Here is a 57,671-nt window from a genome sequence, read left to right on the forward strand (position 1 = left end):
ACTGCCGGGTCAGCGGCGTCCGGACAGGGTGCGCGTCACGCCTCGGGCCGCGGCCAGCAGGACCGCGATGCCCGCGTCCGCGTGGTCGTCGTTCGGGACGATGATCGAGAGTGCCGCGACGACGTCGTTGAGCGCGTCGCGGATCGGGACCGCGATCCCGGTCGCGTCCTCGTGGACGTGACCGGCGAGAAAGGCGTAACCCTGCTTGCGCACGGCCGCCCACGCGCGGTCCAGCTGGTCCGCGGTCGTGATCGTCGCCGCGGTGTAGGCGGGCATCGGGCGTCGCAGTACGCGCTGCCTGACTTCGGCCGGGGCGTACGCCAGCAGTACGTGGCCGCACGAGGAGATGTGCGGTGGCAGCCGGCCGGCTATCTGGGAATAGTTGATCACCGCGTCGCGGGCGGACAGGCGCTCGATGAACAGCACCTCGTCGCCGTCGAGGACGCCGAGCTGGGCGTGGTGGCCCACCACCGCGTGCAGGTCCTCCAGGTAGGGCATCGCCGTGTCGCGCAGCGAGGACGTGGGGGAGGCGCGGGCCGCGAGCTCCCACAGCCGGACGCCGATCCGGACCTCGCGGCCGGGGCCGCGGGCCAGCAGGCCGTGCGTGGTCAGCTCGGCGATCAGCCTCGACGCCGTGGCGATGTGCAAGCCGGTGCGCCGGGCGATCTCCGTGACGGTCAGCGATGTCTCGTCGGCGGTGAAGGCGGCGATGATCCGCGCCGCGCGGGCGATGGACGACTCGCCGGTGGGGGCCCGTGGCATGACCACGAGTATCGCCCGGGCCGGCTCTCTCGTCCATTGAGAGTTCGTTTCGCGCTCGAGCCGGGGTCGGCGATGGTCGTCGGGGAGGATCGACGATGACCCTGATGAACACCCTGCGCGTCCACCGCAAGAGCGTGGCCGCCGACGGCGTGGTGGCCCTCGAGCTGGCCGCCCCCGACGGCGGCCGGCTGACGGACTGGACGCCCGGCTCGCACCTCGACCTCGTCCTGCCCGGCGGGCTGACCCGGCAGTACTCGCTGTGCGGCGACCGCTGGGACCCGCGGCGCTACCGGCTCGGGATCCTGCGGGAACCCGGCGGCCGCGGCGGTTCGGCCCGCGTGCACGACGAGCTGGCCGTCGGCGACGAGGTCGGCGTGGGCGGGCCGCGCAACAACTTCCCGCTGGTGCCCTCGCCGGAGTACCTGTTCGTCGCCGGCGGCATCGGGATCACGCCGCTGCTGCCGATGGTGCAGCAGGCCGAGCTGCTCGGCGCGCGGTGGCGGCTGCTCTACGGCGGGCGGAACCGCGCGGCGATGGCGTTCCTCGACGAGCTCGGCGCGTACGGCGAGCACGTCGAGGTCCGGCCCCAGGACGAACACGGCCTGCTCGACCTGGCGGGCTTCCTCGGCGAGCCCCGCCCGGGGGTGAAGATCTACGCCTGCGGCCCGGCGCCGCTGCTGGGCGCGATCGAGCGGGTCTGCGCGGCGTGGCCGCCCCGCACCTTGCGCACCGAACGGTTCGCCGTCGACGACTCCGCCGCACCCGCCCGGGCCACGCCGTTCGAGGTCGAACTGGCCCGCACCGGCGTGCGCGTCACCGTGCCGGTCGGGACGAGCGTGCTCGACGCCGTGGCCGGCGCGGGCGTCGAAGTCCTGTCGTCCTGCCGCCAGGGCACGTGCGGCACGTGCGAGACCACCGTGCTCGCGGGCCGTCCCGAACACCGCGACGCGATCCTCGAGGACCACGAGCGCGCCGCGGCCGACTGCATGTTCGTCTGCGTGTCCCGCTCGCTGTCCGACCGGCTCGTCCTCGACCTGTGATCCCCGCGGAGGCCACCGTGACCACCCTCGAAACCGCCTGCCCGGTCCACGACGGAGACCCGTTCAGCCGTGCGGTCCTGGAGAACCCGCTCCCGCTGCACGCGGAACTCCGCGACGCCGGACCGGTCGTGCGCCTGCCTCGCTACGACGTCTACGCGGTCGCCCGCCACGAGCAGGTGCACGCCGCCCTCACCGACTGGCAGCGGTTCCAGTCCGCGGCGGGCGTCGGCCTGGCGAACTTCCGCACGGAGAAGCCGTGGCGGCCGCCGAGCCTGCTCTTGGAGGCCGACCCGCCCCGGCACGACGCACCCCGGCGGGTGCTGAGCAAGGTCCTGGGCCCCCGCGCGCTCCGGCACCTGCGCGAAAGGTGGCTGGCCGACGCGGAAGAACTCGTCGGCCAAGTCCTCGCCGACGGCCCGCGGTTCGACGCCGCCACGGCGTTGTCCCACGCGTTCCCGCTGCGCGTTTTCCCCGACGCGGTGGGCATTCCGGCCGACGGACGCGAGAACCTGCTGCCGTACGGCGACCACGCGTTCAACGCCTTCGGCCCGGACAACGACCTCGTCGCGCGAGGCGCGCCCCGGGTGCCGGAACTGTCGGGCTGGGTGAGCGAGCAGTGCCGCCGCGAGGTCCTCGCACCGGAGGGCTTCGGCGCGGAGATCTGGGCGGCCGGCGATCGCGGTGACATCACGCACGAGCAGGCTCCGCTGATCGTGCGGTCGTTGCTCACGGCCGGGGTGGACACGACCGTGCACGCGCTTTCCGCGGTGCTGCACGCATTCGCCACGCACCCGGACCAGTGGCGGCGGTTGCGTGAGAATCCGGGCCTGGCGCGGGTGGCGTTCGACGAGGCGGTGCGCTGGGAGTCGCCGGTGCAGACGTTCTTCCGCACGACCACGACCGAGGTGCGCGTCGGCGACGTCCGGATTCCCGGGGGCCACAAGGTTCTGATGTTCCTCGCCGCGGCCAACCGCGACCCACGCCGGTGGAGCGACCCCGACGCGTTCGACCTTTCGCGCGATCCGTCGGGTCACGTCGGTTTCGGCATGGGACTGCACCAGTGCGTCGGCCAGCACGTCGCCCGCCTCGAAGCCGAGGCGCTCCTGACGGCACTGGCCCGGCGCGTGACGACGATCGAGCTCGCCGGAACACCGGAGCGGCACCTGAACAACACGCTTCGCGCGTGGCGCTCGCTGCCGGTCCGGGTGCGCGCTGATCGAGCTCCCGCGTGAACTCCCGGCACGGCGGCTACTTCCGGGCGGCGGCGACCTTCTTGCGAGGTGCGCGCTTGCGGGGCGCCTTGGCGGGCTCGGCGTCCTGCGCCTGGGCGGCGTCGTAGGCGGCGATCACCTCGGAGGAGAGCCGGCCCCGCTCGGAGACTTCGTAGCCGTTGGTGTTGGCCCAGGCGCGGATCTGCTGGTTGCGCTCGCGGTCGGAAGCGGTCGACTGGCCGGTCGCGACGCGGACCTTGCGGCCGCCGGTGCGACGGGCGGCGTCGATGTAGCGGGCGAGTCCGCCGCGCAGGGCGGCCGCGTTGCCGTCGGAGAGGTCGATCTCGTAGGTGACGCCGTCGAGGGAAAACGGGATGGTGTGGGCGGCGGGGGTACCGTCGATGTCGTCGAGCATCTCGACGAGGACCTTCTGGGCCATTCCTGCTCCTTGCGGCGGTATATACCAGTAAGTGAACGCGCGAATTTCGCGGTCCCCGTCAAGTGTATACACAACTTTCCCGCCGAGGAAATTGGTTCGTTCCGCCGGTTGCACGAATCCGGGAAACGCGCCGCGGGCCTGATCGGCGAATTCCCGTCGGGCACGAACAACCGGCACGCGGCGAAAACGGTGCCTTTTCCGCATCGGGTTCCGGGTCGCGATGTTCACCGGGCCGCGTGCCGGGGGCGACCGGCTCCGCGACGAACAGGCCGATGACGGCGCCGAGGGGCAGGCTCGGGCCGAGCGCGGCGGACGCCACCGCGCTACCCGACCGCGGGCCGCCGGGTGACGGACAAGTACTTGACAAGCCCGCGGGCGCCGTTCAATCTCTCTAATTAACCGTACGGTACATACCTGACCGGGTGGTACCTGGACTGCGACGGCGCACCCGCGGAGGAGATTGACGTGACCGATCGTCCGGATGGCGCAGTGGGCGCCCCGCCCGCGGGCCGGCCCGCCAAGGCGGCCTTGGCCGCGTGGATCGGCAGCGCGCTCGAGTACTACGACTTCTTCATCTACGGCACGGCGGCCGCGCTGGTCTTCAACAAGATCTTCTTCCCGGCCTCCTCGCCCGCGACCGGCACGTTGCTGGCGCTCTCGACCTTCGGCGTCGGCTACGTGTCGCGGCCGCTCGGGGCGCTTTTGCTCGGGCACCTGGGGGACAAGTTCGGCCGCAAACGCGTGCTGCTGGCGACGTTGCTGCTGATGGGAGTGTCCACTGTGCTCGTCGGCTGCCTGCCGGGCTACGGGACGCTGGGCGTGGCCGCGCCGATCCTGCTGGTCGCGCTGCGGTTGCTGCAGGGCCTGTCCGCCGGCGGGGAGCAGGCCAGCGCGAACTCCATGAGCCTCGAACACGCCCCCGAGCACCGGCGCGCGTACTACACGAGCTTCACCCTCAGCGGCACGCAAGCCGGGCAGATCCTGGCGACCGCGGTGTTCCTGCCGGTGGCCGCGTTGCCGCAGGAAGCCCTGCTGTCCTGGGGCTGGCGGGTGCCGTTCTGGCTCAGCGCCGTCGTGGTGCTGGTCGGGTACTACATCCGGCGTTCGCTGGAGGAGACGCCGGTGTTCCAGGAGGAGGTCGCGAGCGGCGAGGTGGTGAAGCTGCCGCTGGCCGTGCTGCTGCGCGACCACTGGGCCGACGTCCTGCGCGTGGTCGTGGCCGCCCTGATCGCTTCCGTCAGCACGATCTTCACCGTCTACGCGCTCAGCTACGCCGTGAACACGGTGGGCCTGAGCAAGACGCCGATGCTGTGGGTCGGCGTGCTGGCCAACGTCGCCGCCGTCGTCTCGATCCCGTTGTGGGCCAAGTTCTCCGACCGCTTCGGGCGCAAGAAGATCTTCATGGCCGGGTCGCTGGGCTGCGCGATCCTGATCTTCCCGTACCTGGGCGCCATCGCGGCCGGCAGCTACCTCTGGATCTTCGTCGTCGGCATCGGGATGTTCGGCATCGTCTACACGGCCACGAGCGCGGTGTGGCCGTCGTTCTACGGCGAGATGTTCCCCGCGCGGGTCCGCCTGTCGGGTACCGCGATCGGGACCCAGATCGGGTTCGCCATCAGCGGGTTCCTGCCGACCATCGCGGTCGGGGTCACCGGGACGGGCCACGGCGCGTGGGTGGGCGTCGCCGTCTTCACCGCCGCGCTGTGCCTGGTCAACGTGATCGCCGTGGCCACCGGGAAGGAGACCTTCCGGGTGCCGACCGCGCGGCTGGGCCTCAAGGACCCGGCACCCGAGCGGAGCGGGACCGGCGTCCCGCGGTGAGCGGCTTCGAGGTCTACGCGCTCTGCTACGGACGGCGGACCGGGTACCGCGGCGAGCACTTCCTGGGCCACGGCCGGGATTCCGCGGAACCCCACCCGACCGCCTACTACGTCTGGCTGGCGGTGTCGCCGGAGCACACGGTGCTCGTCGACGCGGGCATCCGGGCCGAACGCGCGCGGGAGGTGGCCGGGCTCGAGTACGTCGAGCCCGGCCGGCTGCTCGCCGAACTCGGGGCGGCGCCGGACATCGTCGTCCTCACGCACCTGCACTACGACCACTGCGGCACGGTGGCCGACTTCCCCGGCGCGCGGTTCGTGGTCCAGCGGTCCGAAGTGGACTACTGGACCGGTCCGTGGGCCGAGCGGATCGAGCGGGAACGGTGGCTGCTCGACGAAGTCGCCCTCGACCACCTGCGGGCCGGGCCGCTCGACCTCGTCGACGGGGACGCCGAGGTCGTGCCCGGGCTCAGCGTCCACCTGGTCGGCGGGCACACCGCCGGGATGCAGGTCGTCCGCGTCGAGACGGCCGCCGGTCCGGTCGTGCTGGCCTCGGACGCCGCCCACTTCCACGAGAACCTCGACGACGACCGCCCGGCCCCGCTGCTGCACTCGATGCCCGGCGTGTACGGCGCTTTCGACCGGGTTCGCGCACTGGCCGGCGCCGGTCCGGTCGTCCCGGGGCACGACCCGGAAGTGCTCACCCGGTACCCGCCGGTGGGGGACCGGATCGTCCGGCTCAGCGGGTCGTCAGGTAGCTGACCAGCATGTCGGCGACCATGCGGCGGTGGTGGTCGCGGTGGACGGGGTCCAGCATGTCGCGGTCGAAGATGGCGTTGAACGTGTAGCGGTTCGCCGTCCGGAACACGCAGAACGCGCTGATGGCCATGTGCACGTCGAGCGCGTCGACGTCGTCGCGGAACTGCCCGGCCGCCCGGCCGCGCTCGAGGATCCGGGTGAGCACGTCGAGGGCCGGGTTGGCCAGGTTGGACAGCGCGTTCGACCGGGCGATGTGCTCGGCGCGGTGGATGTTCTCGATGCTGACCAGCCGCACGAAGTCCGGGTGGGACTCGTGGTGGTCGAAGGTGAGCCCGGCGAGCTGCCGGATCGCCTCGGCGGGGTCGAGGTGGTCGACGTCGAGGTCCTGCTCCAGCGAGCGGATGACCGTGTATGCCCGTTCGAGCACTTCGACGAACAGCTGGTCCTTGTTGGTGAAGTAGTAGTAGATCATCCGCTTGGTGGTGCGGGTCTTCGCGGCGATCTCGTCCACGCGGGCGCCGTCGAAGCCCTTCTCGGCGAACTCGCGGGCGGCCGTGTCGAGGATTTCGGCACGCGTCCGGTCGGCGTCGCGGATGCGCTCGGGCCCGCGCTTCGCGGCGACGTTCGAAACCTCATCGGGCGATGGTGCTGCCACGGCCTTCCTTCCTCGCGCCGGCTGTTGTGCCCACTCTAGGGTGCCGCGGGCTCTTCACGGGGCCGACGCCATGAGGTACAAATAACGTACTGGTTCGTACATTAGGAGTGCCCGGTGTCCCTGTCTTCGGCTGTCGAGGCGATCCGCGTCCACGCTGGGCGGGCGGCGCCGGGCACGCTGCTCACCGGGCTGATCGGCACGGGCATCGGGCCGTCGCTGAGCCCGCCGCTGCACGAGGCCGAGGCCCGCCGGCTCGGGCTGGAACTGGGGTACGCGCGGTTCGACCTCGACGACCACGGGGTGCCCGCCACCGCCGTCGGCCCGATGCTGGCGGCGGCCCGGGACGCGGGGTACCGCGGGCTCAACATCACGCACCCGTGCAAACAGGTGGTGCTCGGGCACCTCGACGAGCTGTCGCCCGACGCCGCCGCGCTCGCCGCGGTCAACACCGTCGTGTTCCGCGACGGCCGGTCGATCGGGCACAACACCGACTGGTCCGGCTTCGCCAGCGGCCTGCGGACCGGGCTGCCCGACGCGCCCCTCGGGTCCGTCGTGGTGCTCGGCGCGGGCGGGGCCGGCGCCGCGGTGGCGTACGGCTTGCTCACCGCCGGCACGGCTCGAATCCACGTCTTCGACCTGGACACCGGGCGGGCCCGCGAACTCGCCGCCACGCTCGCGGGCCGCTTCGGGACCGGCCGCGCGGCGGCCGGGACGGACCTCTCGGCGGCCGTCGGCGCGGCGGACGGGTTCGTGCACGCCACCCCGACCGGGATGGCCGCCCACCCGGGGCTGCCGCTGCCGGCCGAACTGCTGCGGCCCGGCCTGTGGGTCGCCGAGGTGGTCTACCGCCCGCTCGAAACCGAGCTGGTCCGGGCCGCCCGCGCGGTCGGCGCGCGGGTGCTCGACGGCGGCCGCATGGCGGTGTTCCAGGCCGCGGAAGCGTTCCGCCTGTTCACCGGCGCGGAACCCGACGCCGGGCGGATGCTGCGCCACCTCGCCGTGCTCACCGGAAACCCACCCCTGGAAAGGCAACCCGCCGATGTCCTCGACTGAACCCCGCCGCTCGATCGCCACGGTCTGCCTGTCGGGGACCCTGGCGGACAAGCTGACCGCGGCCGCCCGCGCCGGGTTCGACGGGGTGGAGATCTTCGAGAACGACCTCATCGCCTCGTCGTGGTCGGCGAAGGAGATCAGCGAACACTGCTCCGAACTGGGGCTGTCGATCGACCTCTACCAGCCGTTCCGCGACTTCGAAGCCGTCCCGCCGGACGTGCTCGCGCGGAACCTCCGGCGCGCGGAGCTCAAGTTCGACGTCATGGAGCAGCTCGGTGCCGGCACGATGCTGGTGTGCTCGTCGGTGTCCCCGGACGCGGTCGACGACGACGAACTCGCGGCCGAGCAACTGCACCTGCTCGCCGAGCGCGCCGCGGCCCGGGGGATCCGGATCGCCTACGAAGCCTTGGCGTGGGGCCGGTTCGTCAACACCTACGAGCACTCGTGGCGCATCGTGCGCCGCGCCGCCCACCCCGCGCTGGGGCTGTGCCTGGACAGCTTCCACATCCTGTCGCGGGGCAGCGACCCGGCCGCGATCCGCACGATTCCCGGCGAGAAGCTGTTCTTCCTGCAGCTGGCCGACGCGCCGCGGCTGCAGATGGACGTCCTGCAGTGGAGCAGGCACCACCGCCTCTTCCCCGGCCAGGGCGCGTTCGACCTGACCGCGTTCACCGGGCACGTGCTGGCGGCGGGCTACCGCGGACCGCTGTCGCTCGAGGTGTTCAACGACGTCTTCCGCCAGGCCGACCCGGCGCCGGCCGCCGTCGACGCGATGCGGTCCCTGCTCGCGCTGCAGGAAACCCTCGGTGTCACGGACGTCCCGCCCGCACCGGAGCTCGCCGGGCACGCGTTCGTCGAGCTGGCCGTCGACGACGTGTCGGAGCCCCGGCTCGCGGAGGCGCTGAGCGGGCTCGGGTTCGCCGAAACGGGCCGGCACCGGTCCAAGCCGGTCCGGTTGTGGCAGCAGGGTGACGCGCGGATCCTCTTGAACGGCAACGCTTCCGGCCCACGGGGGAGTGCGTCCGTCGGCGCGGTCGCGGTGGAGAGCGCGGACCCGGTCGGCTCGGCCCGGCGGGCCCAGCGGCTGCTCGCCCCGCCCCTGCCGCGCGACCACCGCGCCGGCGAAGCCGACCTGTCGGCGATCGCCGCCCCGGACGGGACGTCGGTCTTCTTCTGCCGCACCGGCGCCGAAACCGGCGACAGCTGGCTCGGCGACTTCACCGTGACCGAGCCGGCCGGCCCGGGCACGGGCGTGACGAAGATCGACCACCTGGCGCTGGCCCAGCCGTTCGACCACTTCGACGAGGCGGCGCTGTTCTACCGCGCGGTGCTCGGCCTGGAGCCGGAGCCGGTGACGGAGTTCGCGGCGCCGTTCGGGCTGGTCCGCAGCCGCACGGTCGCCGACCCGGCCGGCCGGGTGCGCATCGCCCTCCAGTCGGCGTTGCTCCGCCGGGGCGACTGGGCGCCGAAAGTGCGGGAACCGCAGTGCGTCGCGTTGAGCACGGGCGACGCGCTGGCGAGCGCACGCCGGATGCGTGAGCGGGGCGCGCCGCTGCTGGAGATCCCGGGGAACTACTACGACGACCTCGACGCCCGGCTGGCACCGGAGCCCGCGCTGCTGGCCGCCCTGCGCGAGCAGTCGGTGCTCTACGACCGCGACGAGCACGGCGAACTGCTGCACTTCTTTACGGTGGTGCTGGGCGGCCGCGTGTTTTTCGAGGTGGTGCAACGGATCGGCGCTTACGCGGGCGACGGCGCCGCGAACTCCCCGGTCCGCATGGCCGCCCACCGGCGGCAGCGCGAAGCCGGCGCCTGAGTTCCGCGCGGACGCCGTCCGTAACCCGCGTCCCCGAGCCGGCGCAGCAGGTCGTCGCGAGCCGGGTAGCCGGCCCGGCCACCGTGGTTCGCTAGCCCGGGCCGCGCCTGAGCCCGTCCAGCATCACGATCGTCAGGTAGTCGTCCGGGCGGGCGCCGGGGCGGCAGACGATCGTGCTCAGCAGCCGCTGGGCTTCCGGCAGGGGGATGTCCGCGCGCAGCGTGCCCTCCCGCTGGGCGCGCACGATGACGTCGGCCAGCAGCGAGTCGACCGTGTGCTCGAGCTCGGCCTGCGTCTCGTCCTCGGGCAGCAGCTCGGTCAACGACTTCGCCAGCGCCAAGGGCAGCGTCGCGCAGTGCCCGATGATCGCCAGCAGTTCCGCCCAGGCCGTCTCTTCGCGCTCGCGGGCCCCGCGCGCGAAGTCCGCCAAGTCGCGCAGGGCGCCGGCGCCGATTTCCCAGGCGAGGGCGCGGCGGTCGGGGAAGTGCCGGTACAGGGTTCCGACGCCGAGGCCGGCCGCTTCGGCGATCTCGCACATCGGCACGTCCGGCCCGCGCTCGGCGAACAGCCGCACGGCGTGCTCGACGATCCGCTCGCGGTTGCGCACGGCGTCCGCCCGCATGACCGGCCTCCTCCCAAAACGGAATCCTGGATTCATCTTATGCTACGTTCGCGGCACAAGGTGAATCTGATATTCCGGTTGGAGGCGGCATGCGGATCGGGCTCTACGCGACCGGTCAGGCGGGACTCGAGGGGATCGTCGAGGACATCGCGGCGGCGGAACGGCTGGGGCTGGACAGCGCGTTCCTCCCGCAGCTCACGGCGTGGGACGCGCTGACCGTCGCGGCGCTGGCCGGGCCGCGCGTGCCGCGGATCGGGCTGGGCACCGCGGTCGTGCGGACCTACGCCCAGCACCCGCTGGCACTGGCCGGCCAGGCGCTCACGGCGCAGGCGGCCACCGGCGGGCGGCTGACCCTGGGAATCGGGCCGAGCCACCGCGAGATCGTCGAGGGCGGGTACGGGCTCTCTTACGACCGCCCGGCGCGGCACGTCCGCGAGTACCTCCAGGCGCTGCGGCCGTTGCTGCGCGGGGAAAGCACCGACTTCCGCGGCGAGACGCTCTCGGTGTCCGGGACGGTCGACGTGCCGGGCGCCGTGCCGCCGCCGGTGCTCGTGTCCGCGCTCGGCCCGGTGCTGCTCGGCATCGCGGGCGAGCTGGCCGATGGCACGGTCACCGTGTGGGCGGGACCGGAAGTGCTGGGCGAGTACGTGGTCCCGAAGATCACCGACGCCGCGAAGCGCGCCGGGCGGCCGGCTCCGCGCGTGGTCGCGTCGGTGATGCTGTCGGTGACGGCGGACCCGGACCGGGTCCGGGCCGACATCCGCGGCCGGTTCGGCGCGGCGGGGGAGTTCGCGAGCTACCGGCGGCTGCTGCGGCAGCAGGGGAAGGCCGGGCTCGAAGACACCGTGGCGGCCGGTGACGAGGACTTCGTGGCCGCCACGGTCGCCCGGTTCGCCGCGGCCGGCGTGACCGACCTGCTGGTCAGCCCGGTCGGCACCGACGAGGAGCGGGAGCGGACGCTGGCGTTCGCCGCCCACCTGCGCTGAGCTTTCACACCGCGGCGAGCCGGCGGAAACGGCTGCCGTGGAAGACCAGGGGCGGGGTCTCCGCCGTGTGCAGGCCGTGGATCCGCAGCAGCGCGATCAGGTGGTCACCGGCGGGCACCTCTTCCTCCAGCGAACATTCGAGCAGAGCGCTCGACCCGGTGATGAACACGCTGCCGTCCGGGCCGGGCTGCCACGGGATGCCGCGGAACCGGTCGCCCCGCGACGACAGCCGGCGGCAGGCGTCGTCCTGTCCCTCGGCCAGGACGCTCAGGCCGAGCCGCCGGTCGCGCAGCCGCGGCCACGTCGACGACGTGCGCTGGATGCACAGCGACACCAGCGGCGGGGCCAGCGAAACCGACGTGAACGAACTCGCGGCCATCCCGTGCGGGACGCCGTCGATGAGGGCGCACACCGCGGTGACACCGGACGGGAAGCAGCCGAACGCTTCGCGCAACCGGCTTTCGGACGTCACGGGCTGCAAGGCGATCATCGGTGGCCTCTCACGATCGGGGGACGCAGGACACTCACTTCCGGGACCGGGCCGTCGAAGCGCTCGACGTCGACGGCCGCGTGCTGGCCCGCGCAGCCCTGCGACAGGCGGGACGACGGGATGTCGGCGGTCAGGACGTTCGGGTTGCCGTGCGCGCACAGCGGGCCGGTCGGGTGGTCCTCGACCGGGTCGAACCAGGCACCGGTCGGGAGCTGGACGACGCCGGGCCGGAGCGCGTCGTCGAGGACCGCGCCCGCCAGGCACGCGCCGCGCGCGTTGAACACCCGGACGACGTCGCCGGTCGCGATGCCGCGGGCCGCCGCGTCGGCCGGGTTCAGCCGGATCCGCTCGCGGCCCGCCACCTTGCCCGCGCGGCTGGTGTCGCCGGCGTCGAGCTGGCTGTGCAGGCGGGTGTGCGGCTGGTTCGCGATCAGCCACAGCGGCCCGGTTTCGCCCGGGGGCAACCAGACCGGGTGCCCGGGGCAGTCGGGGTAGCCGAAGCCCGCGACGGTCGCCGACGTGATTTCGATGCGCCCGCTCGGGGTGCGCAGGGGGTGGGCGGCCGGGTCCGCGCGGAAGTCCGCGAACAGCGTGTGGTGCTCGCGCCCGGGCGGCAGGCGCAGCCCGCCGTCGGCCCAGAACTCGGCGAACGACGGTGTCTCGCGCCAGCCGGCGTAGAGGTGCTCCAGCCACTGCCGGGCCGTGCGGCCTTCGGTGAACTCCGCTTCGACGCCGAGGCGGCGGGCCAGCGCGGCGAAGATCGAGTAGTCGTCCCGCGCTTCGCCGGCGGGCGAAGCGATCCGGTGCATGGCGATCACGTGGGTGTCGCGGCGGCCGGAGCCGATGTCCTCGCGTTCCAGCGCGGTCGTCGCGGGCAGCACGATGTCGGCGTGCCGCGCGGTGGCCGTCCAGTGCGGTTCGTGGACGATCACGGTGTCCGGGCGGGTGAACGCGCGGCGCAGGCGGTTGAGGTCCTGGTGGTGGTGGAACGGGTTGCCGCCGGCCCAGTGGACGAGCCGGATGCCGGGGTAGCGGCGGACCTCGCCGTCGTAGTCGTAGGACTCGCCGGGGTGCAGCAGCAGGTCGGCGATCCGCGCGACCGGGATGAACTCGCGCACCGGGTTGCCGCCTTGGGGCAGGTACGGGATCCGCAGCTCCGGCCCGGTGTCGCCGACGTCGCCCATCGAGCCGTAGCCGTGGCCGAACCCGCCGCCGGGCAGGCCGATCTGCCCCAGCATCGCCGCCAGCGCGATGCCCGCCCACACCGGTTGCTCGCCGTGTTCGGTGCGCTGCAGGGACCACGTCACCGTGATCAGCGTCCGTTTCGCGACCATCTCGCGGGCCAGCGCGACGATGTCGGCGGCCGGGATGCCGGTGAGCTCCGCCGCCCAAGCCGGGTCCTTGTCGAGCAGGTAGCGCTCGAACTCCGCGTAGCCGACGCAGTACCGGTCGAGAAAAGCCTTGTCGTGCAGACCTTCGGTGACGAGCGTGTGCGCGAGGGCGAGCATCAGCGCGGTGTCGGTCGCGGGCCGGACCGGGTACCACCGCGCGTCCACTGTGGACGGCAGGTCGTCGCGCAGCGGGCTGACGAGCGCGACGCTCCCGGCGTACCGCGCCAGGTGACCCGGTGTGCCGTGGCTCGTGACGCCGCCGGGCGTGACGAAGACGTTCTTCTCGGGCACGCCGCCGAACGCGACGATCAGCTCGGTGTGCTCGAGGATCGTCGGCCAGGTCGACGCCTGCCGCAGCACGGCGTGGGTGTCGCCGACCACGTGCGGCAGCAGCACCGACGACGTCCCGTTGCTGTAGGTGTTGCGCGAAGACGTGAAGCCGCCGATGGTGTTCAGGAACCGGTGCAGCTGGCTCTGCGCGTGGTGGAACCGCCCGGCGCTCGCCCAGCCGTACGAGCCGCCGAAGATCGCCTGGTTGCCGTGCCGGGTGCGGACGCGGTCGAGCTCGGCGGCCACCCGATCGAGCACCTCGTCCCACGGCACCTCGACGAACTCGTCGCGGCCCCGGCGCTCGTCCGGGCCCGGGCCGTCGTCGAGCCAGCCGCGGCGCACCGCCGGCCGGGCCACCCGGGTCGGGTGGTCCAGCGCGGCGGCCAGGTTGCCCAGCAGCGGCGACGGCGCCGGGTCGGCCGGGTGCGGCTCGACCCGGAGCCGCCCGTCGGCGTCGACCTCGGCGGAGAAGGCGCCCCAGTGGGAAGTGCTCGGCTTCATGCCCCGACGGTAACGTCCCCGCGCTCTTGGACGAGCGTGGCGTAGTCGCGGGCGCGTCGCCTCGCCACCGGTCACCGCGGATCGAGTCCGGAGTCGATGTACTCGGTCAGCTTCTTGCCGCCGGGGAACAGGCCTTGCTGCACCCAGGTGTCGTAGGTCTTCTGCAGCTGGGCCGCGAGCGCGGCGTCGACCGGGATGCGCTGGTACGTCGTCTCGTCCGGGCGGACCTGCGCGGCGATCGCCGGCGGCTGGTGCGCGAACCCGGCGTACCACTTGTCGAACGCGCCGGGGTTGTCCTTGGACCAGGCGTAGCTCTTGTCGACGCGGCTCGCGAAGTCCTGGATGGCGGTGCGCTTGCGCGGGTCGCCCAGTGCCTTGTCGGTGGCCGAAAGGACGTTGAGGCCGGAGTTGATGCCCGCGCCGTCGGACAGCACGCGGGCGCCGAGTTCGCCGCGGGCGCGGGCCGCGTAGACGCTCCACGTGGCCCAGGCGTCGATGTTGCCGGTGGAGAAGGCGCCGTTCGCCTCGGACGGGGCGAGGAAGTTGAGCGTGACGTCCTTGTCCGACAACCCGGCCTGCTTGAGCGCGCCGATCACCAGGTAGTGCGCGACGCTGCCGCGGGTGGTCGGCGAGACCCGCTTGCCCTTGAGGTCGGCGACGGTGCGGGCCGGGCTGTCCTTCGGTACCAGGAGGTAGGTGCCCCTGCCGCCGTTGCTCCAGGCCGCGGCGACCTTGATCTTCGAGCCGCCGGCGATCGCGGTCACGGTCGGGGAGTCGTTGGCGCCGCCGATGTCGATCGCGTCGGCGCGCAGGGCTTCGTGCAGGTTGACCGCGGCGGCGAACTGCGACCACTCGACCTGGTACGGCAGGTTGTCGAGCAGGCCCGCGGCCTTGAGCCGGGACTGCGTGGCGCCGGTCTGGTCGCCGACCCGCAGCACGACCTCGCCGGAAGCGTCCGAAGTGGACGATCCGCACGCCGTGAGCGTGGTGAGGCCGAGCAGCGCGGCCACGAGCAGGGCGAGCCGGGGTTTCGAGGGCATGCGGGAACTCCCCAATGCGAGTCAGGGTGCGGAGTTTCGGTGACGGTGCCGGGCTGATCAGTCACCGACACGTGTCTATTTTCCCCGGCGGGCGGGGAGAGTCAACGCCCGCGGCCGGGTTCCCACGAGCCGGGAAGGGTTCCACTGTGGACCGACGCGGCGCGCGCCGCGTCGAAGTACTCGCGCAGGGGACGCCAGCCGGGCACGACGAACCGGCCGCCGGGGCCGGTGAACGTCAGCGTCGGCAAGGCGTAGCGGACGTGGTGTTCGAGGTGTTTCACGCGGCCGCTGTGCGGTCCGGGCGCGGTGATGTCGAGGACTTCCGGGCACGGGTTTCGCGTCTCACGCCAGTCTTCGCGCACGGCCCGGCGGACTTCGTCGCTCGCCATCGCCGTCCGCAACGCGGGGAGATCGAGGCCCGGGACGCCGTCGACGGCGGCGAGCACGCGCTCGGGGTCGTCGGCCGGGGTGCCGAGCAGGAACGTCGTCTCGCGCAGCCGCTGCAGGACCCGGTCGGCCACCGCTTCCCCTTGCGCCTCGGCGGCTTTCGCGGCCAGGGAAGCGGGCCAGCTCGTCTTCGCCACCCAGGACAGGTGCGGCGGTTTCGGGGCGCCGGTGTGCTCGGTGACGCCGTCGATGAACTTCGCGTACCAGGCGGCTTCCGCGGCCGGGTCCGGCGCGGGGTCCTCGTCGTCGTCGAAGAGGATGCCGAACACCCGGCGCCACCGCACGGCCGGCAGTTCCGCCCGCAGCAGGCGGAACTTCGGTTCCGAACCCCACGCCCACGGGCACGCCGGGTCGGTGTACTCGACGACTTCGAGCGCCGGGCCCATCCGTCAGTCCTCGGGTACGTCGACCGGGGACCAGAGACTCGGCAGGTTGACCACGATGCCTTCCTGGCTGCTGCGCGCGATGATCACGACCGCTTCTTCGTCGGTCGGGTTCTCCTCGCGGTGCGGCACGTAGGGCGGCACGAAGATGTAGTCACCGGGGCCGGTTTCGATGCGGACCTCTTCGTCGCCGTCGGCGAAGACGAACACCGGGTGCCCGGACTTGACGTAGATCGCGGTCTCGGCCTCGCCGTGGTGGTGGTCGCCCGAGTTGGTCACCGGCGCGACGTGCGTCTCGCCCATCCAGACCTTCGACGAGCCGACCGTCTTGCCGGAGATCGCCTCCAGCCGCGTCATCCCGGTCGTCTGGTTCGTGTCGCCGGTCAGGTCCGCGCCGCGGATGTGGCGCAGCGGCTGGTGCCAGAGGTCGGTCATGCCGGGGTGTCCTTTCGTCGGCCGGTGGCGGCACCGGTGAGCAGGTCGGCGAGCGTCGTCGCGCGCAGGATCGAGTCCAGGCCGGCCTCGACGCCGGACCAGAACGGGCCGAGCCCGGCGGCGGTGCCGTGGTAGGCGAGGGCGGGGCGCGGTTCGCCGCGGACGGAGAGGAACTCGCCGTCGACCGCCACGACGGCGTCCCGCACGGTGATCTCGGTGGCCGTCCTGGCCAGCCAGTAGCCGCCTTCGCAGCCGCGCTGGCTGCGGACCAGCCCGGCCTGGCGCAGGTCGCGCAGGACGGCCTTGATGAACCGCGCCGGGATGTCCTGGGTGGACGCGACGGCCTCGCAGGTGATCGGCCGCGTGGTGTCCGCGGCCAGCTCCAGCAGGACGCGGATCGCGTAGTCCGCCCGGGCCGAGATGCGCATACCCGCCATCATCCCCGGACCAGGGCCGGCGCGCCCGCTCCGGCCCGCAGCCACTCCAGGAACTGGACGATCTCGGCGGCGACGCTGCGGTGGTCGACGTCGTTGAGCACGTCGTGGCGGCCGCCGGAGACCAGCACGAACCGGGCGTCCGGGAGGTTCGCCGCGTACGCCCGGGCGGCCTCGGCGCCGGCGACCCGGTCGGCTTCGCCGTGCAGGACGAGGACCGGGACCGGGGGACGGGCGGACGACGTCCGTGCGGGCTCGCCGAGCTCGCCCCGTGCGAAGCGGTCGTCGGATTCGAGCAGCGCGCGGTGGACCGGGCAGGCGGTCCGGGCGTCCAGCTCGTCCTCCCAGCCGCGCGGCGCGCCGAGGGGGAGCCCGCTGGCGACGACGGCGGCGACCGGCAGGGTCGAGGCGAGCTCGAGGGCCCGGGTGGCACCGGTGTCGTGGCCGAGCAGCACCACGGGCCCCGGGCCGGCGGCGACCTTCACCGGGACGCCGGGGTCCGGCACCGTGACGCGGTAGCCGTCGAACGCGAGCCGGGCGCCCAGCCGGGGGTAGGTCCCGGCGTGTTCGCCGCGGCCCGGCAGCACCAGCACCGTGCCGCGGACCGCGGCGCTCGCCGGCGGGCTCCAGCTCGCCGGGACGGGTGGGGCGAGCGTCATACGGCGGCCGCCGTGGCCGGTCGCCGGTCGCGGCGGGCGAGCTCGGCGCGGACCAGCGGCAGCAGGTGCCTGCCGTAGTCGATCGCGTCGTCGAGGGGGTCGTAGCCGCGGATCAGCAGGGTGGTGACGCCGATGTCGACGTAGTCCAGCAAGGCTTTCGCGACGGTTTCCGGCGTGCCGACCAGCGCGGTGGAGTTGCCGGCCGCGCCGGTGGCGGTGGCCGTGGGTGTCCACAGTGCACGGTCGTGGCGATCGGCCTTCGCGGCCGCGGCCAGCAGCCGGACGCTGCCGACGTTGGCCGGGGTGCCGCCGTCGCGCCACTCGCGGGCCGCCTTCGCCGCGCCGGACGCCGTGATCGTGTCGAGGATCCGCTGCGCGCGTTCCCAGGCGAGGTCCTCGGTGGGGCCGAGGATCGGGCGGAACGACACGCTGATCCCCGGCAGGGTGAGCCGGTCGGCGGCCTTGGCCGCGGCCCGGACGGCGGCGATCTGCTCGGCCGTTTCGGCCAGCGGTTCGCCCCAGAGCGCGAAGACATCGGCGTGCTTGCCGCCGACCCGGTAGGCGGCTTCGGAGGAACCGCCGAAGTACACCGGGATCCGCGGGTTCTGCAGCGGCCGCACCTGCGGGGTGTAGCCGTCGAGCCGGTAGTGCTTGCCGTGGTGGGAAAAGGCGTCGCCGGAGGTCCACGAGCGCTTGAGGATCTCCAGGTACTCGTCGGTGCGCTCGTAGCGCTCGTCCTTGCCGAGGTAGTCGCCGTCGCGGGCCTGCTCGACGTCGCTGCCGCCGGTGATGGTGTGCACCGCGACCCGGCCGCCGCTGAAGTGGTCGAGCGTCGCGAACGCCCGCGCGGCGAGCGTCGGTGCGACGAACCCGGGCCGGTGGGCGATGAGCAGGCCGAGCCGTTCGGTGTGCGCGGCGGCGTAGGCGGCGACCTGCTGGCCTTCGGGCCAGCCCGCGCCGTAGCCGATCAGCACGCGGTCGAAGCCGCCGTCCTCGTGGGCGCGGGCGAACCGCCGCACGTAACCGGGGTCGATCACCGGTCCTCTGGCCGGCCGGGTCTCGCTCGCGTCCCGCGTGCCGATCATGCCGACGAACTCGACGGACATCTGCTTTTCCTTTCGCCGCAACCCAAACGCCTTCGTAGCGAACGGCATCGGCCGCGGCGCTGTCAATTGGTCAGCTCCGGGTGTCCATTTGCTGGACGCGCTGGCCCCGGGCGCGCGGGACGGCTTATCGTCCCCGCAACCCGACTCCCCGGAGGACTTCGTGAGCACCAGCGTCGCCACCGTGCCGCAGCCCGACCTGGGCGCGCTGCCGTCGATCGCCACCGCGCTCGCGGCCCGCGCGGGGGAGCACGACCGCGAAGCGACGTTCCCGCACGAAGGCGTCGAACTGGTGCACGCGGCGGGGTTGCTGACGACCACGGTGCACCCGCGCTACGGCGGCCCGGGCGCGGGCGTCCTCGACACGGCCCGCCTGCTCGCCGAGCTCGGCCGCGGCGACCCGTCGGTCGCGCTGGTCACGGCGATGACGTTGTTCGTGCACGCCGCGCAGGGCGAAACGCCGACGTGGCCCGACGAGATCTACCGCGAGGTGCTCGCGGAGTCCGCGGACCGGCCGGTCCTGATCAACGCGCTGCGCGTGGAGCCCGAGCTGGGCTCGCCCACCCGCGGTGGCCTGCCCGCGACGATCGCCCGCCGGACCGCGGACGGCTGGCGGCTCACCGGCCGCAAGATCTACTCGACCGGCTCGGAAGGCCTGCGCCGGCTGGTGGTCTGGGCGCGGACCGACGAACCCGAGCCGCGCGTCGGCGGATTCCTGGTGCGTGCCGACGCGCCGGGCATCACGATCGAACCGACGTGGGACCACCTCGGCCTGCGGGCGAGCGCGAGCCACGACGTCGTCTTCACCGACGTCCCGGTTCCGGCGGACGCCACCGCCGGACTGTCCACACCGGACACCCAGCGCCCGCCGGTGCTCACCTTCCCGCTGGCGCTGCCGGCGCTCTACCTCGGCGTGGCGCGCAACGCGCTGGACTGGCTCACCGGCTTCCTGCGCGAGCGCGTCCCGAGCGGGCTGGGCAAGCCGCTGTCGACGTTGCCGCGGTTCCAAACGGGAGTGGGCGAGATCGCCGCCCGCATCACCGGCGCCCAGGAAATCCTCTTCGGCGTCGCCGCCCGGGCGGACCAGGGGGTCGTCGGAGCGGACGCCGGCGTCGCCAAGGTGCTGGCGACGCGGCTGCTCATCGAAGCGGTCGAGCACGCGGTCGCCCTGGCGGGAAATCCCGGCTTGACGCACGGGAACCCGCTGCAGCGCCACTACCGCGACGTCCTCTGCAGCCGCGTCCACACGCCCCAGGACGACGCGGTGCTGACCGGGCTGGGCCGCTCGATCCTGGGGTGAGCGGCCCGCACCCGGTGGGGTCAGGCGCCGGTCACGGCTTCGGCGACGTCGCGGAGCGTGCGGACCGGGTCCTCGCCGAGCGGGTAGACGCCGACGTGGTTCGCGCCGGCGTGCAGGTGGGCGTGCAGACCCGCCGCGACGGCCGCCGGGCCGCCGTGTGCGACCAGTGCGTCGATGAGGCGGTCGCTGCCGGCGTCGGCGAGGTCGTCGTCGGTGTAGCCGAGCCGTCGCAGGTTGGTGGCGTAGTTGGTGACCTGCAGGGCCGTGCCCGGGGGCGCGGAGCGGGCCAGCTTCCGGGCGCGCCCGGGGTCGGGGTCGACGACCGCGAAGTGGCCGGGCAGGAGGAGCTTGCCCGGGCCGAGGATCGCCCGCGCCCGCCGGGTGTGCTCGGGCGTGCTCATGCACGGGAGGGTGCCGGCCGTGCGGTCGCGGGCCAGTCGCAGCATCCGCGGGCCGAGCGCGGCCAGCACGATCCGGTCTTCGGGCACCCCGGCCGCGGCCAGCCGGTCCAAATAGGACACCAGGGTGTCGTACGGCGACGCGTATCCGGTGTGCACCTCGCGGTGCCCGATCCCCACGCCGAGCAGGAAGCGGCCGGGGTGCGCGGCGGCGATGCGGTGGTACGAGGCGGCGACGGTGTCCGCGTCGGCGGTCCACACGTTCACGACGCTGGTCCCGACGGTCAGCCGCGCGGTGGCGTCGAGCAGCTGTTCCGCCACGGCGAGGTCGGCCGGGGGAGAGGCGTCCAGCCACAGCGTGCCGTACCCGGCCGCTTCCAGTTCGGCCGCCCGGTCCGGGGTCACTTGATGGTCGCGCAGGTGGGCACCGAGCACGCCGAGTTCGATCGTCATGCGACGACTCCAGCACCCGGCCCGGAGGTGAACCAGATCCGAAGCTCACGTGCAGCGATAACCTGTCGTTATCGTGCGAGGAGGAGACGTGGAACTACGAGCGCTGCGGTACTTCGTCACCGTCGCCGACGAACTGCACTTCGGCCGCGCCGCCGAGCGTCTGCACATCGCGCAGCCCGCGGTCAGCAGGCAGATCGCCCGGTTGGAACGCGAACTGGGTGCCCGGCTGTTCGACCGCTCCCCGCGCCGGGTCCGCCTCACCGGCACCGGCCGCCGCGTGCTCGACGCGGCACGCGCCGCCCTCGCCGCCGCCGATGAGGTCCGTGCCGCCGCCGCGGTGCCCACCGGGACCATGCGCATCGGCACCGCCGCCGGGTTCACCGGCCGCCTCGAGCGCGGTATCGACGCCCTGCGCGCGAGCCCGGCGTCGTTCGACGTCGTGCTCGTCGACCTCCCGCTCGCCGCGCGCCTGAACGCCCTCCGCCAGGGCGACCTCGACGTGGCGCTGGCCCGCGGCGTGCCGTCGGTGCCGGGCCTCCGCACGCTGCCGGCGTGGACGGAACCGCTGTTCGCCGTCGTCTCCCGGCACCACCGGGCGGCGGACCTCCCCGCGGTCGCCCTCGCCGACCTGGCCGGCGGCGTCCTGCGGGTCCCGGACGCGTCCGTGCACGACGTGGTGACGACCGCGTTGCGCGAGGCGGGGGTGAGTCCCCGGCTGGGCCGCCCGGCCGCAGCGGTCCAGGACACCGTCGTCGAGGTGGGCTCCGATCCGGACAGCTGGGCGGTGCTGCCCGCCGACCAGGTCGCCGAGATCGGCTCGACCCGCGTCCGCGCGATCCCGCTCCGGCCGGCCCTGACGATCACCGGCAGCGTCGTCGTCCCCGGCGACCTCCCGAACCGGTGCGCCACAGCGCACGTGGCGGCCTTCCGCGACGCGGTTTCCGTCAGCTGTAGGTGACGGTGGTCGCGCCGGTACTGGTGTTGTACGTGACGCCACCGTGCTGGAAGTCGTTGCGGCGCCCGACGGACACGCCGTATTCGTCACTGGTCGGGTAGGCGAGTGCGCTGCGCTCCCAGCCCAGCGAGGCCCACTTGTCCCGGATCGCGCCGTGGATCGACCACGCTCCCGTGGACGCGGTCCAGTAGACCGACGCGGAGTTGGTGAAGTGGTTGTAGCGGCCCACTCCGTCCGGGGTGCTCGACTCGTCCGTGGTCGGGTAGCCGAGGCCGCGTTCCCAGCCCAGTGCCGCCCACTTCTTCCGGATCTCGCCCTGGATGCTGTGGGCGCCGGTGTTCACGGTGTAGTAGATCGACGAGCCGGTCGTGAAGTGGTTGTACCGGGCGACGCCGTCCGGCGTGCTCGACTCGTCGGTCGTCGGGTAGCCGAGGCCGCGTTCCCAGCCGAGCGCGGCCCACTTCTTCCGGATCTCGCCCTGGACGTTGTGGGCGCCGGTGCCGACCGTGTAGTAGATCGAAGCGTTGGTGCTGAAGTGGTTGTAGCGCGCGACGCCGTCGGGTGTCGACGTCTCGTCCGTCGTCGGGTAGCCCAGGCCCTTCTCCGCGCCGAGCGCCCGCCACTTCTTGCGGATCTCGCCCTGGATGCCGTGCGCGCCGGTGCCCGGCGTCGTGTAGATCGAGCCGATCACGAAGTCGCTGTAGCGGCCGGCGCCGTCGGACGTCGTCGTCTCGTCGGCCACCGGGAAGCCGAGTGCGCCGGCCGGACCGCCGAGGCGCTGGTAGGCGGTCAGGATGTCGCCGTGCACCGCGAACGCGCCGGTGTTCGGCGCGTAGTCGATGACGCCGCCGGTGTACTTCTGCTCCCAGCCACCGGCGACCGGGGTTTCGCCGCCCACCGGGGTGCCCAGGTAGGACGCGGCGCCGCCCAGCGCGGCGTAGTGCTCGGCGATCTTGTCCGGCCCGCTGCCGAGCGCGACCGCCCGGACCTGGTCGGCGGTTCCGCCGAAGTAGTCCTGGTCGCCGGGGAAGGTGCCGGAATCGGCGTACTGCCAGAACGTGTAGGCGCTCCACCCGCCGGGGATGGTGCCCGGGTCGGTGCCGTTGTGGGCGATCCACAGTGGACTGTTCGCGGCGGTGCCGGTGTCGCCGCCGGTGCAGTTGGCCCACCAGCCGTTGGTCGTGTAGATCGCCGGCCAGCGGTTCGTGCGGTCGTGGACGGTGGTGGTGAAGTCGGTGATCCACGCGGTCAGCTGCGCCGGGGTCAGGCCGTAGCACCAGCCGGCCCAGTCGGCGGTGCCGTACGGGTTGTACTCGATGTCCAGCACCGGCGGCAGGGTGTGCCCGTCGGCGACCCAGCCGCCGCCCTGGGCGAGGAAGAAGGTGGCTTGCGCGGCACCGGAAGCGGTGTCGGGCAAGGCGAAGTGGTAGGCGCCGCGCATCAGCCCGGCGTTCGCCGAGCCCGCGTAGTTCGCGGCGAACCGGTCGTCGACGTAGGTCGTACCCTCGGTCGCCTTCATGTAGGCGAAGGTCGCCCCGTTCGTCGCGGCCGTGGTCCAGTCCACCGAGTTCTGCCAGTGGCTGACGTCCATGCCCGCCGCGTTCGGAGTCGCGGCCGCCGCCGCGGCGCGGGTCGTCGCGCGGGCCGAGCTGTGCCCTTCGACGCGGTGCACCATCGAACCCATGAAGTCGGATTCGGGATGGGCCGGCGTGCTGTTCGCTTGTGCGGGAACGGTGCACAACAGCATTCCCACCGCCAACGCGGGCACCACGACAAGGGCGCGCAACACCATGGAGTCCTCCCCGGTTTCGATCCGAGCGGGACTTTAACCGACGCCGAATTCCCTGGGTAGATCCAGTCCGGGAACCGAAGAAAACGGTTCGTCGGTCAATTTCCCACCGGTATCGCGGCCGGTCGGTCGGCGCGGCCGATCGCGGCGATCGGGCGGCAGGGCACACTGACCGGGGAGCGTCTGGAGCCGGGCGCGGAAACGAGGGGGTTCCTGTGCGGCGTTGGTGGGTGGCCGCGGCGGCCGGGGTCGTGGCCGCCGGTGTCGTAGTGGCGGTGGCGGTGTGGCCGTCGGGGGAGCAGCCGGACCTCCCGCCCGCCCGGGCGCGGGTGTACGCCGACTTCTCGGCGTGCCTGCTCACCGGGGGTCAGGGCCTCGCGAGCCCCGGCGCCGGCCCGGTCTGGGCCGGGCTGCAGGACGCGTCCGGCGACACCGGGATCAAGGTCTCCTACCTCGCCGCGGCCGGCCCGGCGACCGACGCGAACTACCGCCCGTACTTGACTTCCCTGCTCCAGCGCCGGTGCGACGTCGTCCTGACGGTGGGCGAGCCGGGCGGCGCCGTGGCGCTCGCCGAGGCCCCCGGGCACCCCGCCACCGGGTTCGTCGTCGTGGGGGATTCCGGCCGGCAGGCGGCCAACGTCTCCCCCGTGCGGGTGACTGATCATGTCCGCCAGGACGTCGCCGAGGCGGTCCGGACGGCCGCGCACACCGCCGGGCACTGAGGAATTGGATTCGTTCGTCCGATTTGGTCCCTTTTGTTCTTCGCGGCTGGTGTCCGGGATCTCAAGACTGGTTGTTTTGGAGTCTTTTCCGGGCACCCTTCCGTGTGGTGAACTCATCCGCCGTTCGTCGGGGATGGACATCGAGGGGGACTCGTGCGTCATCGCGCTGCGCGGATTTGCGCTGCCTCAATTCTTTTGGGACTGGGGCTTTCGCTGGGCACCGGGCAGGCGGACGCGGCTCAGCTGACGCCGGGGCACCTGCCGGTCACCGAGCTCGGCTCGTGGCTCGGTTCGCTGTTCTCCGGTTCCCCGCACTGGGGCGCGACCCCGCGGCAGGGGGGCGGCACGGCCGACGGCAAGGGTCACGACGCGAGCACCGCGTCGACCCGCGCCCGCGGCGGGACGGGCCACGCGCCCGGCGCCGCACCCGGTGAGCTGCCGGCGGATCGGGACCACGGCCGGAAAGTGACGCCGGGACCGAGCGGCGTGGCGACCCGGGGCTTCGACGCCGCGACGAGCCGGCGCGACGCGGTGAAGTCGAGCGCCACGATGAACTACTTCACCAACGCCGACGGCTCGGTCACCCGCGACTACACGCGGGGCCCGGTCAACTTCGCCGACGGGCCGTGGGGCTGGCGGCCGATCGACACGACGGTGCGCGGCGGCCAGGACGGCCGCTGGCACGAGACCGCCAACTCGCTGGCCGTCGACTTCGCCGGCAGCGCGGCGGATCCCGCGCTGGCCACCCTGACCGTCGATGCCGGTCACGCCGTTTCCTACGGCCTGCAGGGAGCCCGTGCCGTCGCCCCGCGCGTCGACGGCCACGCCGCGACCTACCCGGGCGCGCTGGCGGGCACCGACGTGGCGCTCGAGCCGACCGCGACCGGGCTGAAGGAGTCGCTCGTCCTGCACGCCGCGACCGCGCCGAACACCTGGGTCTTCCCGCTGGCGCTCGACGGCCTGACCCCGCGGCTGGAAGCCGACGGTTCGGTGAGCCTGCTCGACGGCGGCGGCGCGACGCGGCAGCGGATCCCCCGCGGCTACGCCTTCGATTCGCGCGTCGACCCGGTTTCCGGCGAGCCCGCCACGACGTACGCGATCAAGTACGAGCTCAGCTCCGCGGCGGGCAAGCCCGCGCTGAAGATCACCCTGGACCCGAAGTGGCTGGCCGACCCGGCGCGGGTGTTCCCGGTGACCGTCGACCCGACCTTCACCGACACGCCGTCCTCGACGTACGCCGAGATCGGCGCGCCCGGCGACCACTCGATGGAGAAGGTCGTCAAGATCGGGTCGTTCAACTCCGGGCCCGACTCGGCGAACACGTTCCTCCAGTTCCCGAAGGACATCGACGGCTCGCAGGTCACGGTGAGCGCCGCGACGCTGAAGCTGTTCGACACCTGGGCGTCGACCTGCACCGCCGAACGCTTCGACGTCGCACCGGTGACGCAGACCTGGACACCGTCCGGCGTCTCCGCGTACCCGGGGCCGTCCTACGGCGCGAGCATCGGCAACGTCACGCCGTCCGTGCCCACCGCGTGCGCCAACCGCGCGGCCGACCGCACCAAGGGCGACTGGGTCAGCGTGCCGCTGTCCACGGCGACGTTCACCGGCTGGGCCAACGGGTCGGTGGCGGACAACGGCCTCGCCGTCTACGCGGCCACGAACGACTCGCTGCACTGGAAGCAGTTCGACTCCTGGCAGATGAACGCCGGGTTCCAGCCGGTGCTGTCGCTGACCACGAGCGGGAACGTGCCGCCGGTCGTCGACTCCGCCTACCCGGGCGCGGGTGGCGTCACCACCAGCCTCGTCCCGTTCCTGTTCGCCACGGCCCACGACATCGACGCCGGCCCGGGCGCGCTGAAGTACCGCTACCAGGTCGCCGACCAGGCGGGCACGACCATCGCCGACTCCGGCCTGGTCGCCGAGGGCACCTGGCGGGTGCCGGCCGGGAAGCTCAAGTACAACCAGACCTACTACTGGGCCGTGCAGGCCTACGACGGTTCGTCCTATTCGGCCGATCCGCCGTGGAACCCGCTCACCGTCAGCGTCGACCAGCCGCTGGTGACGTCGTCGCTGTCGCAGAACACCGGCGTGCACGGGGTCGAGCCCAGCATCGGCAACTACACGACTTCGGCCACCGACGCGGAAGTGCGCGGGGTCGGCCCGGCCCTGTCGGTGGTGCGCGACTACAACTCCCGGGATCCCCGCACGACCGGGGCCTTCGGCGCGGGCTGGTCGAGCGTGGTCGACGCGCGCGCGGCCGAGCAGTACGACTTCGACGGCTCCGGCACGGTCGTCAGCGTGCTGGTGACCTACCCGGACGGCTCCGAAGTGGGCTACGGGAAGAACGCCGACGGCACGTTCTCCCCGCCGGCCGGGCGGTTCGCCACCTTCAAGGCGATCACCGGCGGCTACAGCCTCACCGACAAGAACGACACGGTCTACACCTTCACCCAGGCGCTCGGCTCGGGCGTCTACCAGCTGTCGTCCATCGCGGACGCCAACGGCCGCGCCGTGAACCTGACCGTCTCCGGCGGGCACCCCGCGACCCTCACGTCCGCGGTGTCCGGACGGGCCCTGCACCTGGCCTGGACCACTCCGGCCGGCGCCACGAGCGCGCACGTCGCCACGGTCTCGACCGACGAGCTGACCCCGGGCACGCCGCTGACCTGGACCTACGGGTACACGGGCGACCAGCTCACGAGCGTCTGCCCGCCGGGCACCACGACCGGCTGCACCCGCTACGGCTACACGGCCGGTTCGCCGTACCGCACCAGCGTCCTCGACGTCGGCCCGCACTCGTTCTGGCCGCTGGCCGAAGCGACCGGGACGACCGCGGCGAGCGCGGTGCTGACCAACGAAGGCGCCGACGCCGGCACCTACCACGACGTCACCCTCGGCCGGCCCGGTCCGCTCGCCGGGTCCGCCGCGACCGCCGCCGGGTTCAACGGCACCTCGTCGTACCTGCAGCTGCCGCGCGCCGACGCGGCCGCGCCGAACACGATGTCGGTGTCGATGTGGTTCAAGACCGCGGCCACCAACGGCGTCCTGTTCTCCTACAGCACCATGCCGCTGACCGAGACGACGAGCCCGGCGTCGCAGTACACGCCCGCGCTCTACGTCGGCAACGACGGCAAGCTCGTCGGCGAGTACTGGACCGGCGCCACGGACAAGACGATCACCACGGCCAACCCGGTCAACGACAACGCGTGGCACCACGTCGTGTTCACGCACTCCTCGACGAGCCAGGGCATGTACCTCGACGGCCAGTTCGTCGGGTCGTCGATCGGCGCGATCGTGCCGATGGGCCCGCAGAACCGCTACATCGGCGCGGGCTTCCTCGGCAACGCGTGGCCGGACCAGTCCCACAGCGGCCAGCCCGGCACCGCGACGTTCTTCAACGGGCAGATCGCCGACGTCGGCATCTGGGACAAGTCCGTCCCCGGCGTCCAGGAGATGCCGCTCTACCAGGCGGGCAAGCAGCAGGCCAGCCTGCTCACCTCGATCACCCGCCCGTCCGGCGCGGTGCACACGACCGTTTCCTACGACCCGGTTTCCCAGGCGGTCACCCAGATCGGCGACGAGAACGGCGGCACGTGGAAGTACGCGCCGCTGACCGCGGCCGGCTCGAGCCAGGTCTACCGCGGCGCCGTGCTCGGCTCGCACCCCGAGCTGTACCAGCGGCTCGCCGACGCGCCGGGCACGGCCGTCCCGGCGGGCGAGGTCAGCTACCGGCCCTCGGCCTACACGAACGCGACGCTCGGCGTCACCGGGCCGTTCACCGACTCGACCGCGGCGAAGTTCCCCGGCACGGTCGCCGGCGTCACCCTGCCCGACCACGTGGTGAGCGCGTCGAACACCGCGTCGGTCGAGCTGTGGTTCGCCACGACGTCCGCCGCGGCCGGCATGCTGTTCTCTACCGGGAACTCGCCGCTCGGCGCCGCGAACCCGTCGACCGGTGCGATGCCGGTGCTGTACGTCGGCACGGACGGCAAGCTGCACGGGCACTTCTGGGACAACTCCGTGGCCGGCATGGCCTCGGCGGGGAAGGTCAACGACGGCAAGTGGCACCACGTCGTGCTCAGCGGTGCGAACACCAGCCAGGCGCTCTACCTCGACGGCCAGCAGATCGGCACGCTGTCCGCGCAGATCTTCAACGTCGACCCGTACGCCTTCGCCGGGGCGGGTGTGTTCAACACCGGCGGCTGGCCCGCGGCGCCCGCGGGCACCACCTGGAACTACTTCACCGGGTCCATCGGGGAGCTCGCCTACTACCGGTCGGCGCTGTCGGCCGGCGAGGTCGCCCAGCACTTCCTCGCCGCGGGCAACTCGCAGGGGCTCGCCCCGCTGACGACCTCGACGATCACCGATCCCGGTGGCAAGACGTCGGTGCTGCAGTACGACCCGGCCGCCGGCAACCACAAGGTGGCCGAGACCGACACCGCCGGGCACCGGACGACCTACGGCTACGACACGTCCGGGTTCCTGCACACCAGCACCGACCCCAACGGCAACGTGGTCACCGTCGGCCACGACGTCCGCGGCAACACCGTCTCGCAGACCACCTGCCAGAACCAGGCCGGCGAGAAGTGCTCGACGACCTATTCGACGTACTTCCCCGACGACACCACCCCGCAGCTGACGACCGCCGACGCGCGCAACGACCTGATGCTCACCTCGCGGGACGGCCGGTCGGCGAGCGCGACCGATCCGGCGTACCTGACGACGTTCGGCTACGACACCGCGGGCAACCGGACCTCGGTGACCACGCCACCGGTCCCGGGCTTCCCGAACGGGCGCACCACGGCCATCGCCTACAGCGACGGCACCGCGGCCTACCCCGCCTCCGACACCGGCAACGTCCCGGCCGGGCTGCCGGTCAAGACGACCTCGCCCGGCGGCGCGGTCAACAAGATCGCCTACCGGCACAACGGTGACGTCGACAGCACGACCAACGCCGACGGGCTCGTCACCCGGTTCACCTACGACCCGCTCGGGCGCGTGCTGACCAAGACCGCGGTGTCCGACAGCTACCCGGCTGGGCTGGTCACCTCCTACGGCTACGACGGCAGCGACCAGGTCGTCTCGCAGACCGACCCGGCGGTGACCGACCGGGTGACCGGCGCGGTGCACACGGCCGTCACCACCAGCGTCTACAACGCCGACGGCAGCATCACCTCCCAGACCGTCGCCGACGGCACCGGCGGCGACGCCGCCCGGACCACCAGCTCGGTCTACAACGACAAGGACCAGGTCGCGTCCACCACGGACGCGAACGGCAACGTCACCACCTACACCTACGACGCCTACGGCAACAAGAAGAGCGAGACCGATCCCAACGGCACCGAAACGGACTGGACCTACGACGGCGAAGGCCGGCTGCTCACCCAGGGCTTCTGGTACACCGGCAACCCGGCCGACCCGCAGCCGGCGACGTTCCTGACGCAGAAGTCCAACGCCTACGACCCGGCCGGGCGCCTGGCGGCCGAAACGGACTCGATGGGCAACACCACCGCCTACACCTACACCGACAACGGGCTCACCTCGACCGTCACCCGCAAGGACCCGACCGGGCAGCAGTCCTTCGTCACCGAGTCGAACACCTACGACGCGGCCGGCAACCTCGTCGGCGCGGTCACCGGGAACGGCGCGAACACCTCGGCGTCCACAGTGGACGCCGCGGGCCGCGTCTCGCAGACCGTCGACGACCCCGCCGGCGCGGCGCGCACGACTTCGGTGTCCTACACCCCGGACGACAAGGTCGCCACGAGCACGCAGTCGGACCCGTCCGGGCGCAGCCGCACGGTCAGCACCACCTACGACCCGATGGGCGTGCTCACGTCCCGGTCGCTCGCCGCCGACGGCGCCGGGCACCCGGTCGGCTGGTGGAAGCTGAACCAGCCGTCCGGTACGACGGTCACCGACTCCTCGGGGACCGGCAACACCGCCGCCGCCTCCGCGGTCACGTGGTCCGGCGGAGCCGCGACCCTCGACGGCACCAGCTCGCAGATCGCCACCAACGGCCCGGTGCTCAACACCGCGGCCGCGTACACGGTGTCCGCCTGGGTCAACCCGGCCACGCTCGGCACCGCCTGGCAGACCTTCGTCGTGCAGAAGGGGACCGTGATGAGCGGTCTCTACCTGGAGTACGACGGCTCCGCCCACAAGTGGTCGTTCTCACGGCACGGTACCGACGCCGCGAACGCGACGGTCTACCGCGCCGAATCGGCGGCGACCGCGCAGGCGGGGTGGACCCACCTCACCGGCGTGTACGACTCCGGCACCGGCGCGATGACGCTGTACGTCAACGGCGCGGCCGCCGGGAGCACGACCGACCCGTCGCCGATGGCGTCGGGCGGCCCGCTGGTGATCGGGCACGGCTGGGCCGCCGGTGTCAGCGGCAACTACGCCACCGGTCAGGTCGGCGGCGTCCAGGCGTACTCGCGCGCACTGTCCGCGGCCGAGGTCTCGACCCTCTTCACCGGCGGCCGGAACGGTGGCACCGTCGCGTCTTCGGCGGCGGAGACGACGACGTGGACGGTCGACCAGCGCGGGCTGCCGACGTCGATGACCGACGCGAACGGCAACGTCACGGCCTACGCGAACGACGAGGCCGGGAACCCGGCGGTGACCACCGCGCCGACGGTGAACACCGAGACGAACGGCGGGGCGCCCGTCGCGGTGCACCCGGTCACCACGCTCGGCTACAACTCGTTCGGGGAGCCGGTCGAGAGCGTCGACCCGAACGGCAACCAGATCACCACGGTCTACGACGCGTCGGGCCGGCCGGTGTCGGTCACCAACCCGAACTACAGCCCGCCGGGCGGCGGCGCCCCGATCACCGCGACCACCGTCCGCACCTACGACAAGATCGGGCAGGTGGTGTCCGAAAAGGACCCGCTGAACCACGTCACCGGGTACGAGTTCGACCAGCTCGGCAACCTGGCCCGGCTCACCAAGCCGTCCGGGGCGAAGTCCGTGTCGACCTACGACACGAACGGCGATCGCCTGTCGGTGACCGACCCGAACGGCGCGCGCACCGAGGCGACCTACGACTTCCTGTCGCGGCCGCTGACGTCGACGGTGTTCGAGCGCTACCCCTCGACGCTGACCGCGACCACGACGAACTCCTACGCCGCGTCGCCGCTCAACCCCGGTGGCGCGAACCTGGCGTCGACCAGGACGCCGAACGGCGCGCTCACCTCCTACGGGTACAACGCGCTCGGGGAAACCACGTCGGTCACCGACGCCGCGGGCAACACGACCCGCTACGGCTACAGCTACCTCGGCGAGAAGGCGTCGATCACCGCGGCGGACAACACGTCCACGGAGACGAGCTACGACCAGTCGAGCAGGCCGGTGCGGGTCACCCGCAAGGACGCGACCGGCGCGGTGCTGAAGCAGACGTCGGCGGCCTACGACGCCGGTGGGCGCCTGACGTCGAGTGTGGACGGCCGGGGCACGCCCCGGACGTTCACCTACGACGCCGCGAACCGGCTGGCGAGCGAGCTCCAGCCGGTGTCGGCGACGTCGTCGATCACCACGACGTTCGGCTACGACGCGGCGGGCAACCGGACGCGGTTCACCGACGGGCGCGGCAACCCGACGATCACCCGCTACAACCCGTGGAACCTGCCCGAGGCACTGGTCGAGCCGGCCACCGCCGCCTACACCACCGACGCGGACCGGACGTCCACTTCGGTCTACGACGCGGCGGGCCGCCCGGTCACGCAGACCCAGCCGGGCGGGGTGACCGTCTCGGCGGGCTACGACGACGACGGCAACCTGGTCAGCCAGACCGGCGGCGGCGCGGACGCCGCGACCGCGTCCCGGACGTTCGGCTACGACCCGGGCGGCCGGCTGACCTCGGTCGCCACCGCCGAAGCGGGCGTGACCGGTCACTCGGACCACCAGGCGGCCTCGAGCGAGACGCTGGGCTACAACGACCGCGGCGAACTGCTCACCGCGAGCGGGTCGGCGGGCTCGTCGTCGTTCGCCTACAACACCGACGGGCTGATGACCACGCGCACCGACGCGGCGGGCACCACCTCCTACGGCTACGACGGCGCCGACCGGCTCTCGAGCATCACCGACGCGGCGACCGGCGGCGCCCAGACCCTGAGCTACAACGCGCTCAACCAGGTCAGCGGGGTGACGTACGGAACCGGCAACACCCGGACGTTCGGCTACGACGGCCTGCACCGCCTGACCGGCGACACGCTGAAGACGGCCGGGGGAGCGGCGATCGCGTCGGTCGGCTACGGCTACGACGGCAACGACAACCTGACGTCGAAGACGACCGCGGGCTTTGCCGGCGCGGCGGCCAACACCTACACCTACGACCTCGCCGACCGGCTGGCGTCGTGGAACAACGGCGTCAGCACGGTGGCCTACGGCTACGACGCGGCGGGCAACCGCACGCAGGTGGGCTCGTCGACCTACACCTACGACGCGCGCAACGAGCTGACGTCCGACGGCTCGAACACCTACACCTACAGCGCGCGCGGCACGCTGCGGGAGCGGGCGTCCTCGACCAGCTCCCTGGTGTCCTCTTCGGACGCTTTCGGGCAGATGATCGTGCAGGGTTCGCAGAACTTCGGCTACGACGGCCTCGGCCGGAACCTGACCGACACGACGATCGCGTCCGGCGCGACGACGACGTTCGCGTTCTCGGGCCTGGGCAACGCGATCGCCTCGGACGGCACGTCGACCTACAGCCGCGACCCCGGCGGCGGCCTGGTCGGCATCGCCTCGGGCGGCACCGGCGCGTTCGCGTTCGTGGACCAGCACACCGATGTCGTCGGGACGTTCACGGCGACCGGCTCGGCGTTGGCGGGTTCGAGCACGTACGACCCGTTCGGGAACGTGCTGGCGTCGGCGAACGTGAAGGGGCAGCTGGGGTACCAGTCGGGCTGGACGGATCGTTCGACGGGCAACGTGAACATGGCGGCGCGCTGGTACAACCCGGCGGTCGGGCAGTTCATGAACCGCGACACGGTGTCGAACAGCCCGGTGCCGAACCCGATGGAGGCCAACAAGTTCGCCTACGTCGACGACAACCCGATGACGGGCACGGACCCGTCCGGGCACGGCTGGTTCAGCGACGCGTGGTCGTTCGTGAGCAACCACGTGGTGCAGCCGGCGGCGTCGTTCGTGTACCACCAGGTGATCCAGCCGGCGGCGCACTTCGTGAACACGTATGTGGTGCAGCCGATCGTGCACGTGGCGGTGGCCACGTACCACGTGGTCCGCGACGCTTACCACGCGGCTGCGCGGGTGGTGCGCACGGTGTACCACCATGTGGTTCGAGCGGTGAAGAAGGTTTACCACGCGGCTGTGCACGTGGTGAAAACGGCGTACCACGCGGTGGCGAAGGCGGTGAAGACGGCAGCGCACGCGGTGGTGCACGCAGCGGCGGCGGTGGGCCATGCCGTGGCTTCGGCGGCGAAGAGTGTGGGGCATGCAGTAGCAACGGCTGCGACGGCAGTCGGGCATGCGGCGGCGTCGGCGGCTTCGCACGTGGCGACGTTCGTGAAGGACCACGCGTCGACGATTGCGGGCATCGCGGCGGGAGTGATCGTCGGCGCGGCGTGCACGGCGGCGACGCTGGGGATCGGCGCGGTGGGCTGCGCGGCTATCGGTGGTGCGGTCGGTGGTGCGGTGTCTTATGGGATGGATTGTTCGAAGGCGCACAACTGTTCTGTCGGCGGTGCTGTCGAGGCGGTGGGTCTCGGGGCTTTGGGTGGCGCGTTGGGCGCCGGACTGGCGGGCCCGCTGGGCGGTCGGCTGGTGTCCGAGGCTTTGGACGGTGTTCTGCCCCAGGCTGCTACGCAGGGTCTGATCGGTGCGGGTTCGGGTGCGGTCAGCGGCGGGGTAACGGCGTTGGCCGGGTACGGCCTGAACTGTGGCCGGGATTGTTCGGTGGGCGGCGCGCTGTCGGCGGCCGGGTCGGGTGCGTTGGCCGGTGGTGCCGGTGGCGCTGCGTTCGGGGCTCTGGGGGGACTCCGGGCTCGGGGTCGAAGCTCGGCCGAGGAGCCCGCGGCCTGCCCGGTCCACAGCTTCCTGGCGTCCACGAAGGTACTGCTGGCGGATGGTTCGGCGAAGCCGATTTCTTCGGTGCAGGTGGGGGATCGGATCTCGAACTCGCAGCCGGGGAAGGTCGGGATCGAGTCGCACCCGGTCGACCGGGTGATCAAGACGGAGACCGACCACGACTTCGTGAACGTGAAGGTGAAGCCGCTGCGCCGCGCGTTGGGCCGGGCGGCGGTGGGCCTGGCTGTTTCGGCGGCGGTGGTGACGGGTGCCGCGGCCCCGGCGTCGGCGGCGCCGGCGACGTTGACGACGACGTTCCACCACCCGTTCTTCGACGTGACGCGGGGCGCGTTCGTCGAGGCGGTGAACCTGCAGCCGGGCGACCACCTGCAGACCGCGGACGGTGGTGAGGCGACGGTCGAGGAGGTGGTGCCGTACCATTCGACGGAGGTCACCTACGACCTGACGATCGACCGGCTGCACACGTACTACGTGTACGCGGGCGGCACGCCGGTCCTGGTCCACAACTGCGGTGGCTACGACCCTGAAGTGGAGGGGTTGAATGATGCGGCCTACGATGGGCTGCGGGCCTCCCACGGGGACAAGGTCGCCGATGGCGTCGATTATCAGGTGAAGCGAATGCATGACGGCTCGGACACAGCCGCCGATCACGAGATTCCGGGGATCGGCCACGATCCGCAGAGGCTTGCGGACTACTTTCAGGGATGGGTGAACCGGACCACGCACGTCGATGCGAAAACCGGTGCGCGGATCGGCTACGACACCAGCCTGAACGTCCTCATCGTGGACACCGCGGACAAGATTCACGGATATCAACTTTCCCCGGAAAAGTTCGCGACGGCGACGACGAGGCCGGGTGGACCGCCGAGGTACGTCCTGCCATGAGACAAAGTGTGAAGATCGGCAAAACAGGCGAAAGCATCGTGCTGGAGCTACTGGGCTCCCAACGCGCCGCCGTGATGGTCGCGGCCGACGTCGTCGGGGAGCTGAGGGTTCCGGATCTCGTGGTCGAGGTCAGGTTCGGTGCCTCCAGGCAGCAACTGGTCGATATCGCCGCACGGGTAACCGAGGCGGAGTCTCTTGTGGTCGGTGTGGTCGAGCTGCAGGCTGTCTATCGACTGCTCCGGTCGTTACCGGACTGCTTCGGTTCGGAAGAGGCTTTCCACATCCGGACGGGATACTTCACCGAAGACTTCCTGACGTTGGCCAAAGGGCTCATGAACGGGATATCGCAACTACCGGATTAGCGATCGGTCGTGCCGAAGCCGGTCTGCGGCGATGGCGGATAGGGTGCGGCGGTGAAACTCGTGGAGCTCGAAATCGCCCGGCACGACTGGTCGAGGGAGCACTGCGCCTGCGGCCGGTCGGCCGAGCACGTGGCGGAAGACCTGAGGCGACTTGCCGGGGCCGACGAGGCAAGCGGTTTCGGCACCGATGCCCTCGAAGGCCACGTCTTCGTGTCGTCGTTCATCCACGAGCCGGCTGTTCCAGTCGTCTCCGTGGCGCTGGCCGCATTGGCGGACGACATTTCGGACTACGCGCGGGCCAAGTTCCTCGAACTCCTTCTCTTCCTGGTAGACGACGACGGCCAGTCGGAGCGGGCTGCACAGGAAGGCCGGAACCTCGCCGCCGAGTGCGCAGCAGCGGCTGTACCGGGTATCTGGTTGCTGTACTCGGAGGTGTTCTCTGGGCGGCGAGTAGATTCCGCGGCCTATGCGTACGAGACGCTGTCTCTCGTCGAAAGGAACGAAGATCGGCTCGAGCTCGCCCGGGCTGCTGCGGGCGATCTGCCGCCGTGGGACCTGCGATGAGCGGCAAGCAGCACAGAACGTAGCCGCGACACGCCCGGACCGGGCGCCCGCGCACCTCAGCCGAAGTGTTCGAACTCGCTGCTGTGCCGCATGCGGCGACTTTCGTGAACCACAAGCGGATGGTTCTTCGAAGCCGATTTCCTCGCTGGAGGTGGGGGATCGGGTTGCGAACTCGCAGCCGGGTAAGGCTGGGCTGGAGTCGTGAACGTGAAGGTGAAGCCGATGCGGCGGGCGTCGGGCCGCGCGGCAGCGGGTCCGGCCGTCGCGGCGGCGGTGGTGGTGACGGGTGCGGCGGCGGCTTCGGCTTCGTTGACGACGACGTTCCACCACCCGTTCTACGACGTGACGGTCGACTCGCTGCACGCGTACTACGTGTACGCAGGTGAGACGCCGGTCCTGGGCCACAACTGCGGCGAGGTTGCAGTTGACGCCAATGTGGTGTCTGGTGCCTTGAGCGGTGGTCGGGCCCAGCATGTCGATGCGGCGTCGAACGGAAGGTCGTCTCTCCGAAGGCGCTCTCCGAACAACCGGCGACGTTCCGCCACTCGTTCAAGATGGGTGAGTATGGAAATTGAACTGGCAAGGCACAACTGGGCTGAGTTGCGAATTTTCGCGGATTCGGCCACGTTGCCTGACGCTGTTCGAGCGCTTGTGGCGGCGAAGGACCAGAAGTCCGCAAAAGCGGCGTACTGGCGCATCGACGATGTGGTGCTGCTTGACGGCTGCCTGACTGAGGCCGCTCCTGTGGTCGCTACGAGCGCACGCTGACCCGGCGGGCGAGTTACGTCCTGGCAAGTGCTCTTGACATACCTGAGTTGCAACCCCATCGGGAGCTGATTTTGGATTCTCTTCGCGATCTGAACTGACTTCCGCGTTGTCGGCGTGTGCGGGGACCGGGCACCCGGCAATGTCCCTCTCGAGAGCTACCCAGGTGTCCAGCGCAGAGTGACGCGGCACCGCACGCCCCGCTCGTAATCTCGCCGCACCCCCGAAAGCTCGGCGAGAGGATCCTCGATGACCAGCCCCACCGAACGGAAGCCGGCGCTGCTGCGCTTCCGGGTTCCGCTCCTGCTCCTGGCCACCGCCGTGCTGCTGGTCGGGGCCCGCGGTCTCGACGCGCTCGTCGCGGGCGTGCCGGTCCTGCGGCTCCTGGTCGGGTTCGCCGCGGCCGCGGGCGCGGTCGTCGCCTACAAGTGGGTGGTCCGGCGGGTCGAAAACCGGGACGAGGTAACGGAACTGGCCACGCCGGGGCGCTGGGGTGGTCTCGGCCGCGGCGTGCTCGTCGGGGCCGGCGCCTTCCTCGCGACCATGCTGCTCGCCTTCGTCTTCACCGACTCCGACGTCTCCGGCGGTTCGTTCTGGGCCTGCCTCGGCGTCGCCGGGTCGATGGCTTCGGTGGCGGTGACCGAGGAACTTCTCTTCCGCGGCGTGCTCCACCGCATCCTCGAACAACGCGTCGGCAGCGTGCTCGCGATCGTCGTTTCGTCGCTGCTCTTCGGCCTCACGCACCTGGTCAACGGCAACGCGACCCTGTGGGGCACGCTGGCCATCGCCGTCGAGGGCGGCGCCATGCTCGCCGTCGCCTACACCGCGACGCGGTCGCTGTGGCTGCCGATCGGCCTGCACTTCGCGTGGAACTTCCTCCAGGGCGGCGTGTTCGGCACCGCGGTTTCCGGCGCCGAAAGCGAACCCGGCCTGCTGCGGACCGTCCTTTCCGGACCGGATGCGCTCACCGGCGGCGCGTTCGGCCCGGAGGCCGGCCTGTTCGCGCTGCTCTGCTGCGGCGCGGTGACGGCGCTGCTGCTGCGCCGCGCGAAGCTCATCCCGCGGCGCTGACCAGCCCGGTCCGGTAGGCCAGCACCACGGCCTGCACCCGGTCCCGCAGGTCGAGCTTGGTGAGGATCCGCGAGACGTACGTCTTCACCGTCTCCACGCTCAGCACCAGCTCGGCCGCGATCTCGGCGTTCGACAGGCCGCCGGCGATCAGCTCGAGCACCTCCCGCTCCCGCGGCGCGAGCCGGTCCAGGGGACCGCCGGCGGGCGCCACCGGCTGGAGCCGGTCGGCGTAGCGCCCGATGAGCGTCCGGGTCACCGCGGGCGAGAGCAGCGACTCGCCCCGCGCGACCGTGCGCACCCCCTCGGCGAGCTCGTCGAGGGGCGCGTCCTTGAGCAGGAACCCGCTCGCCCCGGCCCGCAGCGCGTCGTAGACGTACTGGCCGACGTTGAACGTCGTGACGATCAGGACCTTCGCCGGGTTCGCGGCGTCGGGGCCGGCGACGCGCCGGGTCACTTCGATCCCGTCCAGCAGCGGCATCTGGATGTCCATCACGACGACGTCCGGGCGCAGCCGGCCGATCTCGGTGAGCGCGTCGCGGCCGTTCCCGGCCTGTCCCACGACCTCCATGTCCGGCTGGGCGCCGAGCACGGCCACGTACCCCGCGCGGATGAGCTGCTGGTCCTCGCAGATCAGCACGCGGATCGGGTCGTCGGTCATCGGTCGCTCCCGGTGGGGATCTCGGTGGTGGGGAAGGCGGCGCTGACGCGGAAGCCGTCCCCGGACGGCCCCGCGCTGAACCGGCCGCCGAGTGCGCCGACCCGGTCGCGCAGCCCGGCCAGCCCCCGGCCGCCGGAGCCGAGCGCGCCGGCCGCCGTCGGCGGACCCTCGGTGGTCACCTCGATTTCGAGGAGGTCCGCACCGTAGCCGACGCGCACCTTCGCGGGCCGCCCGGCGGCGTACTTGGCCGCGTTGGTCAGCGCTTCCTGCACGATCCGGTACGCGGTGAGCTCGGTTTCGGCCGGCAGCTCCGGGCGTTCGCCCGCTTCGACGAGTTCGACGTCCCGGCCCGGCTGCTCGACGAGGCCGCGCAACGCGCTCAGTCCTGGCGTGCGCGCGCCGGTCGCTTCGAGGACGCCGAGCAGGAACCGCAGCTCGGTGAGCGCGTCGCGGCCCGACCCGGTGATGGCGGCGAAGACGCCGGGGGCGTTCTCGGGCGGGAGGTACCGGGCGGCGTCGGCCTGGACGACCATGGCCGTCACGTGGTGGGTGACGACGTCGTGCAGTTCACGCGCGAGCCGGGCCCGCTCGTCCGCCGCCGCGGCCCGGGCGGTGAGCCGCCGCCGTTCGGCTTCCTGCCGCCGTCGTTGCCGCACCAGCGCGCCCAGCGACCAGAACAGGCCCAGCACGACGTAGTAGACAGCGTAGGTGAGCAGGTCCGTGGCGGAGCCGCGCAAGGTGACCAGGACCGCGAAGAGGACGTAACCCGCTGACACCGCGATCGGCAGCGCCCGGCGGAACCGCTCCTCGCGCGCCCCGGCCGAATAGAGCGCGAAGTACAGCGCGAGACTGCCGACCGTCGGCGGGTACGCGAGCACTTCGTGCGCCGCGAAACAAGTCGCGATGACCGCCAGGGTCGCCGCGAGCCACCGGCTGCGCACCGCCAGCGGGAGTGTCTGCCCGAGCACCAGCAGGAGCGCCGCGGCCCCGCCGTCGTGCCTCGGCAGGTCGCCGAACTGCGCCCCGATCATCGACAGCACCGGCACGAACGCGGCGGCGGTGACGACCGCGGCGAGAGCGCCGTCCCTGGCCGCCGGGGTCACGCGCGCCCAGCGGTCCCGGAGACGTCCCAGCGTCGGCATGGCGGGGAGCCTAGCGAGGCCGGGCCCTTCGTGGTCGCGCCGCTGCCCATCGCCCTCGGGGAGAGCGACGGGCAGCGGCGCACCGGACCGGATCAGTGTGCGGTGACGTCCGTGCAGTCGAGGTCCTTCTCCGGCAGCCGCCCGCTGTCGAGGAACGTGACGGTCGCGTTGTCGGCGCACGCCGAACCCTCGTGGTAGACGTAGTGCCCGCCGTTGTCGACCCCGGCGAGCGCCGCGCGGTTCCCCAGTGCGCGGCGCAGCCCGACGCCCGACTCCCACGGCGTGGCGTGGTCGCGGCGGTTCTGCAGGATGAGCGTGTTCCGCGCACCCCGGTCCGTCACGGTGACCGGCTTCTCGACCGGCCGCGGCCAGAACGCGCACGGCCAGATGTTCGCCGGCATGCCCGCGGTCAAGGGCCAGGTTTTCCGGTCGGCGGCGGTGGCACCGGCGTAGCTGCCGACGTCGTGGGACCACTCGGCGTCCCCGCAGGTGAGCGCCAGGAACATGGCCGCCTGGTTGTCCGCGGGCACCCCCGGGGTGGCGGGGGTGTCGGCGAAGACCTGCTGGACGACCTTGCCGTCGGCTTCGGTGAGCTGGCCGTCGGCCAGGTCCGCGGCGGCCTTCCAGACCTGGGCGAGCACCGGCAGCGTGTTGTTGTGGATCAGCAGGGCGTAGGTGAGCCCGCGCAGCATCGCCCCGCTCAAGGTCTGGTTCGTGCCCGGGACCGGCGCCGGCGTGCGGTCGAGCCGGTCGGCGAGCGCGAGGTAGGTCCGGGTGACGTCCTCGGGGGTCTTGCCGAGCCCGAGGGAGACGGCGACGGCGGCCGCGTCCGGGAACCGCTCGGCCATGCCCTTGCCCCAGCTCCGCGCTTCCCCGGCCCAGACGTGCGCGGGGTCGACGTTGCCTTCGAGGATCATCCGGTCGGTGTGGTCGGGGAACAGCGTGCCGTAGACGGTACCGAGGTAGGTGCCGTAGGACTGGCCCCAGTACGAGATCTTGGCTTCGCCGAGCGCTTCGCGGACGTGGTCGAGGTCGCGGGCGGTGTTGGCGGTGGTGAAGTAGCGGAGGTTCTCCCCGGCCTTGGCGGCGCACTTCCCGGCCGTGGCGCGGGCGGCCTCGACGTTCGCGTCGATCGAGCCGTCGGCGGCCGGGTAGGGGAACAGCGCGGCGACGCTGGGGTTTTCGAGGCCGCAGGTCTGCGGGGTGCTGGTGCCGACGCCACGCGGGTCGAAGCCGATCAGGTCGTAGCCGTCGAGGACGGACTTCGGCAGCGTCGGCGCCATCGCGCCGGGGGTGTCGAGACCCGGCAGCGCCGGACCACCCGGATTCAGCAGCAGGACGCCGTGCCGCTTCGCGGGATCGGTGGCGCCCAGCCGGGAGACGACGACCTCGATCGCCGTGCCGTCCGGCCGGCCGTAGTCGAGCGGGACCTTCACCTTCGCGCAGGTGAGCCGGGGATCGCGGGCCGTGCCCGGCGCCGCCGCCGGGCACGGCCCCCACGCGAGCGCCGCGGCCGCCGGGTGGTCTTCGTCGTCCGCGCTGTCGCAGGCGGCCACCCCGGAAACGGCCAGTGTGGTGACCGCGAACGCCGCGGCCAGTCGTGTTTTCCTCATGGGGGCGAAATTAGCGAGCACCGGCAAGGGAAAACGTCACCCCGGAGCGAGCAACGGGTGTAGCTCGCCCGGGGGACAGAAAGCTCAGGAACTGCTGCAGCTGACGCTCGGCCAGTTCCAGTTCCCGTTGTGCTGGATGGTGACACCCCAGTTGTTGCCGTTGCCGTTGGGTGTCGCGACGAGGACCTGGCTGCTGGGCCACGTGGCGTTGATGTTCCAGGTGGCGCTGATCCTCGCCGGGCTCGGCACGGTCATGGTGACCGTCCACGAACTGGCGCCGCTGACCGAGACGTTGAGGTTGTACCGGTCGCTCCACGACTGCCCCGCCGACAGCGAAGCGGTGCAACTGCCCCCGCCCGGTGTGGTCGGTGTCGTCGGTGTCGTCGTGGGATCCGTCGGTGTGGTGGTGGGGGTCGTGGTCGTGCCCCCGCCGGAGTTGAGGACGTTCAGCACCGAGTTGTACGCGGCTTTCTTGTTCCCGTTGCCGTCGAACAGCAGCGGGCTTTCATTCGAGCGCCAGGAATCGCTGTCGCGCACACCCCACACGGTGATGCCGACGCACCGCGCGACGTTCATGCACGCCTGGGTCAGCGCGGCGTACTGCGAGGTCGACGAGTTCGTGACGTCGACTTCGGTCAGCGCCACGTCGACGCCGAGCGCGGCGAAGCTGGAGATCGTGGTCTGGAGGTTGCTCGGGACCGAGCTGCCGCCGGTGAAGTGGGCCTGCAGGCCGACGCAGTCGATCGGGACGCCGCGGGACTTGAAGTCCCGCACCATGTTGTAGACGCCCTGGGTCTTGCCGTAGTTCCAGTTGTCGATGTTGTAGTCGTTGTAGCAGAGCTTGGTCGACGGGTCGGCCGCGCGCGCGGTCTTGAAGGCGACCTCGATCCAGTCGTTGCCGGTGCTCTGCAGGTTCGACGAGCGGCGGCTGCCGTCTTCGTTGAAGGCTTCGTTGACGACGTCCCAGTACGCGAGTTTCCCTTGGTAGTGGGCCATCACCTTCTGGATGTGGTTGATCATCGCGTTGCGGAGTGAACTGCCGCCCATGTTCTGCATCCAGCCCGGCTGCTGGGCGTGCCAGGCGAGGGTGTGCCCGCGGACCTTGGCGCCGTGGCCGACCGCCCAGTTGTAGATCTGGTCGCCGGAGGAGAAGTTGAACTGGTTCTGGTTGGGCTCGGTCGCGTCGGGCTTCATCTCGTTTTCGGGCGTCACCATGTTGAACTCGCGCGCGGCGATCGTGGTGTAGGCCGAGTTCCCGAGCTTGCTCGCGGCGATCGCGGTGCCGAAGTACCGGCCCGACTGCGCGGCCGCGGCGCCGAGGGTACTGGCCGCGGCGTCGGCGCCGGGAGCGGTCACCAGGACGGCGGCCGTCGCGGCGACGGTGGCCACTCCCGCCAATGCCCGGGTGGCGGGCGATCGCCACCATTTGCTGTGCGGTCCCGCCGAAGTTCTTGCCATCCGTGGTCTCCTTGCCGGCACGCGATGAAGTCACTTACCGCAAGCAGAAGAACACGGCGTCTCGCCGTGTCGCAAAGACTTTCGATCGACTTTCGAGGCCGGAGCCCGGGCAGGTGCGCGTGCGCTCGGCGGGGGAAGTGCCGCCTCAGCGGTGCCGCGCGTCGTCCAGGCGGCGAGCCTCGGCGGCCTGCTCGAACGGGGTGTCGCCGGCCGGGTGGCGGTCGCCCAGGCCGGCGAACAACGCGGCCACCTTGACGGAGTCGTGGTGGGTGGCCAGCTCGGCCAGTTCGGGGTCGGTGGCCGCGAGCACCTGCCGGAACCGGAGCTCGGCCAGCGGGCCGAGGCGGTCGTAGATCTGCAGGAACACCTTCTGGGCCCGGTCGCGCGCCCAGCCGGCGGGCAGCAGCTCGGCGGGCAGGTCCGGGTCGGTCTCGGGGAAGCGCCGCCAGTCCACGCGCAGTTCGGTACGGGTGTGCAATGCCTGCGCCGGGCTGATCAGGCCGGCGTCCAAGCCGGTGAGCACCTGCTCGTAGCGCTCGACGAACCCGTCGTACTCCCGGGCGAGCGGCTCGAGGTCGAACGCCGCGACCGCCGCGCCCGAACCGGGGACCTCGGTGGCGCGGAAGACCGTCGCGCTGCGGAGGTCGAGTTCGCGCAGCGCGGTGAGCGCGGGTTCGGCCAGGTCGTGCGGGCTGACCCACACCCCGTCGTAGAGGGCGGCGAACCGCAGCACCCGCAGCCGCGACCGCAACGCCGTGCGCAGCCCCCGCTCCTGCTCCGGCACCGAGAACGTGACCACCGTCCACTGCCCGTCCCACGCGGGTGCGCTCGTGCCGAAGGTCAGCATCCGGTGCGTGCGCTCGATGATCACCTCGGACGTGCGCGCGGGGATGCCGTACGCCGTCGTCCGCCCGCTGCGCGACACCGTGAGCAGGCCGCGGGCGGCGAGCCGGCGGATCGCCGCCCGCGCGCTCGCCGGGCTGATGTCGAACTCGCCGAGCAGCTGCACCAGCGCGGCCGAGGGGATGTGCTCGTCGCGCCAGTACCAGAAGTCGCCGAGCAGGGACGTCAGCAGCAGCTGGGGCTCGGCTCCCTGCTGGGAGCGGGGCAGCGGCCCCGAGGGCGTCGCTGTCATCGCGCGCGTGCCTCTTCCGGGTTCGGGTCGGCGGCCGGCCGGGAGTGCCCGCCGCGGGTGTCCATGGTGGCAGTGCCGTCCGGGTGGCCGCTCCGAGGGGGTTGAATCACGCGACACATCATGCGACGATCGGCGCCCAGATAGCAACCAATTGATCCCTCGGGTTCCCGCGCCGCCTGCTCCGGGTGGCCTTCCTCAGGAAGAAACGACATGGGCTCCTCTCTTCGTCAATGGCGTCGAAGCTCGCTCGCCGCGGTCGCCGCCGGGCTCGTCCTGGCCGGCTGCACGGTCGAGGACGGCGCGGCCCCGGCGCCCACGGCCGCCGCGCTGACCGCCGACACCGCGTTGCACGACCAGCTGCCCCAGGCGGTCAAGGACTCGGGCGTCCTCCGGTTCGCCGGCGACTCCCACCCGCCGTACCGCACCGTCGGCCCGGACGGGAAGACCGTCACCGGCATCGACCACGACTTCCAGCAGGCGCTCGGCCAGCTCCTGGGCGTGCGCACGGAAACCACCATCGTCAGCGGGCTCCCGGCCGCGCTGCAGGGCATGCTCAGCGGCCGCTACGAAGCCTTCAACGGGCCGGTGAAGGCCACCGCCGAACGCGAGAAGCAGTTCGACACCGTCACGTGGATGACCACGCGGACCTCCTACGTGATCCCCGAAGGCTCCGCGGCGGGCATCAAGCAGGCCGCCGACCTGTGCGGCAAGCGCGTCGCCGTGGTCACCGCCAGTGTCGTGGAGGACCAGCTCGCCAAGCTGTCGAAGTTCTGCGAAGGCGCGCGGAAGCCGGCCGTGCAGGTGGTCGGGCTCGACGACACGAACGCCACGCTGCTGGCCGCGAAGTCCGGCCGCGCCGAGGCCGCCGGGATGACCCAGGCGGCCGCGATCGACGTGACCACCCAGCAGAAGGGGCAGTACGAGTACGTGACCCAGACCGAGGAGCAGGGCGCCACGAAGGACAACCTCGCGCTGTACACGCCGAAGGCGGGCAAGCTCGGACCGGTGCTGCAGAAAGCCTTCGAGGAACTCTTCCGCAACGGAACCTACACGCGGATCATGCACCAGTGGGGCCTCGACGACGTCACCGTCCCGCAGCCGGTCTTCGACGCGGCGTCGGCGAAATGACCGCGGTGTCCACAGTGGAGGAAACGACGGCGCCCCCCGACGACGTCGCCGCCGCCCGCGGCCGGTTCCGCCCGCTGCGCTGGCTGTTCGTGCTCGTGCTGGCCGTGCTGCTCGCGCAGCTGGTCGTCTTCCTGGCCGGCAACTCCCGGTTCCAGTGGGACGTCGTGGTGAAGTACCTCTTCGAGAAGAGCGTCATGGCCGGCCTGGGCACCACGGTGCTGCTCGCGGTCGCGGCGATGGTGCTCGGCTCGCTGGCCGGTGGTGTGGTCGCGGCGATGCAGCTGAGCGGGTTCGGGCCCGCCCGCTGGGTGGCGACGCTGTGGGTGGGCCTCTTCCGCGGGATCCCGCCGCTGGTGCAGCTGATCTTCTGGTTCAACCTCGCCTACCTGCTGCCGAAGCTCTCGATCGGCATCCCGTTCGGCCCGGTGTTCGGCACGTGGGACGCCAACAGCGTCATCACGCCGCTGACAGCCGCGGTGCTCGGCCTGTCGCTGGTCGAATCGGCCTACCTGGCGGAGATCTTCCGCGCCGGGGTGTCGTCGGTCGACCCCGGCCAGCGCGACGCGGCCCGCGCGATGGGCTACCCGCCGGGCCAGACGCTGCTGCGGATCGTGCTCCCGCAGGCGATGCGCGTGATCATCCCGCCCGCGGGCAGCCAGTTCATCAACGTCCTCAAGGGCACCGCGCTGGTGTCGGTCATCGCGATGTCGGACCTGCTCCACTCGGTGCAGGTGATCTACAACCGCACCTACGAGATCGTGCCGATGCTGCTGGTCGCCTGCTTCTGGTACCTGGTCGTGGTCACCGTCCTGACCGCCGGGCAGCGCCGGCTGGAGCGCCGGTTCTCCCGCGGCCACCGGGACGTCCGATGACCGCCCCCGTGCTGCGGATCAGCGACGTCCGCAAGGAGTTCGGCCCGGTGACCGCGCTCGCGGGCGTCAGTCTCGACGTGCACGAGGGCGAGTCGGTCGTGGTGATCGGGCCGTCGGGCTCCGGCAAGTCGACGCTCGTCCGCTGCGCCCACCAGCTGGAGCCGATCGACGGCGGGGCGATGTACCTCGACGGCGAACTGCTCGGCCACCGGCGCTCCCCGGGTGGCCTGCGCCCACTGACCGAGCGGCGGATCGCCGCCCAGCGCCGCCGGATGAGCATGGTCTTCCAGCAGTTCAACCTGTTCCCGCAGTTCACCGTGCTGCGCAACGTGACCGACGCGGCGATCCACGTCCACGGGCGCGATCGGTCCACTGTGGAGCGGGAGGCCCGTGAGCTGCTGGAGCGCATCGGGCTGGCCGGGCGCGAGGACCACTACCCGCGGCAGCTCTCGGGCGGGCAGCAGCAGCGGGTCGCCATCGCCAGGGCCGTGCTGGTCCGGCCGCGGATCATGCTGTTCGACGAGCCCACCAGCGCTCTCGACCCGGAACTCGTCGACGAGGTCCTGGCCGTCCTGCGGAACCTCGCCGCGGCGGGCACGACGATGGTCGTGGTCACCCACGAAATGGCTTTCGCCCGCGAGGTGGCCGACCGGTGCGTGTTCATGGAAGCGGGCCGGATCGTCGAGGAAGGGCCGCCGGGTGAGCTGTTCGCGCGGCCGCGGACCGAGCGGCTGCGGGCCTTCCTGTCCCGTCATCTGTCCGAAAAGGAGGGTGTTTCGTGATCACTGTCGGCGCCGTCGGCGACCTCATCCTGGACGAGCCGGACCCGGAATCGTTCCTCGCCCCGGCCGCGCCGGTGCTGCGGGGGATGGACCTGGCCATCGGGCACGTCGAGGTGCCGCACTCGACCACGGCGGTCTCGCGCAGCACCGACGTCCCGGCGCCCCCGTCGGACCCGGAGGCGCTGAAAGCGGTGGCCGATGCGGGCTTCGCCGTCGTCACCCTCGCGGGCAACCACGTCTGCGACGCCGGGGACGGCGGGCTGGCCGACACCATCGCCTACTCCCGCGCGGCGGGGATGGTGACGGCCGGGGCCGGGCCGGACCTCGCGCAGGCCCGCCGCCCGGCGATCGTTGAGCGCGGGGGGCTGCGCATCGGCGTGCTGTCCTACAACTGCGTCGGCCCGCGCGACTCGTGGGCGACCTCCCGCAAGCCCGGCTGCGCGTACGTCCACGTCCTCACCCACTACGAGCTCGACCACGCGAGCCCCGGCGGGCCGCCGAAGATCTACACCTTCGCCGACCCCGACAGCCTCGAGGCGATGGCCGAAGACGTGCGCGCCCTGCGTGCCGAGGCCGACGTCGTGCTCGTGTCGCTGCACAAGGGCGTCGGGCACACCCCGGTCACGGTCGCGATGTACGAAGGCCCGGTCGCCCGCGCGGCGGTCGACGCCGGGGCGGACGCCGTGTTCTCCCACCACCCGCACATCATGCGCGGCATCGAGGTCCACCGAGGGCGGCCGATCTTCCACGGGCTGGGCAACTTCGTCACCGTCACCCACGCCCTCACGCCGGGAGCCGGCGTGGGCGCGGACGAGCTGCGCGCGTGGGCCGAGCGGCGGACCGAGCTCTACGGCTTCGCGCCGGACCCCGCCATGCCGTTCTTCCCGTTCCACCCCGAAAGCCGCAACACCGCCATCGCCTTCTGCCGCTTCGACGGAACCGGGTTGCGTGAAGCCGGTTTCGTCCCGTGCTGGATCGACGACCACGGCCGTCCGGTGCCGGTCGGCGGTACCGCGCGAGGCGAGGCCGTGACCCAGTACGTCGAGGACATCACCCGCGGGGCCCGGCTCAACGGCCGGTTCACCCCGCACGGCACCGAAGTGCTCGTCGATCTCTCCGAGGGGGCTCCTTCATGACCGACCAGCCACTGGCCGGCCGCACCGTCGTCGACCTGACCACCGCGCTCGCCGGGCCGTACGCGACGCTGCTGCTCGCCGGGCTCGGGGCGACCGTGATCAAGGTCGAGAACCCGGCCACCGGCGGGGACTCCTCCCGCAACAACGCGCCCTACGTCGGCCGGGACGGGCTCAACCTCGCCCGGCGGCACGACGACGACCTGTCGGTGTCGATGCTGCTGCGCGGCCGCAACAAGCTCAGCGTCACCCTCGACCTGAAGAACCCGCGGTCGCACGCGGTGTTCACCGACCTCGTCCGCGACGCCGACGTCCTCGTCGAGAACTACAGCCCGGGCGTCACCGACCGGCTCGGCATCTCCTACGCCCACGTCCGGGAGGTCAACCCCCGGCTCGTCTACACCTCGATCAGCGGGTTCGGCGCCCAGGGCGGCCCGGGCTCCGGCAAGGCGATGGACTCGATCATCCAGGCGCTGAGCGGCGTGATGATGACCGCGGGCGAGCCCGACGAAGGCCCGGTCCGGTTCGGCCTGCCGATCGGCGACCTGCTGGCGCCGCTGTTCGCCGTGGTCGGCACGGTGTCGGCGCTGCTGCAGGCCGAACACACCGGCGAGGGTCAGCATGTCGACGTGTCGATGCTCGGCGCGCTGACCTCGCTGGTCGCGTGCGAGCCGTTCGACGCCTTCGAAGCGGTCGGCCTGCCCCAGCGCACCGGCTCGATGGTGCCGCGGCTGGCGCCGTTCGGGATCCTGCCGGCGCTGGACGGTCACCTCGCGCTGTGCGCGCCGACCGACGCGTTCGCCCACGGCGTGCTCCGCGCGATCGGCCGGCCCGAGCTGGCCGAGGACGACCGCTACCGCACGCGCGACCAGCGCGTCGGCGCCGCCGACGAGCTCCACGACCTCATCCGCGAGTGGTGCAGGGTGCGGCCGCTGGCCGAGATCCTCGCCGCGTTCACCGCCGAAGGCGTGCCGGCCGCCGAGGTCCGCGAGCCGCGCGACGCCGTCCGCGACCCGCTGGTGCTGGCGCGCGAGGAGGTCGTGCCGCTGCGGCACCCGCGCCACGGCGACGTCGCCGACCTGGCCGGGACCGGCGTGCCGATCCGGTTCTCCGCCGCCCGCGTTTCGCTGGACCGGCCGGCGCCGGGGCTGGGGGAGCACAACGAGCACGTCTACCGCGAGCTGCTCGGCTACACCGAACAGCAGCTGGCGGACCTGGCCGCGGAGGCCGTGATTTGAGCGCCGTCGGGTACGTCGGCGCCGACGTCCCGGTCGAGCTGATCACCGCGGCCGGCCTGCGGCCGCTGCGGCTGACCGGGAAGCCGGGCGAAGACAGCGCGCTCGGCGACCGCTACCTCGGCCGCGGCGTGGACCCGGTCGCCCGGTCGATCCTGACGCGGATCCTCGGCGGGGACTACGGGCCGCTCGAAGCCATCGTCGTCTCCCGCGACTGCGAAGCGTCGTTGCGCCTGTTCTACGCCTTGCGGGAGCTGCACCGGATCGAGCCGGCGCTGGGGCTGCCGCCGGTGCGCCTGGTCGACGTGCTGCACCTGCCGCACCACACGACCACCCGGTACGTCCACGCGAAGATCGCGCAGCTGCGCGAGTGGCTGGGCCGCTGGCGGCCGATCGGCGACGACGACCTCGCCGCGGCCATCACCGCGCACGACACCCTGCGCCGGTCGCTCAGCCGGCTCGCCGCCCACCGCCGGGCGAACCGCCTGAGCGGCACCCGGTTCCTCGAGGTCGTCGCGGCGACCACCGCGGTGCCGGTCGCCGAGGCCATCGCGCTCGTCGAACGCGAGCCGGCCGTCGAAGGGCCCGAGGCCGAGGGGGTGCGGGTGTTCCTCACCGGCAGCTCCCACGACAGCCCTGCCGTTTACGAAACGATGGAGCGCAACGGGTTTCTCATCGTGGGGGAGGACCACGACTGGGGCGAGCTGCTCTTCGCCCGGACCTGCGCGGCGCCGACGGAACTCGCGCTGGCCGAGCGCTACCAGCACAACGGTCCGGCCGCCCCGCGCGCGTCCATCCGGCAGCGGGCGGCGCACACCGCCGCGGCCGCCCGCGCTTGCGGTGCGGAGGTGCTGTTGTCCTACGCGCGCGTGCACGACGACGCACCGCCGTGGGACTTCCCGGAACAGCGGGCCGCGACGGGACTGCCCGCGGTCCTGGCCGAGCGTCAGCCCTACGGCGAACTGACCGGCGACGCGCTGGCGGCGCTGGGTGCGGCGGCATGAGCGCCCGGCTGACGTCGGCGACCACCGCGACCGCCCACCAGCGCGAGTGGTTCGCCCAAGTGCGCGCCGCCGAGGGGCCCTTGGCCCTGGTCAACGCGGACGCGCCGCAGGAGATCTTCCGCGCGATGGGCATCCCGTACGTGGTCAACCAGTGGTGGGCCTCGATCGTCGCGGCGAAACGCCAGACCCAGCGCTACCTCGGCCTGCTGCGCGAGCGCGGCTACCCCGACTACATCGAGCAGTACAGCGCCACGTCGCTGGCGTCGGCGTTCGAGACCGATCCCGGCCAGGCGCCGTGGGGCGGGCTGCCGAAGCCGTCGATAGTGCTCGGCGAGACGACCGGGGACGCGTCCCGCAAGATCTTCGACGTCTGGGACGCGCAGCCCGGGGTCACCTACTACGCCCTGGAAAGCGCGGCGGAGAACGAGGTCCCGCAGCGGTGGTGGGAGCTGATGCCGCACCGCTGGGAGGAGGCCATCGGCAGCGACCGCCTCGACCTGCTGACCGGCGAGCTGACCGGGCTGATCCGCTTCTTGGAGCAGACCACCGGCCGGGTGTTCTCCGAGACGCGGTTCCGTGAAGTCCTGGCGCTGGTCAACGAGCAGCAGGAGTGGAACCGCCGCACCCGCGACCTCATCGCGGCCGCCCGGCCGTGCCCGATCGCCGTCACCGACGGCATCCCGAGCGTCATGGTGCCCCAGTGGCACCGCGGCACGGAGTGGGCGCGCGACGCCGCGCGGGCGTTCCACGACGAGGTGCGCGACCGGATCGACGCCGGCGTCGCGGCGTGCCCGGACGAGCGGCTGCGGCTGATGTGGGTCGGCCGCGGGCTGTGGTTCGACCTCGACTTCTACCGGCGGTTCCAGGAGTCGCACGGCGCGGTCTTCGTGTGGTCGATGTACCTGGCCATCGCCGCGGACGGCTACCTGCGCTACGGCGACGACCCGCTGCGCGCGCTGGCCGCCCGGTTCGCCGCCTTCGGCGACCAGCTCTACACCCCGCCGTGGTCGGCGGAGTGGTACGTCAAGGAAGCCCGCCACCACGGCGTCGACGGCGTGGTCCACCTGGTCTCCGACGACGCCCGCGGCAGCTACTTCACGACCCGGGCGCTGCGGGCGGCGGGCATCCCGGTGCTGGAACTGCCCGCGGACAACGTCGACGCCCGCACCGGAGCCGAGCTGACCGCGCGGATGACCGCGTGGCTCGACGGACTGACCTGACCGTCCGAAAAGGACAGGAGTGTTTCATGGGCACCAGGATCACCCTGCTGGCCGCGGCCGTGGTCGCCGCCGCCGCACTTCCCGCCACCGCCCACGCGGCGGAACCCTGCGTGGGCTCGGCGACGTGCGTCGGCGGGCAGCTGAGCGACGGCACGCCGTACAGCTTCGCCAAACCCGCGCGGTGGAACGGCGCCGTGCTGGTCGACCTGGACTTCGCCGCGGGCGGGCTGTCGAGCGCGCTCACCGCGAGCCTCCTGGAACGCGGCTACGCCGTGGGCGGCACCACCCGCACGGTCACCGGCTGGAACATCGCGCGGGCCATCGACAACCAGGCGGCGGCGCTCGGCCGCTTCGAGACCGCGTTCGGCCCCGCCCGGTACGCGATCGCCGAAGGCCGCTCGATGGGCGGGATGGTCGCCGCCGGCGTCGCGCAGGTGTACCCCGGCCGGTTCGACGCGGCCGTGCCGATGTGCGGCGGCCTCGGCGGCGCGGTGGGGCAGTGGAACCAGAAGCTGGACACCGTCTTCACGCTCAAGACGCTGCTGTTCCGGAACACGGCGCTCCCGGTGACCGGCATCCCCGCCGACGTCCCCGGCACCCAGCAGCAGTGGATTTCGGCGGTGACCGCGGCGCAGGCGACCCCGGCGGGCAAGGCGCGCATCGCGCTCGCGGCGGCGATCGGCCAGCTGCCGGGCTGGGGCCTGGCCCCCGACGGCACGACGACCCCGGTGCCGACCACCGCCGACGGCGTCGAGGAGGGGATGTTCCTGGCGCTGGCGGGCGGGCCGCTGCCCTACGTCGGGCAGGCGGTGAGCAGCCGGCGGGCGATCGAGCAGCTGGCGGGCGGGAACCCGTCGTGGAACACGGGGGTCGACTACGCGCGTCAGCTCACGACGGCGGCCCCGGAGCAGCGGGACACCGTGCGGCGGTTGTACGAACGCGCGGGGCTCGACCTGCGCGCCGACCTCGGCCGGCTCGCCGCCGAACCCCGCGTGTCCGCCGACCCGGCGGCGGTCCGCTACCTCGAGCGGGGCATCGTGTTCACCGGCGACCTGCGGATCCCGGTCCTCACCGTGAACGGCACCGGCGACCAGATCTCGACCGTGGCCCAGCAGGAGTCCTACGGCGCCTTGGCCCGCCGGCCGTCCCTGCTCCGCCAGACGTACGTCCGGACGGCCGGCCACTGCACGTACACGACCGGCGAGCAGCAGGCGGCGATCGACCGGACGCTGACCCGGCTGCGCACGGGCCACTGGCCCGACACGGCACCCCGGACGATGAACGAGCTGGCGACCGCCGCGGACGGCGTGCCAGGGCGCTACCTGCCCTACACACCGCCGCGGTTCAACCGGATGTACCCCGCGGCCGGCTAGCGCCGCTTGCCGCAGGTCGTCCGACGGCCGGGCCCGAACAACCCCAATGTGGCGTTCGGTGCGTCAGACGCACCCAACGCCACATTGAGGTTTTCTCAGTAGCGTCCGTGGTGTTCGTGGTGGGTGAGGACGAGGGCTGCTTGGACGATGGCGCCGATGCGGTGGGGGCAGAGGCTGATGTGCTGGAGTGCTCGCCAGCGGGTTTTGAGGATGGCCATGGCACGTTCGCCGAGAGCGCGGAGTCGGCTGTGGAGCAGGTTGTGGACCCGCTGGCGGGTGCCGAGGGGTGGTTGACCTGCGGCTTTCTTGAACGGGGTATGGATTCCGATGCCGGCTGAGTGGTAGGCCTTATCGGCCAGTGTCGGCAGGCCTACGGCTGCGGCGGCGGTCAACGCGCCGGCGATGCCGAGGTCGCGGGCGGCGGAGAGGTCGTTGCGGGAGCCGGGCAGCACCGGCGAGGTCCAGAGCGGGAACCCGCCGGGGCTGGCCAGGAACTGGATGTTTCCGCCGAAGGTGCGGTGCTTGCCCGAGTACCACAGATGCACCGTGGCCCCACGGTTGCGGCCTTTGGTTTTGGTGGTGGTCGCCGCGACCCGGTCACAGGTGAACAGGGAGCCGTCCAGGACCACGTGTGTATCGCCGGTATCGCGGCGTTGCGCCAGGACCTGGTGCAGGTCCGGGGCCTGGGCAGCCAGGGCGGTGATGGCTTCGTGCAGGTAGCGGTAGGCAGTGGCGATGCTGATGCGGTGGTCGGTGGCCAGCCGGTGCACCGGGATGGCGTCGCGGAACCATCGCAGTACCAGCACCGCGTGCCGGTAGGGGGTCAGCGCCCGCCGGCCCCGGCGCGTGCCGCGCCGTAGCCGTTCCGCCCGCAGGACACCGGCGACGAACCAGACCAGGTCACCTGACACATCGAGCGTGGCGCCATAATTGATCACGTGGGGCCTCTGGAACCTCGGACTTGATCTTCGCAAATCCAGTCCTACCAGGGGCCCCACGCCTCGTCTCAGGGCAGCACGCACCTGTCCAGCCCCAGTCTTACTGAGAAAACCTCATTGGGGCGCTTGCCCGGGACGCTAGCGCTGCAGCGTCAGGAGGCCCGGCCGCCACGGGAGCTGGTCGTACGGGCCGCTCGCGTTGGGGGACTTGCCCTGGTAGAGGAGCTGGAGGTTGCAGGGGTCGATGGTCTTGGTCTGGTCGGGGTTGGTGCGGACGAGGTCACCGTGGCTGATGTCGTTGGTCCAGGAGGCGCCGCTGTTGGCCTTGCCGGCGAACGGGTTGCTCTCGCTCGCGGCCTGCGGGGTCCACGAACCGCCGAGGCTGCTGGCGGTGAAGGAACGGAAGTAGCGGCCGTTCGCCCCGATCGCCTCGACGATCATCAGGTACTGGTTCTGGCCCTGGACCTTGTAGACCTCGACCGCTTCGAAGAGGTTGTTCGTCGAGTCGCTCATGACGGTCGTGTAGTTCGCGCCGAAGCTGCCGGGGAAGTTGCCGATCGGCATGCTGGCCCGGTAGATCTTGCCGTTGTCACCGGCGAAGAACAGGTACATGTTCGAGCCGTCGGCGATCAGGGTCTGGTCGATCGGGCCGGTGCCGGAGCCGGAGATGCTGCCGGTGAACAGCGGCTGCGGCGACGACCAGCCGTTGGGGTTGGTGGGGTCGCTCGACGTCCGGTAGATGAACGGCCAGGCACCCCACTGGTAGGCGAGCACCCAGATGTTCTTCGGCGCGAAGTAGAACAGCGTGGGTGCCACGGTGCTCTGGTTCATCCCGGTCTGGCCGGCCGAGGCCATGTCGGACCAGTTCGTGAACGGCGTGAAGGCCATCGAGCCGTAGGTCGAGCCCGAGACGTTCGACGCGTAGACGAGGTGCTTGCCGTTGTAGACGACGTTGGTGAAGTCCTTCAGCGAGACCCACCCGTTCTTGGGTGTCGCCAGCACGCCGGACGAGGACCAGCGGTAGGTCGACGGGAGCGAGCAGGTGCCGCCGGGGGTGGTCGGGGTCGTCGGGGTGGTCGAGAGGCCCGTCCACTTCTGGTTGCTGCCGCCGTGGCACGTCCACACCGTGACCGCGGTGCCGTTGGCCGTGCCGGCCCCCGTGACGTCCAGGCAGAGCCCGGACTGCACGCCGACGATCGTGCCGTCGGAGTTGAGCCGCCACTGCTGGTTGGCGCCGCCGTGGCACGTCCAGATCTGCACGCGGGTGCCGGCGGTCGCGCCGCCGGGGACGTCGAGGCACTTGGAGCCGAACACCGTCAGCAGGCCGGCGGCCGTCGACGTCCACTGCTGGCCCGCGCCGCCCGAGCAGTCGTAGATCTGCAGGGTGGTGCCGTCGGTCTGGTTGGCGTTGGGGACGTCCAGGCACCGGCCGGAACCGACGCCGTGCAGGGCGCCGGTGGAGTCGGCCAAGGCCGGCCCCGCCCCCAGCGTCACCGCGGTCACCACCGCCGCCGTGACCGTCACCGCGGCGGCGAGCGCAGCGATCCTGCGGCTCGTGCTTCGTCTGTTCATGTCGACCTTCTCCCGGTCAGCTGCCTGACTGTTATCGCTAACATCCGCGGGACAGCCTGAGCTTCCGCGTCGACGGTTGTCAATCGGTGCGGCCGGGGTTCCGGGAAGCCGGCCGCCGGTCCGGGTGGCGGCGCACCTCAGGGGTGCGATCTTGTGTCCACAAAGGACGAAACCGTCGTGAAAGTTACATGCGCGCGGGGTCCGGATGTCCTTTTGCCGAGCCGGATTCCGAAAGTTTCGCGAGAATACCGGAGACCGCGCCCGGGCGCTACGGCGCGCGAGAACCCCCTCCGGGACGATCGGCCCCGGAGGGGGTTCGAGCGGGGGAACTCAGGCGCAGGAGGCGCCGTTCAACGTCGGCGACCCGAAGGGCGGTGCGCTGCCGGTGTAGTTCGCGTTGTAGCCGATCGTGGCGGTGGCGCCCGTGCCCAGCGTTCCGTTCCACGCCGCGTTGGCGACCTGGACGACGTCGCCGGTGTCGGTCCAGGTTCCGTTCCAGCCTTGGCTGACGGTCACGCCCGGGGCGGAGAAGGTGAGCGTCCAGTGGTCGACCGACGTCCCGCGGTTCTCGATGACGATCTCGCCGGTGTACCCCGTCGACCACGTGCTGACCACCCGGTGTGTGACCTTGCAGCCGCCGGAGGGCTGCGGGGTCGTGGTGGTGGGCGTCGTCGGAGTCGTCGGAGTGGTGGGAGTGGTGGGGGTGGTGGTCGGCACCGGGCCGGCCGCGACGGCGAGGTCGTAGGCCCGCTGCGGGACGAACTGGCCGGCCGTGGCGAGGCAGCCGTCGGCCTCACCCGGCGGCTTGACCCAGAGGAAGGCGGCGATCCGGCTGTCGCCGGTCTGGTCGGTGCTCGGGGTGCCGATCGCGCGGCCGGCGGGGTCGCACCACTCGCTGCCCTGCGGCCCGTTGCCGTTGCGGCTCGTGTCGACCACGGCCTTCAGCCGCGAGTCGCCGACCTGGTCCAGGACCGCCTTGTCGTAGGCGACCTCGTCGCCGGTCGCGCGGTAGTTGGACACGTTGGTCGAGATGCCGTCGGCGCTGTTGGACACGTCCGCGGCCCGCAGCCGCGCCGCGGCGTCGCCGGGGGAGAGCCAGGCGGAGTGGCCGATGTCGAAGTACACCTTCGCCTGGGACGAGCCGGCCTTGAGCCGCTTGCCCGCGTACGCGATCGACGCGGTCGTCTGGCTCTGCTGGTCGCCGCTCTGGCAGCTGGTCATGAGCGCGAGCACGTCGGGTTCGAGCACGATCGCCGCGGGGCGCCCGGCCAGGCCGGCCGCCACCTGGTCGATCCACGCCCGGTAGGCGTCGTGCGACGGCGCGCCGCCGCCACTGGCGCCGCCGCAGTCGCGGTTGGGGATGTCGTAGACGACCAGGATCGGGATCTTCCCGGCGGCCGCCGCGGCCCCGGTGTAGGCGTCGACCTCGCCGCGCACCGCCGAGGTGTTCGTGGTGGTGAACCACCTCGCCTGCGGCACCGCGGCCACGCGGTCGCGGATGACCGCGGCGCGCGAGTCGCCGGCGTTGGCCGCGACCCACTTGGCCGCGTTGGTGCCGGGGTCGGTGTAGAACGCGGAGCCCGCCGCCTGCGCACCCGCCCACGTGGTCGTGGCGACGACCCCGGTCACGGCCAGCGCGGCGAGCGCGCCGGCTGTCACTGTCCTGCTTCGCATGCACTTTCTCCTTCGAACGGATCGCCGGAACGAAAGTGCTGGGAGCGCTCCCATCAGTCCAGCACTGTAGCCGGACGGGCTGAATCGGGAAAGAGGCAGCCGGGTGCCTGCGGTCGTCGTCCTACTGTCCACTTCGGAGGTCGTCGTCGTGGCGGAGCTGCTCGTTCACCCAGATCGCGACCTGGGTCCGGTTGCCCAGCCGCAGCTTGGTGAAGATGTGCTCGAGGTGGGTTTCCGCGGTCCGCCGCGAGATGACCAGGTGCACGGCGATCTCCCGGTTGGTCAGTCCGTTCGCGACGAGCCCGGCGATCTCGGACTCCCGCCGGGTCAACGGCGGCAGCACCACGACTCCGCCGGTCGGCGGGCGCTCGGTGGCCAGCACGTCGTGCAGGTTCGCCCGGTGCCCTTCGCCGGACAGCTCCTCGAACCGCGCGTCACCGAGCGCACCGCGGGCGGCCTTCACCGCTTCCCGGTGCGGCAGGGCGACGGCCACGTCGGGCTCGGATCCGCACTGGTCCCACAACGCCGCCGCCGCGCCGAACAGCCGGGCCGCCCGCCTCCAGTCCCCGCGCCGGGCCGAGACCCACGCCAAGCCGTCCACCCGGTACGCCGCGGAGAGCAGATCGGGGCCGCGCAGATCGATGTCCAGCGCGTCGCGGATCGCGCGTTCCCCGGTGCCGAGGTCACCGCCGTAGCAGACTTCCACCACGCCCAGGCCGAACAACGCCATCGAGCGGTAGGAATCGTCCTGCGCCGCTTCGCACAATCGCCGCATGCCTTCGAGCAGCCGTCGCGCACCCGCGAGGTCGCCGCGGTAGGCCATCGACACGCCCTGGATGAACATCGGGTGCAGCTGCTGCCGGACCTGGCCGCGCGCCTCGAACAGCCGGACGGCTTCGGCCGCGTGCTCGATGGCGTGCGGCTCGACCGCGAGCATCGCGACGAACGCCCGCGCGTGGCAGAGGTAGGGCGCCGCGTCTTCGTCGCGGACGGCCTCGGCCCGCGCCAGCCGCTGTCGCGCTCCGGGCAGGTCCGCGTGCAACG

At 72.1% G+C, this 57,671-nt stretch carries 46 protein-coding genes (1 of these 46 only partly in view); 23 read left to right on the top strand and 23 right to left on the bottom strand.

Annotation, left to right across the window (positions count from 1 at the left end):
- Positions 1–9 precede the first annotated feature (9 nt).
- Positions 10–762: an IclR family transcriptional regulator gene (locus tag MUY14_RS09300; protein ID WP_247022484.1), complete on the bottom strand. Its 753-nt coding sequence runs from the start codon at positions 760–762 to the stop codon at positions 10–12.
- A 95-nt stretch (positions 763–857) separates the two neighbouring features.
- Here MUY14_RS09300 and MUY14_RS09305 point away from each other — a divergent pair, with 95 nt between their 5' ends.
- A complete protein-coding gene (locus tag MUY14_RS09305; RefSeq protein ID WP_247022486.1) occupies positions 858–1,802 on the top strand; it encodes a PDR/VanB family oxidoreductase in 945 nt (314 codons plus the stop codon).
- Between the two features lie 17 nt (positions 1,803–1,819).
- Positions 1,820–3,034 (top strand): cytochrome P450, encoded by a 1,215-nt coding sequence (locus tag MUY14_RS09310; protein ID WP_247022488.1) that lies wholly within the window; start codon positions 1,820–1,822, stop codon positions 3,032–3,034.
- A gap of 16 nt (positions 3,035–3,050) precedes the next feature.
- Here MUY14_RS09310 and MUY14_RS09315 read toward each other — a convergent pair whose 3' ends face one another.
- Entirely contained in the window at positions 3,051–3,452 is a 402-nt protein-coding gene (locus tag MUY14_RS09315; protein WP_247022489.1) for an Lsr2 family protein, read from the bottom strand.
- Between the two features lie 465 nt (positions 3,453–3,917).
- On the opposite strand from MUY14_RS09315, the gene MUY14_RS09320 reads away from it, so the two are divergent.
- Both MUY14_RS09320 and MUY14_RS09325 read left to right on the top strand, forming a co-directional pair.
- Positions 3,918–5,273, top strand: coding sequence for an MFS transporter (locus tag MUY14_RS09320; protein ID WP_247022490.1), 1,356 nt, complete (start codon positions 3,918–3,920; stop codon positions 5,271–5,273).
- Entirely contained in the window at positions 5,270–6,031 is a 762-nt protein-coding gene (locus tag MUY14_RS09325) for an N-acyl homoserine lactonase family protein (protein ID WP_247022491.1), read from the top strand. Before MUY14_RS09320 ends, MUY14_RS09325 begins: the two co-directional genes overlap by 4 nt.
- On the opposite strand, the gene MUY14_RS09330 is transcribed toward MUY14_RS09325, so the two are convergent.
- On the bottom strand, positions 6,009–6,683 hold the full coding sequence (locus MUY14_RS09330) for a TetR/AcrR family transcriptional regulator (protein ID WP_247022493.1): 675 nt from the start codon (positions 6,681–6,683) through the stop codon (positions 6,009–6,011). The two genes, MUY14_RS09325 and MUY14_RS09330, sit on opposite strands and share 23 nt — an antisense overlap.
- Before the next feature lie 120 nt (positions 6,684–6,803).
- Here MUY14_RS09330 and MUY14_RS09335 point away from each other — a divergent pair, with 120 nt between their 5' ends.
- Positions 6,804–7,736: a shikimate dehydrogenase gene (locus MUY14_RS09335; RefSeq protein WP_247025090.1), complete on the top strand. Its 933-nt coding sequence runs from the start codon at positions 6,804–6,806 to the stop codon at positions 7,734–7,736.
- A complete protein-coding gene (locus MUY14_RS09340) occupies positions 7,723–9,552 on the top strand; it encodes a bifunctional sugar phosphate isomerase/epimerase/4-hydroxyphenylpyruvate dioxygenase family protein (RefSeq protein WP_247022494.1) in 1,830 nt (609 codons plus the stop codon). The genes MUY14_RS09335 and MUY14_RS09340 overlap by 14 nt, the downstream gene beginning before the upstream one ends.
- A gap of 91 nt (positions 9,553–9,643) precedes the next feature.
- Here MUY14_RS09340 and MUY14_RS09345 read toward each other — a convergent pair whose 3' ends face one another.
- Entirely contained in the window at positions 9,644–10,174 is a 531-nt protein-coding gene (locus MUY14_RS09345) for a TetR/AcrR family transcriptional regulator (protein ID WP_247022496.1), read from the bottom strand.
- Between the two features lie 89 nt (positions 10,175–10,263).
- On the opposite strand from MUY14_RS09345, the gene MUY14_RS09350 reads away from it, so the two are divergent.
- On the top strand, positions 10,264–11,160 hold the full coding sequence (locus MUY14_RS09350; RefSeq protein WP_247022497.1) for a TIGR03564 family F420-dependent LLM class oxidoreductase: 897 nt from the start codon (positions 10,264–10,266) through the stop codon (positions 11,158–11,160).
- A 4-nt stretch (positions 11,161–11,164) separates the two neighbouring features.
- On the opposite strand, the gene MUY14_RS09355 is transcribed toward MUY14_RS09350, so the two are convergent.
- From MUY14_RS09355 to MUY14_RS09390, 8 genes are all read right to left on the bottom strand, one after another.
- Positions 11,165–11,650: a flavin reductase family protein gene (locus MUY14_RS09355; RefSeq protein ID WP_247022498.1), complete on the bottom strand. Its 486-nt coding sequence runs from the start codon at positions 11,648–11,650 to the stop codon at positions 11,165–11,167.
- Positions 11,647–13,872 carry a molybdopterin-dependent oxidoreductase gene (locus MUY14_RS09360; protein ID WP_247022499.1) on the bottom strand — a complete coding sequence of 742 codons (2,226 nt, stop codon included), beginning with the start codon at positions 13,870–13,872 and terminating at the stop codon, positions 11,647–11,649. Before MUY14_RS09360 ends, MUY14_RS09355 begins: the two co-directional genes overlap by 4 nt.
- Positions 13,873–13,943: 71 nt before the next feature.
- Positions 13,944–14,912, bottom strand: coding sequence for an ABC transporter substrate-binding protein (locus tag MUY14_RS09365; RefSeq protein ID WP_247022501.1), 969 nt, complete (start codon positions 14,910–14,912; stop codon positions 13,944–13,946).
- A gap of 101 nt (positions 14,913–15,013) precedes the next feature.
- Complete coding sequence (locus tag MUY14_RS09370; protein ID WP_247022502.1) at positions 15,014–15,745, bottom strand: DsbA family protein; 732 nt, start codon at positions 15,743–15,745, stop codon at positions 15,014–15,016.
- Positions 15,746–15,748: 3 nt separating this feature from the next.
- Positions 15,749–16,177: a cupin domain-containing protein gene (locus MUY14_RS09375; RefSeq protein WP_247022503.1), complete on the bottom strand. Its 429-nt coding sequence runs from the start codon at positions 16,175–16,177 to the stop codon at positions 15,749–15,751.
- Positions 16,174–16,605, bottom strand: a complete 432-nt coding sequence (locus MUY14_RS09380; protein ID WP_247022504.1) for an Rrf2 family transcriptional regulator — start codon at positions 16,603–16,605, stop codon at positions 16,174–16,176. The genes MUY14_RS09375 and MUY14_RS09380 overlap by 4 nt, the downstream gene beginning before the upstream one ends.
- 8 nt (positions 16,606–16,613) lie before the next feature.
- Positions 16,614–17,270 (bottom strand): alpha/beta hydrolase, encoded by a 657-nt coding sequence (locus MUY14_RS09385; RefSeq protein WP_247022506.1) that lies wholly within the window; start codon positions 17,268–17,270, stop codon positions 16,614–16,616.
- Entirely contained in the window at positions 17,267–18,376 is a 1,110-nt protein-coding gene (locus tag MUY14_RS09390) for an LLM class flavin-dependent oxidoreductase (protein ID WP_247022508.1), read from the bottom strand. The genes MUY14_RS09385 and MUY14_RS09390 overlap by 4 nt, the downstream gene beginning before the upstream one ends.
- A 160-nt stretch (positions 18,377–18,536) precedes the next feature.
- Between MUY14_RS09390 and MUY14_RS09395 the strand changes: the two genes are divergently transcribed.
- Positions 18,537–19,673 carry an acyl-CoA dehydrogenase family protein gene (locus tag MUY14_RS09395; RefSeq protein ID WP_247022510.1) on the top strand — a complete coding sequence of 379 codons (1,137 nt, stop codon included), beginning with the start codon at positions 18,537–18,539 and terminating at the stop codon, positions 19,671–19,673.
- A 20-nt stretch (positions 19,674–19,693) separates the two neighbouring features.
- Here the strand turns inward: MUY14_RS09395 and MUY14_RS09400 are convergent, their stop codons facing one another.
- Positions 19,694–20,524 carry a TIGR03620 family F420-dependent LLM class oxidoreductase gene (locus MUY14_RS09400; RefSeq protein ID WP_247022512.1) on the bottom strand — a complete coding sequence of 277 codons (831 nt, stop codon included), beginning with the start codon at positions 20,522–20,524 and terminating at the stop codon, positions 19,694–19,696.
- An 88-nt stretch (positions 20,525–20,612) separates the two neighbouring features.
- Here MUY14_RS09400 and MUY14_RS09405 point away from each other — a divergent pair, with 88 nt between their 5' ends.
- On the top strand, positions 20,613–21,482 hold the full coding sequence (locus MUY14_RS09405; protein WP_247022514.1) for a LysR family transcriptional regulator: 870 nt from the start codon (positions 20,613–20,615) through the stop codon (positions 21,480–21,482).
- Here the strand turns inward: MUY14_RS09405 and MUY14_RS09410 are convergent.
- Positions 21,469–23,271, bottom strand: a complete 1,803-nt coding sequence (locus MUY14_RS09410; RefSeq protein ID WP_247022515.1) for a GH25 family lysozyme — start codon at positions 23,269–23,271, stop codon at positions 21,469–21,471. The genes MUY14_RS09405 and MUY14_RS09410 overlap by 14 nt on opposite strands.
- A gap of 212 nt (positions 23,272–23,483) precedes the next feature.
- Here MUY14_RS09410 and MUY14_RS09415 point away from each other — a divergent pair, with 212 nt between their 5' ends.
- The 6 genes from MUY14_RS09415 (at position 23,484) to MUY14_RS09440 (ending at position 37,690) form a co-directional block, all read left to right on the top strand.
- On the top strand, positions 23,484–23,990 hold the full coding sequence (locus MUY14_RS09415; protein WP_247022516.1) for a hypothetical protein: 507 nt from the start codon (positions 23,484–23,486) through the stop codon (positions 23,988–23,990).
- A 195-nt stretch (positions 23,991–24,185) separates the two neighbouring features.
- Positions 24,186–34,928: a LamG-like jellyroll fold domain-containing protein gene (locus tag MUY14_RS09420; protein WP_247022517.1), complete on the top strand. Its 10,743-nt coding sequence runs from the start codon at positions 24,186–24,188 to the stop codon at positions 34,926–34,928.
- Positions 34,929–34,936: 8 nt separating this feature from the next.
- On the top strand, positions 34,937–35,290 hold the full coding sequence (locus MUY14_RS09425; RefSeq protein WP_247022518.1) for a hypothetical protein: 354 nt from the start codon (positions 34,937–34,939) through the stop codon (positions 35,288–35,290).
- A gap of 51 nt (positions 35,291–35,341) precedes the next feature.
- Positions 35,342–35,854 (top strand): hypothetical protein, encoded by a 513-nt coding sequence (locus tag MUY14_RS09430; RefSeq protein ID WP_247022519.1) that lies wholly within the window; start codon positions 35,342–35,344, stop codon positions 35,852–35,854.
- Between the two features lie 201 nt (positions 35,855–36,055).
- The gene (locus MUY14_RS09435; protein ID WP_247022520.1) at positions 36,056–36,622 is read left to right on the top strand and encodes a hypothetical protein; all 567 of its coding nucleotides are present in this window, start codon (positions 36,056–36,058) and stop codon (positions 36,620–36,622) included.
- Positions 36,623–36,868: 246 nt separating this feature from the next.
- Positions 36,869–37,690, top strand: a complete 822-nt coding sequence (locus MUY14_RS09440) for a CPBP family intramembrane glutamic endopeptidase (RefSeq protein WP_247022521.1) — start codon at positions 36,869–36,871, stop codon at positions 37,688–37,690.
- Here the strand turns inward: MUY14_RS09440 and MUY14_RS09445 are convergent.
- The 5 genes from MUY14_RS09445 to MUY14_RS09465 all read right to left on the bottom strand — a co-directional run bounded on the left by MUY14_RS09445 (position 37,674) and on the right by MUY14_RS09465 (position 43,696).
- Positions 37,674–38,348, bottom strand: a complete 675-nt coding sequence (locus MUY14_RS09445) for a response regulator transcription factor (protein WP_247022523.1) — start codon at positions 38,346–38,348, stop codon at positions 37,674–37,676. The genes MUY14_RS09440 and MUY14_RS09445 overlap by 17 nt on opposite strands.
- Entirely contained in the window at positions 38,345–39,490 is a 1,146-nt protein-coding gene (locus MUY14_RS09450; protein ID WP_247022525.1) for a sensor histidine kinase, read from the bottom strand. The genes MUY14_RS09445 and MUY14_RS09450 overlap by 4 nt, the downstream gene beginning before the upstream one ends.
- A 92-nt stretch (positions 39,491–39,582) precedes the next feature.
- Positions 39,583–41,103 (bottom strand): alpha/beta hydrolase, encoded by a 1,521-nt coding sequence (locus tag MUY14_RS09455; RefSeq protein WP_247022527.1) that lies wholly within the window; start codon positions 41,101–41,103, stop codon positions 39,583–39,585.
- An 84-nt stretch (positions 41,104–41,187) separates the two neighbouring features.
- Positions 41,188–42,561, bottom strand: coding sequence for an endo-1,4-beta-xylanase (locus MUY14_RS09460; protein WP_247022529.1), 1,374 nt, complete (start codon positions 42,559–42,561; stop codon positions 41,188–41,190).
- 145 nt (positions 42,562–42,706) lie between these two features.
- Positions 42,707–43,696, bottom strand: a complete 990-nt coding sequence (locus MUY14_RS09465; RefSeq protein WP_247022531.1) for a PaaX family transcriptional regulator C-terminal domain-containing protein — start codon at positions 43,694–43,696, stop codon at positions 42,707–42,709.
- 210 nt (positions 43,697–43,906) lie between these two features.
- Between MUY14_RS09465 and MUY14_RS09470 the strand changes: the two genes are divergently transcribed.
- Genes MUY14_RS09470 through MUY14_RS09505 form a run of 8 tightly spaced genes read left to right on the top strand, consistent with a single transcriptional unit; the run spans position 43,907 to position 52,443 of the window.
- The gene (locus MUY14_RS09470; RefSeq protein ID WP_247022532.1) at positions 43,907–44,824 is read left to right on the top strand and encodes a transporter substrate-binding domain-containing protein; all 918 of its coding nucleotides are present in this window, start codon (positions 43,907–43,909) and stop codon (positions 44,822–44,824) included.
- Positions 44,821–45,696, top strand: coding sequence for an amino acid ABC transporter permease (locus MUY14_RS09475; protein WP_247022534.1), 876 nt, complete (start codon positions 44,821–44,823; stop codon positions 45,694–45,696). Before MUY14_RS09470 ends, MUY14_RS09475 begins: the two co-directional genes overlap by 4 nt.
- Complete coding sequence (locus MUY14_RS09480; protein WP_247022535.1) at positions 45,693–46,478, top strand: amino acid ABC transporter ATP-binding protein; 786 nt, start codon at positions 45,693–45,695, stop codon at positions 46,476–46,478. The genes MUY14_RS09475 and MUY14_RS09480 overlap by 4 nt, the downstream gene beginning before the upstream one ends.
- Complete coding sequence (locus tag MUY14_RS09485; RefSeq protein WP_247022536.1) at positions 46,475–47,614, top strand: CapA family protein; 1,140 nt, start codon at positions 46,475–46,477, stop codon at positions 47,612–47,614. Before MUY14_RS09480 ends, MUY14_RS09485 begins: the two co-directional genes overlap by 4 nt.
- Positions 47,611–48,849: a CaiB/BaiF CoA-transferase family protein gene (locus MUY14_RS09490; protein ID WP_247022537.1), complete on the top strand. Its 1,239-nt coding sequence runs from the start codon at positions 47,611–47,613 to the stop codon at positions 48,847–48,849. Before MUY14_RS09485 ends, MUY14_RS09490 begins: the two co-directional genes overlap by 4 nt.
- Positions 48,846–49,850 (top strand): 2-hydroxyacyl-CoA dehydratase family protein, encoded by a 1,005-nt coding sequence (locus MUY14_RS09495; RefSeq protein ID WP_247022538.1) that lies wholly within the window; start codon positions 48,846–48,848, stop codon positions 49,848–49,850. Before MUY14_RS09490 ends, MUY14_RS09495 begins: the two co-directional genes overlap by 4 nt.
- A complete protein-coding gene (locus MUY14_RS09500) occupies positions 49,847–51,070 on the top strand; it encodes a 2-hydroxyacyl-CoA dehydratase family protein (protein WP_247022539.1) in 1,224 nt (407 codons plus the stop codon). The genes MUY14_RS09495 and MUY14_RS09500 overlap by 4 nt, the downstream gene beginning before the upstream one ends.
- Before the next feature lie 26 nt (positions 51,071–51,096).
- Positions 51,097–52,443, top strand: coding sequence for a DUF6351 family protein (locus MUY14_RS09505; protein WP_247022540.1), 1,347 nt, complete (start codon positions 51,097–51,099; stop codon positions 52,441–52,443).
- A 95-nt stretch (positions 52,444–52,538) separates the two neighbouring features.
- Here the strand turns inward: MUY14_RS09505 and MUY14_RS09510 are convergent, their stop codons facing one another.
- From MUY14_RS09510 to MUY14_RS09525, 4 genes are all read right to left on the bottom strand, one after another.
- Positions 52,539–53,381: a transposase family protein gene (locus tag MUY14_RS09510; RefSeq protein WP_247018607.1), complete on the bottom strand. Its 843-nt coding sequence runs from the start codon at positions 53,379–53,381 to the stop codon at positions 52,539–52,541.
- A 138-nt stretch (positions 53,382–53,519) separates the two neighbouring features.
- Entirely contained in the window at positions 53,520–54,953 is a 1,434-nt protein-coding gene (locus MUY14_RS09515; RefSeq protein WP_247022542.1) for a non-reducing end alpha-L-arabinofuranosidase family hydrolase, read from the bottom strand.
- Between the two features lie 330 nt (positions 54,954–55,283).
- Positions 55,284–56,612 (bottom strand): glycoside hydrolase family 6 protein, encoded by a 1,329-nt coding sequence (locus tag MUY14_RS09520; RefSeq protein WP_315863282.1) that lies wholly within the window; start codon positions 56,610–56,612, stop codon positions 55,284–55,286.
- A 136-nt stretch (positions 56,613–56,748) separates the two neighbouring features.
- Positions 56,749–57,671: the 3' portion of a LuxR C-terminal-related transcriptional regulator gene (locus MUY14_RS09525; RefSeq protein WP_247022546.1), read on the bottom strand. Its footprint extends 739 nt past the window's final position; the window shows 923 of its 1,662 coding nt (coding positions 740–1,662); its start codon lies off the right edge, out of view — the gene reads right to left on this strand; its stop codon occupies positions 56,749–56,751.

The organism is Amycolatopsis sp. FBCC-B4732, assembly GCF_023008405.1.
GTDB lineage: Bacteria > Actinomycetota > Actinomycetes > Mycobacteriales > Pseudonocardiaceae > Amycolatopsis > Amycolatopsis pretoriensis_A.

What these genes read in the sequence shown, in the direction of transcription:
- MUY14_RS09300 (WP_247022484.1), bottom strand. Translation starts at nt 762, where the DNA reads ATGCCACGGGCCCCCACCGGCGAGTCGTCCATCGCCCGCGCGGCGCGG.
- MUY14_RS09400 (WP_247022512.1), bottom strand. Translation starts at nt 20,524, where the DNA reads ATGACGATCGAACTCGGCGTGCTCGGTGCCCACCTGCGCGACCATCAA.
- MUY14_RS09370 (WP_247022502.1), bottom strand. Translation starts at nt 15,745, where the DNA reads ATGGGCCCGGCGCTCGAAGTCGTCGAGTACACCGACCCGGCGTGCCCG.
- MUY14_RS09305 (WP_247022486.1), top strand. Translation starts at nt 858, where the DNA reads ATGACCCTGATGAACACCCTGCGCGTCCACCGCAAGAGCGTGGCCGCC.
- MUY14_RS09515 (WP_247022542.1), bottom strand. Translation starts at nt 54,953, where the DNA reads ATGAACAGACGAAGCACGAGCCGCAGGATCGCTGCGCTCGCCGCCGCG.
- MUY14_RS09465 (WP_247022531.1), bottom strand. Translation starts at nt 43,696, where the DNA reads ATGACAGCGACGCCCTCGGGGCCGCTGCCCCGCTCCCAGCAGGGAGCC.
- MUY14_RS09450 (WP_247022525.1), bottom strand. Translation starts at nt 39,490, where the DNA reads ATGCCGACGCTGGGACGTCTCCGGGACCGCTGGGCGCGCGTGACCCCG.
- MUY14_RS09500 (WP_247022539.1), top strand. Translation starts at nt 49,847, where the DNA reads ATGAGCGCCCGGCTGACGTCGGCGACCACCGCGACCGCCCACCAGCGC.
- MUY14_RS09315 (WP_247022489.1), bottom strand. Translation starts at nt 3,452, where the DNA reads ATGGCCCAGAAGGTCCTCGTCGAGATGCTCGACGACATCGACGGTACC.
- MUY14_RS09445 (WP_247022523.1), bottom strand. Translation starts at nt 38,348, where the DNA reads ATGACCGACGACCCGATCCGCGTGCTGATCTGCGAGGACCAGCAGCTC.
- MUY14_RS09340 (WP_247022494.1), top strand. Translation starts at nt 7,723, where the DNA reads ATGTCCTCGACTGAACCCCGCCGCTCGATCGCCACGGTCTGCCTGTCG.
- MUY14_RS09360 (WP_247022499.1), bottom strand. Translation starts at nt 13,872, where the DNA reads ATGAAGCCGAGCACTTCCCACTGGGGCGCCTTCTCCGCCGAGGTCGAC.
- MUY14_RS09460 (WP_247022529.1), bottom strand. Translation starts at nt 42,561, where the DNA reads ATGGCAAGAACTTCGGCGGGACCGCACAGCAAATGGTGGCGATCGCCC.
- MUY14_RS09470 (WP_247022532.1), top strand. Translation starts at nt 43,907, where the DNA reads ATGGGCTCCTCTCTTCGTCAATGGCGTCGAAGCTCGCTCGCCGCGGTC.
- MUY14_RS09365 (WP_247022501.1), bottom strand. Translation starts at nt 14,912, where the DNA reads ATGCCCTCGAAACCCCGGCTCGCCCTGCTCGTGGCCGCGCTGCTCGGC.
- MUY14_RS09490 (WP_247022537.1), top strand. Translation starts at nt 47,611, where the DNA reads ATGACCGACCAGCCACTGGCCGGCCGCACCGTCGTCGACCTGACCACC.
- MUY14_RS09410 (WP_247022515.1), bottom strand. Translation starts at nt 23,271, where the DNA reads ATGGTGTTGCGCGCCCTTGTCGTGGTGCCCGCGTTGGCGGTGGGAATG.
- MUY14_RS09440 (WP_247022521.1), top strand. Translation starts at nt 36,869, where the DNA reads ATGACCAGCCCCACCGAACGGAAGCCGGCGCTGCTGCGCTTCCGGGTT.
- MUY14_RS09475 (WP_247022534.1), top strand. Translation starts at nt 44,821, where the DNA reads ATGACCGCGGTGTCCACAGTGGAGGAAACGACGGCGCCCCCCGACGAC.
- MUY14_RS09455 (WP_247022527.1), bottom strand. Translation starts at nt 41,103, where the DNA reads ATGAGGAAAACACGACTGGCCGCGGCGTTCGCGGTCACCACACTGGCC.
- MUY14_RS09375 (WP_247022503.1), bottom strand. Translation starts at nt 16,177, where the DNA reads ATGACCGACCTCTGGCACCAGCCGCTGCGCCACATCCGCGGCGCGGAC.
- MUY14_RS09355 (WP_247022498.1), bottom strand. Translation starts at nt 11,650, where the DNA reads ATGATCGCCTTGCAGCCCGTGACGTCCGAAAGCCGGTTGCGCGAAGCG.
- MUY14_RS09345 (WP_247022496.1), bottom strand. Translation starts at nt 10,174, where the DNA reads ATGCGGGCGGACGCCGTGCGCAACCGCGAGCGGATCGTCGAGCACGCC.
- MUY14_RS09385 (WP_247022506.1), bottom strand. Translation starts at nt 17,270, where the DNA reads ATGACGCTCGCCCCACCCGTCCCGGCGAGCTGGAGCCCGCCGGCGAGC.
- MUY14_RS09390 (WP_247022508.1), bottom strand. Translation starts at nt 18,376, where the DNA reads ATGTCCGTCGAGTTCGTCGGCATGATCGGCACGCGGGACGCGAGCGAG.
- MUY14_RS09380 (WP_247022504.1), bottom strand. Translation starts at nt 16,605, where the DNA reads ATGCGCATCTCGGCCCGGGCGGACTACGCGATCCGCGTCCTGCTGGAG.
- MUY14_RS09480 (WP_247022535.1), top strand. Translation starts at nt 45,693, where the DNA reads ATGACCGCCCCCGTGCTGCGGATCAGCGACGTCCGCAAGGAGTTCGGC.
- MUY14_RS09350 (WP_247022497.1), top strand. Translation starts at nt 10,264, where the DNA reads ATGCGGATCGGGCTCTACGCGACCGGTCAGGCGGGACTCGAGGGGATC.
- MUY14_RS09505 (WP_247022540.1), top strand. Translation starts at nt 51,097, where the DNA reads ATGGGCACCAGGATCACCCTGCTGGCCGCGGCCGTGGTCGCCGCCGCC.